The following is a 52,096-nucleotide window of genomic DNA, read 5'->3' as shown; positions in this document are numbered from 1 at the left end:
GGCCAAAGGGAGCAGACTGTAAATCTGCCGGCACTGCCTTCGATGGTTCGAATCCGTCCCCCTCCACCATATTCTTTCTTATGTTTTTCCTTTAAACATGAGAAGAACTTGAAAGCTAGGTTGGGAAACTAACTTTTAAGTATAAAACACCCTGGAGGGGTTCCCGAGTGGCCAAAGGGAGCAGACTGTAAATCTGCCGGCACTGCCTTCGATGGTTCGAATCCGTCCCCCTCCACCATATTGAAGAAGCCAGCTCATTGAGCTGGCTTTTTTCGTTTCAGGATCTTGATAGCATAGTCCTACTACAACGAACCTTTCACTCCTAACCGAAACTCTTCTCGATTGAATACCTATCACGGTAAATAAGTGATCAGAAATAGCGTAGGGAAAATGCTTGAGAACAAGGCGCAATTTTTTGATAAGTAGTTATTCTACAATCAAAAATTGCAACGCAGTTATCGAGTATTTTAACAAGCTAGAATGACCAGTTATTTACTACGATTGGTATAACCTATACTCAATCTCACTAAAGCAACCAACCCCATGTGAAACTCCACAAACAAAAGGCTGAGGAGCAGATCTTTACCCTACAAACAATGTACTAGATATTTTGATTTTGTTAGTTCGTATGACCTTAATATGAATGTTCAATATAAATAGGAAAACACTTGAGGACTTACTAGAAAAAGTGGGCTCGCAAAATTACCAAACGGACTCAATTAGTGATGTTTGTATAAAAACACGTACAAGAAATATAAATGATAGATACAAAAAATCCCGCAGGGGATGCGGGATTTTTACTAGTGACTAAATTGGTTTAAAGGTGACTAGCCTTGAATACCAACGATTAACCATGGCGCATTAGGCGCAGTCAAGTCACGCTCTAGGTGCCAGATATCTTCGATTTCTTCTTCAACACCTTCTACTGTGTCACGGTAACGACCGCTAAACTGCAGACTAAGCTGTGCTTTATTTGCATCGTAATCAGCACGGACGATCTCCGCATCAACGTACATTACGTCAGTATGCTGCTCACCGTCGAGCTTCGCGCGCTCTGCTTTTAGGTCTTCAAACAAGCTTGGAGAAACATATTCTTCAATAGTTTCTAGCTGGTTGTGATTCCACGCACCTTGCAGGATTCGATAGTGTTCACGAGAACCATTAATGAACGCTGCTTGGTCAAAACCCGGTGGGTAGTTATGTGGTACGTCTGTTTGAGCGCCAAAACCACCAAAGCCACCATTATTTGTGTTTGGTTGTTGCTCAAAGTTTTGCATGTTTGGTTGCTCAAACTTAGATGCGTTGCCACCAAATGCAGGCTGTTGACGATGCTGGTTCATACTGCCCTGCTTCGCACCTAGCATACCGCGCATTAGTTTAAAGATGACAAAGGCAATCAAACCAATAATTAGGATATCCATAAACTGGATACCTTCAAAAGCACCGCCAAAGAATGCAGCAAGTAGACCACCAGCAAGAAGTCCGCCTAGCAGACCACCCATAAGGCCTTTCTTACTTGAAGACTTTGTCGTCTGATCTTTGCCGACCGTATTGGTGTTTTGTTGCTGTTGTTTCGGTGCTGGTGCAGTTTTGTAGCTCTTACCGAAAGACTTACTGCCACCAAACTTCTTCGCTTCCGCGATAGGCGTTACAGCAACAGTAAACATCAATAAAGCAACAATAGAAAATAAACGTTTCATCGTTATCCTTAAAGTTAGCTATCTAAGATAGTGCCCCATTTTCAAGACGAAACAATCGTTGTTTCAAACAGTAGCACGCCAAAGATGATTTTTAAGTCATCATACTCTGTATACCGATTGATGAAAATAGCTTATAGAAGCTGACATGTATCAGAATATTGCCAAAAATGCAGACTGCTCACACTGCTTGCAATTCAGCTGAAGGCGCTTGATCAATGTAAAAAAAGTATGGAATAAGTTCACTAATACTCCAGATTGTTTTACTTGAATTAGAATCAGTGACACAGCTCAGAATCCTACACCTTGAGGGCACTTGGACACATTGCCTTGTTGACGGTTAATAGGTAGCTGACTATCATATTGAACGATGTTCAATAAAGTAGTTTGAGAGTATGGCGCGCAGAAACGATCACACCCGAGAAGAGTTAGTGAATTTGACGTTAACAACGGTCAAAAACTTTTTAGATGAGAATTCTTACCACGAACTCAGTCTTCGTAAAATCGCTAACATGATTGGTTACGTGCCAAGCACATTGGTAAATGTTTTTGGTAATTATAATTTGTTGTTGCTTCATGTTGTCGCTCAAACTTTAGATGAGTTATCTCAAGAAGCACGCAAAGCGACTAATGACAGCAAAGACTCCCATCAAGCGCTTTTTGAACTCGCTTATTGCTACCACGATTTTGCTCAAAAACACCCATACCGTTGGCAGTTAGTGTTCGAACACAACATGAATGGAGCAGAACTTCCGGAATGGCATGCCAAACGTATCGATGGTATGACGGGAATGCTAGAGTCACTATTGGCTCAAATCGCACCACATCGTACTGAATCCGAAGTGATTCAAGCGAGTCGAGTCCTTTGGTCTGGCGTACATGGCATTACTTTACTCAGTGTTGATGATAAGTTTTTCTCTAGTGAACCGATTGATGGCAAAGAATTGATCAGTAATCTTCTTTCTAACTACCTCACGAACTGGTAACAAAGGATTATCCATGTCATCCGACAGACAGCCGTCCTTACTTACGCAGAGAAAGTTCCTGCCCTATTTCATTACTCAGTTTTTTGGCGCTTTCAACGACAATATTTTTAAAAACGTTTTGCTGTTGTTTGTCGCATTCGCTGGCTCCAGTGCACTACCTATTTCGAGCAATTTGTTCATCAACCTTGCGGCAGGCTTGTTCATTCTACCGTTCTTTCTGTTCTCTGCTTCCGCTGGCGTATTAGCCGACAAATATGAAAAGTCATGGTTTATTCGTAAGGTCAAACTATTTGAAATAGCCATCATGCTGTTAGGTGCCATCGGATTCATAACCGAAAGTTATGGTGTGCTTTTATTGCTACTGTTTTTAATGGGCACACAGTCAGCATTTTTTGGCCCAGTTAAATATGCCCTTTTGCCTCAAAAGTTAAATGCTAAAGAGTTAGTGCCCGGCAACGCTCTTGTTGAAGCTGGTACCTTTATCGCCATCCTTATTGGCACCTTAGGCGCTGGGATTATAGCCTCTGCAGACAACGCAAAATACCTCGCCGCATTTTGTGTCGTGATCTTCGCATTGTTAGGCTACTTGTCGAGCCGCTCAATCCCCTTTGCTGCAGCCAGCGCGCCCAATCTCTCTTTTCGTTGGCAACCATACAAGCAAACCAAACACACGCTCTCTATCGCCAAATCCGATCGAGTTGTTTTTCAATGCATAATGGCAATAAGCTGGTTTTGGTTTTTAGGCGCCGCATATCTAACACAATTCCCGAATTTCACTAAGATTTACCTAAATGGCACCGAGAGTGCGGTGTCTTTCTTGCTCGCTCTATTTTCCATTGGTATCGCGCTAGGGTCGCTACTTTGCAATTGGATCTCAAACCATCGTATCGAAGTCGGTATTGTGCCAATTGGTGCCTTTGGCATTACGGTATTTGGGTACCTAATGGCCACTTCCATTCCCAATGATCTACCTACTTTCCATAACTTTGTAGACTTCTTTAGATATGAGCCTTTTTGGCCATTATTTTTCTACCTATTGATGATTGGCGCTTCGGGCGGTTTGTTTATCGTGCCTCTTTACGCATTAATGCAGCATCGAGCAAAGGAAACCGAACGTGCTCAAGTCATCGCAGGGCTCAACATTTTTAACTCTCTGTTTATGGTCGGCAGCGCTGTCTTAGGTATTGTGTGCCTAAGTGTAATCAAGATGACAATTCCTCAGCTGTTTGCATTGTTAGCCATTTTAAATTTCTTAGTCGCCGCTTACATCTTTTTGCAAATTCCTATTTTTGTAGTTCGCTTTGTCATGTGGATGCTTACGCACACCATCTATCGAGTTAAGCATAAGAATCTACACAACCTACCCGAGCATGGTGGGGCATTGATTGTATGTAATCATGTAAGCTACATGGATGCATTGCTACTTAGTGCCGTATGCCCAAGGTTGATTCGTTTTGTGATGGAGGAAGATTACGCCAACCTACCTCCATTAAGGCGCTTTTTACGTCGAACTGGGGTAATTCCAATTTCAGCGAGTAACAGAAGCTCTATCAGACGTGCATTTAACGATGTGGAAGCTGCGCTAAGCGAAGGTCATATCGTCTGTATTTTCCCTGAAGGAAGATTAACTTCAGATGGTGAAATGAATGAATTCATGCGCGGTATTGATATAATCCTACGTCGTAGTCCAGTACCTGTCATACCTGTTGCACTTAAAGGCTTATGGGGAAGCTATTTCAGCCGCGCAAAAGGTCGCGCATGCTGTGGCTTACCGACTCGATTTTGGTCAAAGCTAGAAATAGAGGCAGGACAACCGGTGCCACCAAACGAGGCAACGGCAAAAACAATGTTCGATAAAGTGCATCAACTTAGAGGCGACTGGCGATAAATACACTTGAACACATGTTTAGGATAACTGAACATGTGTTCAAATCATTAAGACAAACTGACCACACCCAGTGCGATATACTCTCCCTTTCATTCACAACAGCGAATAAAAACCTTGAATAGAAACTACCTCCTGTTTGGATTGGCGTTACTTTTTTGTCTAACCCCTCTTGCCTCCTCTCCCATTGCTCTAGTTATCGGTTTTCTACTCGCAAGTTTTGGTTTTGTGCCTTCCGAGCTGCCCATCGCTTCTTTTACTAAAAAGCTGCTGTCTTACTCGATTATTGGCTTAGGCTTTGGCATCAACTTTGAGCAAGCACTTGCAGTCACATCGGATGGTATCGGCCTGATCATCGCCACTATTACAGGCACACTGATCATGGGCACTCTCATTGCCAGGGTAATTAAATTGGAGCGAGTAACCGCTTACTTAATCTCATCAGGTACTGCAATTTGTGGTGGTAGCGCAATTGCTGCTGTGGCACCGGCGATTAAAGCGAAAGACGAGCAGATTGGATTAGCACTGGCAACAGTGTTTGTCCTGAACTCCATTGCACTCTTTGTGTTTCCTGTGATTGGACATGCTTTAGGGCTAGATCAACACACGTTTGGCACATGGGCTGCGATTGCCATTCATGACACATCTTCTGTTGTCGGGGCTGCCTCGGCCTATGGGGAAGAAGCACTAACGACGGCAACAACATTGAAACTCGCGCGCGCTTTATGGATCATTCCTGTTGCTTTGATCAGTGCCGTCATCTTTTCAAGAGGCCAAAAAGAGAATGGAAAGAAAAAACTAGCTATCCCTTATTTCATTTTTTGGTACTGTGCAGCTATCGCGTTTAGCGACTTCTTTCCTCAATTTGAAATGGTCTATCACGGCATTTTCATTGGAGCAAAGCAAGCGTTGGTTGTATGTCTGTTCTTGATAGGTTGCAGCATTTCAATTTCAAAACTAAAGTCAGCTGGAGCTAAGCCGCTGTTGTTTGGTGTGACTCTGTGGGTGCTAATTTCTACCACTTCTCTAAGTTGGTTACTGTTTTAGATATTGGTGGTCTGCTTATCGCGTTGAGGGGACGGTATTTCCCGTTTGCTATTTTTGTATATAACGACCAACGCAATAGCGATCAAAAATGCCGTTAGCTCTGCAAGAGAGCGGGCTAGCCCTTCACTACTTATCGCGATACCAATTTGTAGTGCTACTGCCGCAATTAAAACTAGCTTTGCCATCCTGAACCTTATGCATTTTCTCTCCACTAAGAAGCATAATTATGATTCAGAGTTATAAGGATACGAAATTCTCTTTATGACTAATACATAGCAAAATTGACTAATGCTGAAGTGATGACAACAGCCACTCTTTCACGGCCTTACGTGAAATTTTGATCCCACCTTCTAGTAGAGTTTCTGGCATTACATGGTATTCCACTGGCCATTTAAACTTCTCTAACTTTGATTGCAAGTGCTGGTCATACTCCGACTTGCTGCGCAATCCATTGGTCTGAATCACAGCTACTGGTCTATGACCAAACTCCGCGTCTTCGACTGGAACCACTATACTCTGCACTACACCATCAATTTGGTTCAAAGCGGCTTCAATCTCTTCACAATGGATATTCTCACCACCAGAGATAAACTGATTGTCGGCACGGCCGATTATCTTTAATTCATCACCTTGCCACTCGCCAAGATCTTTGCTGTCAAACCAGCCTTTCTCATCCAGAAATGGGGTAACATGTCCTTGATGGAAATACCCTGCCGCTAATGTCTTACCGCCAACAAAAATGCGTTGGTCAACTAATTTTATCTTACGGTGCTTCAATACATGTCCAGCATTACTGGTGCTGTCAATTCTCTTTGCGGTAACGGTAGAGGCCGCCTCCGTCATCCCATAACCTAACCACGTCTCAATGCCTTGCCCTGATGCTCGTAGTGCCAACTCATGATCAACGTGACTGCCGCCCAGTAGCACATGTGTCAATGACAAATGTGCATCATCATCCAATAACCGTTTGAGCTGAGTCGCAACCAAAGAAGCGTGTGATACGCCCTGAATATCATCAACAAGTTTCCCTGAACCGACTTTTAGTGTTGCTCCGACATATAGCCAACGATAGACAATCGCTAATCCAGAGACGTGATACAGCGGAAGCGATAACAGCCAAGCATCTTGCTGAGTGAAAATGAACTCCTGCAACAAGCCCTCTGCAGACGCAAGATGCTGTCGATGTGTATGAACCACAGCTTTAGGCTCCCCTGTAGAGCCAGAAGTAAATACTACTGAAGCGAGCCGGTCATGATGATAGCTATCTTCAGTCAACGAATCACTCTCTTGCTGTGATACTACAGGCGGTGAAAGCAATGTTGCCTTGAGTTTTTGTACATCATGTTCAGAAAAGGTCGAAGCGCACTCCTGAGAAAACCAGATAAACCGAGTTTGATCAGGCCTGTAAAGTGTAGCAAGCTTACCCTGCAACTTATCTAGTGGTTGTTCCATGGTCAGCGCAGCGAGTGCGCCTAACTGTTTGGAGGCAAGATAAAACAACAGTGTTTCTACTTGGTTCTTGCCAACCAAAGTCAGCACATCCCCCCGAGTTACACCCAAGTCATTCAAATAGTGAGTGTATTGGTCAATACGCTTCGAGAGGTGTTGCCAGTTTAATACTTCTGTTGATGTCTTGAGTGCAATAGAAAAAGGGCTCGTTTGAGCCCAATATTTCCATGGTGCCTTCGCAATATTGTCTACGCAGAATGCCACACAATCTCCTGGTCTTTTAGAGGAAGAACGGGAAGTTCACACTTAGGCCAGCCCTGCTCTAGCTGAGCTTTGAATAAGCCAATCGTATCCAAACCTGGAACTTCATCAGGCAGCTGCCATTGGGCAAAGCGCGCTAATTGAGTTAAACCGAGACTGGATTCAATGCTCGAGCTAATCACTGCTTTCATCCCCAGTGACTTCGCTTTCTCTATCAGTGTAATACAAAAATCCACCGAACCAATGAGTGTGGGTTTGATGATGATCGTTTTCACACCAGTTAGATCTTCAAGACGGAAATCTTCACGACGAACCGCATCTTGCAATGTTTCATCCCAAGCGATAGCAATACCAGTATTAATCGCAAAAGAGAGACTATCGCCAGGAGAGCGGCACGGCTCTTCCAAAAAGGTGATGCGCTGACGCAAAGACGGAGTAATGTATTTAGCAAACTGCTGCGCTTTTTCTGGTGTCCAAGCGCGGTTTGCATCAAGTCGAAGCGTTAATTGAGGGATTGATTCAAGAAAAAGGTTCACAAGCATGCCATCGCGAATTGGCTCATAAAGTCCAACTTTCACCTTAGCGACTTTCTCACCTTCCATTTCGTTCAGCTTTGGAATGAGCTCATCTGGGTCGCCAGTGCATAGTGGCGCTGTTTGGTATTTACCTTGTTGTGGTAAGCCACCAGCTAATTCAAGCTGTGCCATCGATAAACCAAACGCAACCGACGGGTACATATTGGCATAATCCACATCCAACTCTGCAACCCAACGCTCCGCCTGTTCTTGTAGCTGAACACCCGCATATTCGGCGCTCTCTAAGCTAAAACCAGGAAGAGGAGCGACTTCTCCAAGCCCTGTTTTACCATCTTCGGAAAGCGCAACAACATAACCAACACGTTCGGTTAGCTTGTTGTTACGTAGGATGACACCACTATCCATGGGCAAGCTATAACGATAAATTTTCGCTTCACGCATAATTCAAGTCCTATGTAATGCCGTATATTTGAGCGTTCTGACGAGCAATCCCACCAGCCTCCCAGAGGGCGAGGCGCTCAGGAAAAAAGGAACAGAGGAGCTAACACGCTCCTCATTTAGACGGATTATGGGTTGCGAGGGAATTTATCGAAGTCTGGGCGACGCTTCTCGTTAAAGGCATTACGACCTTCTTGGCCTTCATCAGTCATGTAGAACATCATCGTTGCGTTACCCGCTAGCTCTTGCAGACCCGCTTGACCATCACAATCTGCGTTTAATGCAGCTTTCAGGCAGCGCAATGCCATTGGGCTGTGCTGTAGTACTTCACGACACCAACGAACGGTTTCTTTCTCTAGATCCGCTAGTGGTACAACTGTGTTTACTAGGCCCATGTCTACCGCTTCTTGAGCATTGTAGAAACGACATAGGAACCAAATTTCGCGAGCTTTCTTTTGGCCTACGATGCGAGCCATGTAAGATGCACCCCAACCACCATCAAATGAACCCACTTTAGGGCCTGTTTGACCAAATTGAGCGTTGTCAGCGGCAATCGTTAGGTCACACATCATGTGCAGAACATGACCACCGCCCACAGCCCAACCTGCTACCGATGCGATCACTGGTTTTGGACAAGTACGAATATCACGTTGGAAGTCCAATACGTTTAGGTGGTGCGTACCTTGGTCGTCTTTGTAGCCGCCGTAGTCGCCGCGGATCTTCTGGTCACCGCCAGAACAGAATGCGTCTTCACCTAGACCTGTCAGAATGATCACGCCAACACCAGAGTCGTAACGCGCATCTGCCAACGCATCAATCATCTCTTTTACCGTTTGAGGACGAAACGCGTTACGCACTTGAGGACGCGCAATGGTGATTTTCGCGATACCATCTTCAGACTTATGGTAATGAATGTCCTCGTATTTCTCGCCGCAATCTTTCCATTGAACCGGAGCGTAAAGTTCTTCTTCAGAAATGCCTACTGTTTTAGCCATGGTGATTCCCATTGTTCTCGTTACTCTCACCAAAGTGAGACTGAATTATTTGCTTGGTATGTATCGCAAACTGTTTGGGCTGCTCTTGATGGACGTTATGACCAGCGCCTTCAACTTGTCGATACGCCAACCCGCTACGTTGTGCCAGTTGGCTAAATTTTTGGTCTTTCTCACCACACAAGTAATACACTGGTATGTTCTGCTTTTGCAGTGAGGGCAACAAATATGCCTGTTTGGCTAACGATGTCGCCATCAACATATTCGCCACCGCTGAGCCAAGATTATCACTTCGCTTCGCAATGAATGTTTGTCTTTGCTCATGGTTTAGTGAAGAAAACACCGCTTGTTGGTACCAATCGTTCAAAACACGTTCAAGTGGTTCAGTTTTGAAACGCATTGCCCAGCGAGCATCATTCTCTAATCTCACCTGTTTCTCTGACTCAGTTTGAAGCCCGAAGTTTCCCCCTTCAATAATCGCGCCTGCAATATTGAGCTCTGGAAAGCATTGATGGGCAATACCATGCATCGCAATGCGGCCGCCCATAGAGTATCCAATCAAAATAAGTGGTTGTTGTGAGGGAAATAATAAAGATAGTGTGGAACCAAGAAGTTTGCAGCAATCATTTAAATCGCAGCAAAAAATAGATTGGCTGCGTCCGTGACCAGGAAGGTCAACCGTAACACGTTCATATTCGGGTAATGCATTTAAACACGCGAGCCAATCGGCACCGCTACCGAGTAAGCCATGCAAAAACACCAAAGTGGGCAACGTTCTACTTTGGTGTTTTTCTAATACAGGGAAACGTTCAAAGTAAAGCATTCAGACTCTTATTAAATGCCTTGAGTGTCTCAGCAGCTTGATTAGGTGGGGTTTGAACCTCGACCAGCAACGTGCCTTGGCGGTGACATAAATGCTCTTTTACAGATGATTGGAATTGCTCCAGTGTAGAAACATGCAAATACGCCAAACCAAACTGCTTTGCCGCGTGTTCAAACTGATAACCATGAGGCATTTGATAATATGTCGTCCTGCGCTCTGGTGGTACTGGCAACATATCAAAAATCGCACCGCCGTCATTATTAGTAACAACAAGTACCGCCGGCAGTTTATTGTGAGAAAATAGCGCCAGAGAATTGAGATCATAAAGTGCTGCTGTGTCACCGATATACATCAGTAACGGATTACCTCTTGCCCGTTGCACGCCTGATGCCGTAGCAAACAAACCGTCAATCCCTGACGCGCCTCGATTAGTGAAAACCTCTACACCATCAAATTTTCCGTACATATCAACAAGCCGAACAAACAAGCTATTACCCAAGAAAACATCTACGTTCTTTGTGCGCTCGTTGATGTCTGCTGCCAACGCAATTTCGTCAATGGCAGACGCTGAATCAGATAGGAAGGCTTCTTCGATACGTTGATGAACTCGCTTAACGTCATTCGCTAACCTATCAGCCCACCCAGCAAATATTGACTTCTCAAAACTAATGCGAGAAACCCACGTTTGAGGAGGCTCAACCCAGTGCATTTGCGCCAGATGATTTTGGTTATTCCGGTCCATACAAGGTGAGACATACCAATACTGAACGTCTTTATCTTGTTGACTCTGCGAAACTTGTTTATCAATCCAATGATTCAAACGTTTGGAGATGATTCGGCTACCAAACTGGATAATAAGTTCACAAGACTCAAGCTCGTTTACGAACTCGGGACGTTGAAGCCATACATCGTAATGCGCCCAATCCGAACTCAAACCACTTTGCGGGTCTGCAAGTACCGGCCATCCCATTTTTTGTGCAAACGCCTGCGCCGAACGCGCTTGTTCAAGCGGTAAGCTGCCAATCACAACCAACCCTTTTTTGTCTGAGCAAGACGGGATGTTCGCCTGTGACAAATGGCTAAAACGCTGAGTATAAGTGCCGCTTCCTTTTCGCCATCCGGCGACCGAATCTAAGTAGGTTTGATAATCCGCTTTTGCGCCGTTGGAATACAAAGGCTCTGGAAATGCACAATTAATGTGAACAGCACTACCCTGCAATTTCTGAGTAAACATCACTTCGTCAACAGAGGTCAGCAACCAGTTAAGCGACGTTGCTAAATTTGGGCTTGGTAAATTCAAACTGGCCGAAACATGATGTGAAAAAATACCCAATTGATTTATCGCTTGGTTTGCACCACAGCCGACAAGTTCTACTGGACGATCTGCTGTCAGCAGCACCAGTTTTTCACCAGTAAGTTTGGCTTCGGCAACCGACGGTAATAAGTTCGCCACTGCCGTACCAGAGGTAACGATAATTGCCACGGGTTCCTGAGTAGCTTTCGCTAAACCAAGAGCCATAAAGCCCAATCCACGCTCATCAAAATGAGTATGAATGGAAAAGTCGGACTGTTCTGCCGCTTCTAAAGTTAAAGGCGTAGAACGAGATCCGGGAGCGATACAAACATGCTTAACGCCAAATCGCTGAAGCTCAATCAATATGGTTTCTGACCAAACTCGATTGAGCACCGCTTGGTCATGACTCATGATGCGACTCCCAATGGCAGATGATCAGAAATCAGCGTAAGTAACGTCGACATTTTCTTATCAAGTTCTGCCCACTCATGTTCTGCAATGGAGCCTGGAACAATCCCTGCGCCCGCAAACAGTTGTACTTGCTCACCGAGCACAAGCGCACTTCTGATTGCGACACAAAACTCTGCTCGTTCATGGCTTATGTAACCCATTGACCCCGCGTACCAGCCGCGTGCAAACGGCTCATTATCCAATATAAATTGCATCGACTCTTGTCGGGGTAAGCCAGCAACCGCCGCTGTTGGTTGAAGCGCCGATAACAACTGAACACCATTTATCCCCGCTCTTAGACTAGCGTGAATATTTCGCTTAAGGTGCTGCACTTTTCGTAGTCTGACCAAACTCGGTTCAGCTTCCACTTCAACCACTTCAGAATGTGGTGATAGACGGTCAATGATGTCGTCCACCACATACTGGTTTTCGTTGAGGTTCTTTTGGTCTTGGGATAACCAATTCGCCAACTCCATATCTTGAGTGGCATTGTCTCCCCGACCAATCGTACCTGCTAACGCTTCGGTATGTAGCTCATGCCCTACGCGAGAATACAAACGTTCTGGCGTAGACCCCATAAAACTGTGCTTACTGTCTAAGCTCAGCATGAAATGGAAGCTATGATGGTTATTTAAGTAACTTGCTTTAAGTAGCTGTGCAGCACTTAATGTGTTATCAAGCTGCACGGTAGAGCGACGCGCTAAAACCACTTTCTTAAAATCATCATTCTCTATACCAGTCAGAACCTTATGAACTAACTCATTCCATTGAGGCTGACTTGGCGTGTGAACAATAGAGCGGATGTGAGACGAAATTGGAGCTAAGGTCGCGACCTCACAAACCAGTTTATTCAACCCAGCTAGAGTTCGCGCTTTGTCTTCTGAAATATTAACTGCGAGAGACCACTGTTGGTCAAAACGAATTAACTCAATTTGAGGCAAAAAGAAAAAAGAGGGCATACAGCGACGATTCTTCTCATGCTGTCCATCAAAAGAGCGCCCGCCCCAGACTCTTTGCCCTTCACCTAGAATGGTATAAGCAGGACCTGGCTCAACAAAAGCGTGCAATTGCCCTAGTGCAACGACCTCTTCACGTGTATCGCGGGACTGCCAATAAAACTTAGGGAAAAGTGGTTGCGCATCAAGCCAATCAATAAATGAGAAATTAGGTTTCTCGCTAAGGGGCTCGACCAGACGTGTTTGATTGCCTTCCGATTGCTGAACTCGCTCGATAATTCTCTTTACGGCTTGATGGAACTGTGACAAATCAACCTCGTTGTATGTGAGGATAAATGGTAACTGACGGCTACTCTAAGTTTAGACCCAAAGCAAATCAAGGTCGTATGCGATCTTTTGCAAAATCCTGTGATAGCAAGCGAGCAAAACTTAACCAGCAGACAGATTATTTACAGATATATATTCTAATAAAAAACAAATTATTGTATTTTAATAAAGAAATTAACGAATTTTTAGGAATTAAACAATGCAAAATATCGGGATGTCGTCAAAACTCGACAATGTCTGCTACGACATTAGGGGTCCTGTACTCAAACATGCTAAGCGCATGGAGGAAGAAGGGCATAAAATCCTAAAGCTAAACATTGGTAACCCTGCCCCATTTGGTTTTGACGCCCCTGATGAGATTTTAGTCGACGTGATTCGTAATCTGCCGACTTCTCAAGGCTATTGTGATTCCAAAGGCATTTACTCTGCTCGTAAAGCTGTGGTCCAACACTATCAGCGTAAAGGTATACGCTCGCTAGATGTCGAAGATGTGTATGTAGGTAACGGCGTGTCTGAGTTGATCGTAATGGCTATGCAAGCGCTATTAAACAATGGCGACGAAATGCTGATCCCAGCACCAGACTATCCGTTATGGACAGCTTCAGTTGCACTATCTGGTGGTAAGCCGGTTCATTATCTATGTGATGAAGAAACTGACTGGTACCCAGACCTTGAAGACATCAAAAAGAAAATCACACCAAAGACACGTGGCATTGTTCTGATCAACCCGAACAACCCGACAGGTGCGGTATACAGCCGTGACTTCCTACTTGAAGTGATTGAGATAGCACGCCAGCACAAACTGATCATTTTCGCAGATGAGATCTACGACAAAGTGTTGTACGACGGTGCAACACATACCTCAGTCGCCACACTCACTGAAGACGTGCTAGTCATGACATTCAATGGCCTTTCAAAAGCCTACCGTGTTTGTGGTTTCCGTGGTGGCTGGATGTTCCTAACGGGGCCTAAACATCTGGCTCAAGGGTACGTGAATGGCTTGGAGCTGCTTTCATCGATGCGTTTATGTGCAAACGTACCAATGCAACATGCCATTCAAACCGCGTTAGGTGGATACCAGAGTATCAATGAACTGATTTTACCTGGCGGACGCTTATTAGAGCAGCGCAACCGAGCGTATGAACTGATCAATCAGATTCCTGGCGTTTCTTGTGTCAAACCTAAGGGTGCGATGTACCTCTTCCCGAAAATCGACACTAAAATGTACAACATCAAGAACGATCAGCAGATGGTTTTAGATTTCTTAAAACAAGAGAAGGTCTTACTGGTGCAAGGTTCCGGTTTTAACTGGCCAAAACCAGACCACTTCCGCATCGTGACACTACCGCACGTTGAAGATCTAGAAATCGCCATTGGACGTTTTGAAAGATTCCTATCAACCTACAGCCAGTAATGAATCACTGGTAGTAATTAGTGCTGATCTCTCATATGCTTAGAGGAACTCCTAGTGAGTTCCTTTTTTACACCAGAAACGGAGAAAGCCATGAAAGAAAGCCATTTTTTCGCCCACCTGGCTCGAATGAAGCTGATCCAACGCTGGCCTTTAATGCGGTCCGTCTCACCAGAAAACGTTTCAGAGCATAGCTTACAAGTTGCTTTTGTCGCTCATGCCCTTGCCCTCATTAAAAACAAAAAGTTCGGCGGCAACCTTAATCCAGAGCGTATCGCGATTCTTGCCATGTACCATGACTCCAGTGAAGTATTAACGGGTGATCTTCCGACTCCAGTGAAGTATTACAACCCTGAAATTGCCAAAGAATATAAGAAGATAGAATCGGCAGCGGAGCAAAAATTACTCTCAATGTTACCGGAAGAGTTCCAAGATGACTTTGCCCCCTATCTTCTTTCTCACTCTGCTCACGAAGAGGACGCAAAAATCGTTAAGCAAGCCGATTCCATCTGTGCCTATTTAAAATGTCTCGAAGAACTAAGCGCCGGCAACCATGAGTTCGCTCTGGCAAAAAAACGCTTAGACGTCACTTTGCAAGAACGCAGAACGCCTGAACTGGATTACTTTCTCAATACCTTTGCCCCAAGTTTCGAATTATCGTTAGATGAAATCAGTTAGCTTACGGAGATAATCGTGTCGTTTGAATTACACCCGCAATGGCAAGAGCGCCATGATGATGAGCATAAAATCCGTCGAGACGACCATCGGAGCCCGTACCAACGAGACCGAGCGCGCATTCTTCACTCGGCTGCATTTCGACGCCTACAAGCAAAAACCCAAGTACACGGCAATAGCTTGGAAGACTTTCACCGCAGCCGGTTAACACACTCCTTAGAAGCGTCGCAACTCGGGACCGGTATCGTCGCCCAGTTAAAGAAAAAACAGCCAGAGTTCCGCGATCTATTACCATCAGACAGCTTAATTGATTCATTATGTTTGGCGCACGACATCGGGCATCCTCCATACGGTCATGGGGGAGAAGTCGCTCTAAACTACGTAATGCGCGAACATGGCGGCTTCGAGGGGAATGCCCAAACCTTTCGTATCGTCACTAAGTTAGAGCCTTATACCGAGCATTTCGGAATGAATTTATCACGCCGCACACTGCTTGGTTTGATTAAGTACCCTGCCCTCATTAGTCAAACACGCTCCGTCAAGTTGCCTCAACCAGCCGAGCACCAACGTAAACTAAAAGCAAAAGACTGGAGCCCAGCTAAAGGTATTTATGATTGTGATAAAGACTTATTTGATTGGGTAATTGCACCGCTTTCTGACAACGACAAGGCATTGCTTAGTCTGATGCGTTCAACGCCAGAATCGGAGTTTGAGCACAGTAAAACGCGTTTTAAATCACTCGATTGCTCAATCATGGAGCTAGCAGATGATATCGCCTACGGTGTTCATGATTTAGAAGATGCAATCGTACTTGGTATGGTGACACGTCAGCAATGGCAAGAAGGCGCAGCAAGTCAATTAGCGGACTGTGGCGACCCGTGGTTTGAAGCTTATATCGATTCCATCGGACAGATGCTATTTAGCGGTAAGCACCATGAGCGGAAAGATGCTATCGGTGGTATGGTTAACGCGCTACTGACCAGCATTTCAATCAAAACGGTGGATGAGCCGTTTAATAACCCGTTACTGTCTTGGAATGCGTGTTTAGAACCACAGATGGCACGTGCACTTGACGTACTCAAACACTTTGTCAGCACCTTCGTTATCCAAGTCCCGCAGGTCCAGATCGTTGAGTATAAGGGTCAGCAAATTATTATGGATATTTTTGAAGCGTTAACAGCAGACCCAGAGCGCTTACTACCCGTTCATACAAAAGATCTGTGGTGTCAGGCGAAGAGCGAGAGCAATAAGATGAGGGTCATCGCCGATTATATTTCTGCAATGACCGATGGTCACGCACAAAAGCTACACCGCCAACTTTTCTCTTCCATCGTTCTTTAGTAACACTCAACCTTTCAAATAATTCTTTTCAAAAACGCCCGGAGGCATCTGGGCGATTTGGAATTCGATCATATTTTCAAAGGCACGCATAAGCGGTGCAAAGTCGCGCTCGGGTTCAAGCAAGCGAAGCGAATGATAACCAGCCTCGACTGTCGATAAGCTATTCTCAGAGGGCGCCTTACGAATGGTGTAGTGCCCTTGTAGTTGCTTAGGCAACTGCACGGTTGGGAGTGGATGTAAGTTGCTTGAGAGTTGCCACATTTTGTACGCTTTTTTCCACGTACCATCGAGCAAAATCAAACGTATTTTCTTAGATACACTATGACTCGCTTGAGTGATTTCAGAAATGCATCGTGACTCTTCTGATGGGTAAAGAACAAAATGTTTATATGACTCATCCGCTAATAAGTGATTTAAGACATCATCACAAGAAAAGTCCTCTCCTATCAAACAAATACAGTTATCTAAACTCAAATTGAGAATCCGTGCCGTACCAAGCGGACGATGTTCTTCACTCGTGTGCTGAAGAATGATAAGTTCTACCTCGCTTGCCAGTGGTACAATCCATTGGCAAATACACGCTTTTTGCGATTTTCCACAACGAGAACAATAACGAGACATAGAGTGAACCTTTATACCTTACTGAGTATTATCAGCGTGATCTGTTTGATACTTCAATTTGAACCAATGGCAAGCCTAACCGAGTGGCACAGCTACAATATACGCCATGGTGAATGGTGGCGAATCGTAACAGGAAATCTCACACATACCAACTTTGCGCACTTAGGAATGAACCTCGCCGGATTGTGGATCATTACTTTTATTTTTCGCCCAAGCACTCGTAACTTCCTTATCGTTTTTTCAATCTTATGTGCATGTGTTGGTGCGCTGAATTTGTTTACCAACATGTCGGTGTACGTGGGTTTATCCGGCGTATTACACGGATTGTTTGGATTTTGGGCGCTCAGAGAAGTCTTTGAAAGTAGAAGAAGCAGTGTGTTGTTAGTCGGAGGGCTAATCGCCAAAGTAGTATGGGAGCAGGTCTATGGCCCATCCAGCAGTACTGCTGAGCTTATCGGTGCAAACGTTGCTATTGATGCTCATATGTTTGGCGCACTCGGTGGGTTAGTAATGGCTTTACTGGAAAAAGGCCTTCGCCGTCGTTTATTCGGATAAAAAATCCCGAACCACGAAAGAGGGGCTGGTTCGGGAAAGCAGTAATAGGGAAGCAGATATTGTTCTGAATTCAGACTCAATATCTGCAATACATCAAGCTACAGTAAAATGCGGTCTTCGTTTTTCTTAACTGTCGCTTCACCAATGCCTTTTACGCTCTTCAAATCTGCTGCCGTTTTAAAAGGGCCATGTTCCTCGCGGTAGTCCACTATACTCTGCGCTTTCTTCTCACCTATACCTTTCAACATGGTCGCAATTTCTTCAGCAGTGGCCGTGTTGATATTTACAGTAATTTCAATTCCTTCATATTTGTCAGTGGCTGAATCCGCAGCCATGCTAAAAGGTGCAAAAACAAATAAGCACAATGTCAAAATCCATTTCATATTGAACATACAATCTCCAAAATAGTAGGCTAAAAACAGTCATCGAGAGCGAGTCACTATCAAGTTTGCAATGGAAAGCAATATGGTTATGCATTTAACAAACTGAGATGACCCGGAATTCACAACGGCCGCTATCACTTAAACGCGCACTAATTTAAGTAATGCCTATTGATGATAGAAGTTCATAAAGACAAAAATAAAACGGACCGCTTATGCGGTCCGTTTTATTCAACATACAAATTACACTAATTGTGCTTAGTTGCTCACAACAAAGTACTCAATGTCAGTATTTGCACGCAGTACGGCTAGTACAGATGATAAATCTTGCTGAGAAGATGCACGCTGCATTTGCATCGCAACTTGATCTTCTAACTCACTATCTAGCTCTGCGTTTACAGCATCAAGCTCGATGATAATGATGTTACCTTCAAGATCTTTAGACTGACCGTATACTGGTTTACCATCGACTGGTTTTGCCATCGCGAATACCGTTGTTGCTAACGGAGAACGACGATCTACTGTCTCTTGTTCACCAAAGGCAAGATTGTTTTCAGCAAGCACGTTCGTCTTACCTTCTTTCAATGCCGCAACGACTTGTGTTCCAAGCTCCATCGCTTCTTGCTCACCTTTAACACGAGATAGCTCTGCAACAACCTGATCTTTCACTTCTTCTAGTGGAAGAACTGTCTCGTCACGCGCATCTTCAACACGAACAACGATAATATGCTCAGGCGCAACTTCGATAGCTTCAGAGTTTAGGCCATCTTCTTTAACTTCAGGGCTTAGGATAGCTTGCATTACCGCAGGGCTACGAAGCACTTCAGGTGCATCAACCTGAGAAATAAAGTCTGTTGTCTTCACTTCTTGGTTAACCGCTTGAGAAGCATCATACAATGAGTCTGGGTATTCAAACGCTACGCGCTCAAGCTCATTTTGCAACTCGTAGAATTGATCGATAGCTTGTTGGTCAACCATCTCTTGTTTGATTTCAGCAGCGACTTCTTCAAATGGCTTCGCCACAGAATCTTTTAGCTCTTCAAGCTTGATAATGTGATAGCCAAAGTCCGACTTTACTAGACCCGACGTATCGCCAGGATTCTTCAGTGCGAATGCCGCTTCTTCAAAAGCAGGGTCCATCACATCACGCTCGATCCAACCTAAGTCACCACCGTTTTCAGCGCTGCCAAAATCGTCAGATTTATCTTGAGCAAGCGTCGCAAAATCTGCACCCGCGTTTAGCTCATCTAGGATAGCTTGCGCTTTTGCTTCATCGTCCCCTTCTACAAGAATGTGAGCGACACGTCGTTGCTCTTCTGAAGAGTATTTGTTTAAGTGCTCGTCGTAGTACTTTTTCACCTCAGCATCAGAAACATTAACTTGTTCCTTTAGCGCTTCAGCTGACAGTTCGATGTAAGAGACTTTAACCTGCTCTGGGCGTGTAAAGTTGTCTGGGTTTGCTTTGTAGTACTCTTGAATTTCTTCGTCGGTCAATTCAATATTTTTCGCAAACTCCGCTAAGTCGATCTGAATCGTGCGAATATCACGAGTTTGAGTGAACAGCTTGCCTTCTGCTTGTACTTCACCCGGCAGAATAAATTCACTGTTTTGTAGCGCATTCAGCAGTTGCTCACGAACCAATTCACGACGCATGTACTCAGCAAAAGAGTCTGGCGAAAAGCCTGCACGACGCAAAGAAGCTTGATAGATCTCTTGATCAAACTGACCATTAGATTGGAACTGAGGCATGTCTAGAATCATGCTACGCACTTGAGTGTCGCTGATTCGCAGACCCAAAGCTTCAGCTTGTTGGTCAAGCAACACGTCATTGATCATTCGATCTAAAACGGATTTGCGGAAAGATTCAACATATGCAGGGTCAGCCAGCATTTGAGAGAAGTAGTCACCCAACTGAGCTTGCATACGGTTACGCTCATTTTGGTATGCCATCTCGAACTCACCACGAGGAATCTCAGTGTTACCGACTTTCGCTGCAGAGTTGTTGCTACCACCAACGATGTAGCTACCTACACCTGCAAATACGAAAGACAGGATGATAAGTCCAAGGATAATTTTGACCGCGATGCTATTCACGCCTTCGCGTAGTCGATCCATCATAATTTAACTGCTCTCCACAATTGAAGCCTACTGCTTCTATCTAATAGAAATAATGGCGCAATAATATCAGAAAAAGAAATGCGCATCAGTATGATGCGCATAATTTAAGAAAGTTCGGCTCGAAGTTTGTAAATTTTTGTTCGAAACTTATTGTTTGAGCAAAAGTTAAGCAAATGGCCGGTTACAGAAATAACGCCGTGATTAGTTACAAGCGTCTTTCAGTGCTTTACCAGCTTTGAAAGCTGGTACTTTTGCTTCTGCGATTTGGATTTCTTCACCAGTTTTTGGGTTACGACCAGTACGTGCAGCACGAGTACGAACGCTGAATGTACCAAAGCCAACTAGAGCGACTTGATCACCAGATTGAAGAGTTCCGCTTACTGCTTCGATGAATGCATCTAGAGCACGACCCGCTGACGCTTTAGAAATATCTGCATTTTCTGCGATTTGTTCTACTAACTGAGTTTTATTCACTGTAATTTCCCCTTTGTGTCATCTGTGATTATTTTTGTGATGACTTTCGTTCCATTGTTAAGAAAATATGCTCCACCCCTTATTCATCAAGGGCTGGCAGCTATCGAAACTAACTTAGCGCCCAAAAAAAACGCTGACAAGCCTTTTTGGGCTTATCAGCGTAAACTTTTACTTATTTTTGCTACACATCACTATTTTTGAGACTCAAACTCAACGCCCGTCGGGTCTCGCTCTAGTGCGACTTTCAGTACTTCATCAATCCACTGTACAGGGATAACTTCCAGATCCGCGATAACATTATCAGGAATCTCTTCCAAATCACGCTCGTTATCTTTTGGAATTAGCACTGTCTTAATGCCACCACGGTGTGCCGCAAGTAACTTCTCTTTTAGGCCGCCGATAGGTAGAACCTCACCACGCAGTGTGATTTCACCCGTCATCGCTACTTCTGCTTTCACAGGGTTGCCTGTTAGAGAAGAAACCAATGCTGTACACATTGCTGTACCCGCACTTGGGCCATCTTTTGGTGTCGCGCCTTCCGGGACGTGTACGTGAATATCTTTCTTCTCGTAGAAGTCAGTATTGATACCTAGCTTTTCTGCACGAGAGCGAACCACTGTCATTGCTGCTTGGATAGACTCTTGCATCACATCACCAAGAGAACCCGTTTGTGTCAGCTTACCTTTACCTGGCATTGATTGAGTTTCAATCGTTAATAGATCGCCACCCACTTCGGTCCAAGCTAGGCCAGTTACTTGACCAATTCGGTTACTTTCATCCGCTTTACCGTAATCGAAACGTTGAACACCTAAGTACTCTTTTAGGTTGTCCATCGTTACCGTTACTGACTTGATGTCCTTATCCAGCAAGATGTTCTTCACCGCTTTACGGCAGATCTTAGAAATCTCACGCTCTAAGTTACGGACACCCGCTTCACGCGTGTAGTAACGAATGATGCCAATAATCGCAGAATCTTCAATGACGATCTCATCCGCTTTCAAGCCATTACGCTTCACTTGTTTATCAACAAGGTGACGTTTTGCAATGTTCAGCTTCTCGTCTTCGGTGTAACCAGATAAACGAATAACTTCCATACGGTCTAACAATGGACCCGGGATGTTCATCGAGTTCGATGTCGCAACAAACATAACGTCAGAGAGATCGTAATCCACTTCTAGGTAGTGATCGTTGAACGAGTTATTCTGTTCAGGATCAAGTACTTCTAGTAGAGCCGATGCCGGATCACCACGCATATCGGAAGACATTTTGTCGATTTCGTCCAATAAGAACAGCGGGTTCTTCACACCAACCTTCGACATCTTCTGGATCAATTTGCCTGGTAATGAGCCGATGTAAGTACGACGATGACCACGAATTTCCGCTTCATCACGCACACCACCCAACGCCATACGAACATACTTACGACCTGTAGCTGAAGCAATTGAACGACCAAGAGATGTTTTACCGACACCAGGAGGACCAACAAGACAAAGGATAGGACCTTTTAGCTTGTTGATACGGTTTTGAACCGCCAGGTATTCAAGGATACGTTCTTTGACACGTTCTAGACCGTAGTGATCTTCATTAAGAACCTCTTCTGCTTTCGCTAAGTTTTTCTTAACTTTTGAGCGCTTAGCCCAAGGAACGCTGACCATCCAATCGATGTAGCTACGAACCACTGTTGCTTCAGCAGACATTGGAGACATCATCTTAAGCTTTTGCAACTCTTGTTCTGTCTTTTCACGTGCCTCTTGAGGCATTTTTGATTCGTCAATCTTCTTCTGTAGCGTTTCGAACTCGTCTGGTGCGTCTTCCATCTCACCAAGTTCTTTCTGAATCGCTTTCATTTGCTCATTCAGATAGTACTCACGCTGAGATTTTTCCATTTGCTTTTTAACGCGACCACGAATTCGTTTTTCAACTTGCAGCAAGTCGATCTCTGATTCCATCTGGCCCATCAGGAATTCCAGACGCTCAGTGACGTCAACAATTTCAAGCACTTGCTGCTTATCCACCAACTTCAACGGCATATGAGCCGCGATGGTATCCGCTAAGCGTGCGGCTTCGTCGATACCATTAAGGGACGTTAGCACTTCTGGTGGAATCTTCTTGTTTAGCTTAATGAACCCTTCAAACTGATTAATCGCGCTGCGAACAATCACTTCTTGCTCACGCTCATCCAATTCTGGCGTAACAACAAATTCAGCTTCCGCTAGGAAGAAGTCACTCTCTTTAAAGTGATTGATTTTTGCTCGCTGCTGGCCTTCGACCAATACTTTTACTGTGCCATCCGGAAGCTTCAAGAGCTGGAGAATGGTGGCTACCGTACCTACGTCAAATAGGTCGTCAACCGTAGGCTCGTCAGTATCCGCTTGCTTTTGTGCCACAAGAAGAACTTGTTTGTTGGTTTCCATCGCCGTTTCTAGACAGCTAATCGATTTCTCACGACCAACAAACAATGGAATAACCATGTGTGGGTAGACCACTACGTCACGTAGAGGTAGTACCGGGATCTCGATACGCTCGGAACGTTCCAAGTTCATATAATTCTCTCTTCCGCTTTCACGTTTAACGTATTACTTAAGGCAGTATATGGGGGCTAATTGTTTGGATTCAATAAGAGAAATAAAAAAAGGAGGTAATTACTTACCTCCTTTTTCATTATGGCTGAATTTACTCTGCTCCAGCTGCCTGATTGTCTGCGTTACTGTAAATAAGCAGTGGTTCTGACTCGCCATTAATGACGGACTCATCAATCACGACTTTACTAACGTCTGTTGCAGATGGTAATTCGTACATGGTTTCAAGTAGCACGCCTTCAAGAATCGAGCGTAAGCCACGAGCACCTGTTTTACGCTCCATTGCTTTTTTCGCGATAGCGCGCAGCGCATCTTCACGGAATTCAAGTTCAGCGTTTTCCAGCTCAAACAATGCTGCATATTGCTTGGTCAGTGCGTTCTTCGGTTCACATAGGATCTGAATCAACGCTTCTTCATCAAGCTCAGTCAGTGTTGTTGTTACAGGTAGACGACCAATGAATTCTGGAATGAGGCCGTACTTCACTAAGTCTTCAGGTTCAACTTGAGTAAATAGCTCACCTACCGTCTTCGATTCATTCTTCGAACGAACTTCAGCACCAAAGCCAATACCTGTACCTGTTGCAACACGCTGCTCAATCACTTTGTCTAAGCCAGCAAAAGCACCACCACAAATGAACAGGATCTTAGATGTGTCCACTTGTAGGAATTCTTGCTGAGGATGCTTACGACCACCTTGAGGTGGAACCGATGCAACCGTACCTTCGATAAGTTTTAGTAGCGCCTGCTGAACACCTTCACCAGATACGTCACGCGTAATAGATGGGTTTTCAGCTTTGCGTGAAATCTTATCAATTTCATCAATGTAAACAATGCCGCGTTCCGCTTTAGCTACATCGTAATCACATTTTTGCAGAAGCTTTTGGATGATGTTTTCAACGTCTTCACCTACGTAACCGGCTTCGGTTAGTGTCGTCGCGTCTGCCATTGTAAATGGCACATCCAAGAATCGAGCTAATGTCTCCGCAAGTAGTGTTTTACCGCTACCTGTAGGACCAATTAGAAGGATGTTGCTCTTACCAAGCTCCACACCTTCGCTCGTTGTATCACCATTGCGTAAACGCTTGTAGTGGTTATATACCGCAACTGCGAGCACTTTTTTCGCGTAATCTTGCCCGATCACATAGTCATCAAGGTGTTCACGGATCTGTTTTGGCGTTGGTAACGCTTCAGATTCTTTCTTAGGGAGAACATCCTTGATTTCTTCGCGAATAATATCGTTACATAAGTCGACACATTCGTCGCAAATGTACACTGACGGACCTGCGATTAGCTTGCGAACTTCGTGCTGACTTTTGCCGCAGAAAGAACAGTACAGCAATTTACCGCTGCCACTTTCTTTGCTTTTATCTGTCATTCGCTAACCTCTTAGCCTTTACTCTTCATGAATGAGTGTATATCAATTTTTGCCAAAATGCGCTGGCTAATTACTCGCCACGGTGGCTTAACACTGCATCCACGATACCGTATTCCACAGCCTGCTCTGATGACATGAAGTTATCACGATCAGTATCGCGCTCAATGACTTCAAGAGGTTGGCCTGTATGTTCTGCTAACAACTTGTTTAGCTTCTGTTTAATCGTCAGGATTTCCTGAGCATGGATTTGGATATCAGAAGCTTGACCCTGGAAACCACCCAATGGTTGGTGGATCATTACACGAGAGTTAGGCAGTACGTAACGCTTACCTGGCGCACCACCTGCAAGCAGGAAGGCACCCATTGAACATGCTTGACCCATACACACAGTGCTGACATTTGGCTTAATGAACTGCATGGTATCGTAAATAGACATACCAGCTGTTACGCTGCCGCCTGGCGAGTTGATGTATAGGAAAATATCTTTATCTGGATTTTCAGATTCTAGGAAAAGTAGCTGAGCCACGACAAGGTTTGCCATGTGGTCTTCCACTTGACCCGTTAAAAAAATCACGCGCTCTTTCAGCAGACGTGAGTAGATGTCGTAAGAGCGTTCGCCTCGGGAAGTTTGTTCAACCACCATTGGTACTAGCGCGTCCATAATTGGCGACATTGCATTTTTTTCTTGGTAGCTCATATTCTTATGTCCCTAAAATAAATGGCCCGGATGATGACTATCATACGGACCATTGTTAGCAGAATAGTTAACGTTAAGTCAACCTTCTACGCAAGATATTGCTTATTAAGCAGCAGGTTGTTGTTGGTTAAGTAGCTCGTTGAAGCCTACTTCTTTCTCAGAAACCTGTGCTTTAGCGATGATCGCGTCGATTGCTTGCTCTTCTAGAGCTACGTTGCGCATGTTGTTCATCATTTCTTCGTTTTGCTCGTAGTAAGCAATAACTTCTGATGGATCTTCGTATGCAGTAGCCATTTCTTCGATTAGAGCTTTAACTTTCTCGTCGTCCGCTTTTAGCTCTTCAGATTTGATTACTTCACCTAGTAGAAGACCAACAACTACGCGACGTTTAGCTTGTTCTTCGAACAGTTCACGTGGAAGCTGAGCAGCAGCTTCTGGGTTACCACCGAAGCGTTGTGCAGCTTGTTGACGTAGAACTTGGATTTCTTGCTCGATAAGCGCTGATGGTACGTTGATGTCGTTTTGCTCAACTAGACCGTCAATCGCTTGCTCTTTGATGCGGTTCTTAACAGCTTGCTTAAGTTCGCGTTCCATGTTCTTACGAACTTCAGCTTTAAGTGCTTCAACACCACCTTCAACAACACCGAACTTAGCAACGAACTCGTCGTTTAGTTCTGGAAGTTCACGAGCTTCAACTTTGTTCACTTTGATTGCGAACTTAGCTGCTTTACCTTTTAGGTTTTCAGCGTGGTAATCTTCTGGGAAAGTCACGTCGATGTCGAATTCCATACCAGCAGTTTTACCTGCGATACCGTCTTCGAAACCAGGGATCATGCGACCAGCACCCATTTCTAGAGGGAAGTTCTCAGCTTTACCGCCTTCGAACTCTTCACCGTCGATAGAACCAACGAAGTCGATGCTTACGCGTTTGCCATCTTCTGCTGCTTCTTCAACTTCAACCCAAGTTGCTTGTTGCTTACGTAGAGTATCGATCATCTCTTCTACGTCTGCATCTTTAACTTCTGTTAGTGGTTTTTCAACAGTGATGCTCTCTAGGCCTTTAAGCTCAACTTCTGGGTAAACTTCAAAAGTTGCAGTGAAAACTAGGTCTGAACCTTCTTTGTTCTCTACAGGAGCGAAAGTTGGAGCGCCAGCTGGGTTGATTTTCTCTTTAACGATAGCTTCGATGAAGTGGCGTTGCATTACTTCACCAAGAACGTCTTGACGTACTGCTTTGCCGTACATCTTAGCAACCATTTTTAGAGGCACTTTACCCTTACGGAAACCATCGAAACGACGGTTTTTAGCGATGTTGCGTAGTTCAGCTGTTACAGCGTCTTCGATGTTTGCAGCTGGAACAGTAATGTTTAGACGGCGCTCTAGGCCCTCTAGCGTTTCAACAGTAACTTGCATTATATATAAACCTCTAAAGTGGCTCGGTTTTCCGAGCGTATGAGCGAAACTCAGAGGAGCTTACGCTTCATCCTTGTGTAGTGTTCTGTCCGAACACCTAATTTAAAATCGAGTATCGATACTGGTTGTCAGTACCGGACTAATCAGTGATATCTTCGATAAAATAACCAAAGGTATCTCCTATTAGCCTCAGGACAGAATTTTTAGACGCGACATTCTAGCGATCTGTCGCAACCCTGTCGAGCCAATAGCCACTATGTGGACATTGTCTGCGCTAAATTCTCGAATGCTGACCCATTTTTTCTTCAAAAATGCGATTCAGACACCGTCTAAGCATCGCCAGCATATCTAGAATGGGGACAATAGCGACTTTTTCAAGAGAATCGACCGGTTTTTTTATCGAAAAGCCTAAAAAGAGATCTTGCTCTTGTTTTACTCCACAGAGTTGAAAACTAAATCCCTAATCCTTCCTACAAACTATTAACATTTTCTTACGTGACCAAAGGAAGTTGTAAGGAGTGTAAGGATGTCGCAAAAAAAACGGATTCTGCTGACATTTTTTGCTTTCTATTTCCTGTGCGCAATTATCGGTGGCCATTGGGTTTGGCAGACCAGTTATCAATCTCTACTTGATAAACACCAATCACAGCTGGAGCAGTTTTCTGGCCATATAAAAAATAAACTCGATAAGTACGCCCATATCCCAAATCTTCTCGCTAAAGATGATCCTCTTTATCAAGCGCTTCTGCACCCCAACAACAGTGCGCAACTGGAAATCACTAATCGGTATTTAGAATCCGTTAATGGCGTGATTGAAGCAGCGGATACGTACTTAATCGATCAATGGGGTACAACGATCGCAGCCAGCAACTGGCGTAAAGAGCGCTCCTTTATCGGGCGAAATTTTGCATTTCGCCCTTATTTCAAACAAGCCATTGTAGGCAAAAGAAGCCAATACTACGCACTGGGCTCAACATCTGGTAAACGTGGCTACTACTATTCTTATCCCATCGTATACGCTGGCGGTGTACTTGGTGTCGTCGTGGTGAAGATGGACCTAAGTAAGATAGAGGACAACTGGCAGCAACCTAACAGTGTTTTTGTCGCCAGCGACCCATACGGAATTGTTTTCATGAGTAGCCGAAGTGAATGGCTACTCAAAAGCTTACAACCACTGACAAAAAAAGAGAAAAAGCAAGTTTGGGCAAGCCAACAATATCTTGATGCGCCAATTGAAACGCTTGGATTAGTGGGTAGTTTGGACGAGGTGCATTCTGAGCTTAAACAGGGTTACCCATACAATAAAGGAACCTTGGTGGTCTCTTCGCTGCCCCTTCCCGAACTCAAACTGACTATTCGTGTGCTGTCTCCTAAACAGTCGATCGTTTGGTTCACCATGGGTTACATCTTTGTACTCACTCTAGCATTCATGGTTTTGTTTTTAATTGGTCAGCTTATCTATCACCGTCAACAGCGTCACTTGCAACTTGAACGAATTCAACAAGAAGCAAATCAAAAGTTGGAATATCAAGTCATGGCACGGACTGCCGAGTTGCAAGCTGAGATCGCACAGCGTATCGATACCGAGCAAACTTTACGCGTTACTCAAGATGAATTGGTGCAAGCAGCGAAACTCGCGGTGTTAGGACAAATGTCAGCCAGTATCAGCCATGAACTGAATAATCCACTTGCGGCAATTCGTAGCTTTGCGGAGAACGGCAAGCTGTTTCTAAAAAAAGAAAAATATGAGCGAGTGGAAGATAATCTCACTCGCATTTCTGCTCTCACTGACCGTATGGCAAATATCAGTCAGCAACTTCGCTCTTTCGCCAAAAAAACCAGTGGTGACGAGTTGGCTCAATCTCGATTGTTCCCTGTGATTGCCTCTGTAAAAGAACTGATGAAGCCCGCATTTAAATCAGGGCGCGTCACGTTAGAAACAAATTTGCCAGAGCATGATGTTGAAGTGCAGATCAATATTATTCAACTGGAGCAAGTGTTGGTCAATTTACTGACTAATGCGATAGAAGCACTCAAAGAACAACAAGACAAACAGGTAGAATTATCTGTAGAACACGATGAGCACACTGATTTAGTTTGGATTCATGTTGATGATAATGGACCAGGACTTGGCTCTTTCTCACTTTCTGATTTATGTGAGCCGTTTCTAACCACTAAACTGAACGGTTTAGGTTTGGGTCTCTCTATCTCGCAACAAATCTTAGCCAGTATGAATGGAAAATTATGTGCCCATAATCGAGAACAAGGCGGCGCTCGATTCTCATTGTGTTTACCTATCACTTCTTACAACACTGAACCATCAAAAGGATAAGATCATGTGTCAGGTGTTTTTTATTGATGATGAGGCCGATCTCAGACTCGCTATAGAACAGACCTTTGAACTGGCGGATATCGACGCCAAGTTTTTTGTGGATGCAGAATCGGCTTTAATAGCGATGCAGCAAGGAGAAGAAGCTGGCGTCGTGGTCACTGATATCTGTTTGCCGGGCATTTCTGGTATGGATATGCTGACAACTTTGACTCAACGCGATGCAAACTTACCCGTCATCATGATCACTGGACACGGTGATATTTCCATGGCAGTGCAAGCCCTTCATCAAGGCGCTTACGACTTTATTGAGAAACCTTTTGCGCCAGAGCATTTGGTTGAAACGGTTAAGCGGGCGATTGAGAAGCGCAAACTAACCAATGAAAATGAAAAACTGCGCCTGTCACTTAAAGCCAGTAAAACCCTTGGCCCACGAGTTATTGGTGAAACCTCTAGCATCCAAATATTACGAGAGACCATCACCCAAATCGCCGATACCGACGCCGATATTTTATTGTTTGGTGAAACCGGTACAGGGAAAGAGTTAATCGCTCGTTCTTTACATGAGCAAAGCTCTCGCCGGAACCAAAACTTTGTCGCCGTAAATTGTGGAGCGGTTCCAGAGAACTTAATTGAGAGTGAACTCTACGGCCATGAAAAAGGCGCATTCACTGGCGCCGAAAGCCGTCGTATCGGTAAATTTGAGTTTGCACAAGGCGGCACACTTTTCTTGGATGAGATCGAGTCGATGCCTATCCAAGCCCAAATTCGTTTATTGAGGGTATTACAAGAGCGCGTGATTGAGCGTGTCGGTTCAAATGAATTATTGCCTTTAGATATTCGAGTGATTGCCGCAACAAAGGTCGATTTAAAACACGCAGCTGAAGAAGGTACTTTCCGTCAGGACCTCTATTATCGGCTCAATGTCGTGACCCTGGATCTCCCGCCACTACGCGAACGAAAAGAAGACATTCCCGCCCTCTTTCACCACTTTCTGTTGGTAGCAGCTTCACGTTATGGCAAAAGCTCACCTAGCTTGTCACCCCAAGATCTAGCGCAACTGATGAGCCATGACTGGCCTGGCAATGTTCGAGAACTCAGAAATGCTGCAGAGCGTTTTGTGCTATTGGGTAAGTTAATTCAGTTGGGAGAATCGAACCCAGTTGCTAAGTCTTCCTCAAGCCTTGCAGAGCAAGTGGCGGAGTTTGAGAGAGCAGCCATTGAAGGCGCTTTATTAGAAAACAACGGTAGTATTAAACAGACAATGTGCCAATTGAATGTGCCAAGAAAAACCCTTTACGACAAGATGCAGCGCTACCAAATAAATAAAGACCTTTACAAATAAAACACGTTCAAATAGCTGGCATTATATTCAACTTGAATCATAATTTTTAACAACAGGTTTATCATGGTTGTTACAGATATGAACGAAAAAGTGAGAATACCGATTGTTACAGATACCGTGCTCGTAGACGGTTGCTATCAAGAAGAGAGAAGATTCGGTGAAGAGCGTCGTAAAAATAAAAAGAGGTGGCGACACTATGAACGTCGAATTAATTCAGACCCGCGCAAAACTTGTTACAAGTCAATAGACGAAGAGGTGTGAATTCTCACACCTCTTTCTACTTTCTGGCTTCCATTACTTGGTAATGATCTCCGGCCCCATCAAGGTAGTAGGCAACCAAGTCGAAACCCATGGTACATATGTGACGATAATTAGGAATAAGAACATCACTCCAACCCAGGGTAATGCTGCCTTCACTACGTTCATCATCGACATTTTGGCAACACCAGCGGTCACAAATAAGTTAAGACCCACGGGCGGCGTTATCATTCCTATCTCCATATTCACCACCATCATTATGCCCAAATGAATTGGGTCTATGCCTAATGCAATGGCAATTGGGAACACGAGCGGCGCAACAATGATCAACAAGCCTGATGGCTCCATGAACTGACCACCAATCAGCAACAAGACGTTCACCACAATCAAAAAAGTGATTGGTCCGAGACCAGCCGAGAGCATCGACTCGGTGATCATTTGCGGGATGCGTTCTTCCGTTAAAACATGCTTCAAAATTAAGGCATTAGCAATGATGAACAGCAGCATGATGGTGAGTTTGCCCGCTTCATACAGGGTGTGTTTCGTGTCTTTATGAACAAAGGTTTGGAAGATTTTAACGAGCGCAGGTTTAGTGTTTTTCTTGTCTGCAAATGGCCCCATGTCTTTGTATACAAAGTTAGCAATAAAGAATGAGTACACAGCAGCAACCGCAGCGGCTTCTGTCGGCGTAAAGATACCGCCATAGATACCACCAAGAATGATGACGACCAACAACAAGCCCCAGCTTGCATCCTTGGCAGCATCAAAGGTTTCTTTCCAACCGACAAAAGGTTGTTTTGGAAGGTTCTTGATTCTCGCGGCAATGTAAATCGCAATCATCAACATGACACCCGCCAGCAAACCGGGAATCACACCACCAAGGAACATACGTCCAACTGACACATCCGTTGCGGCTGCATACACCACCATCACAATCGAAGGTGGGATCAAAATCCCTAGCGTACCTGCGTTACAAATTACCCCAGAGGCAAACTCTTTTGAGTAACCGTTTTTGATCATACCTGCGATAACAATACTACCTATGGCAACAACCGTTGCAGGTGAGGAACCTGACAACGCGGCAAACATCATACACGCTACAACCGAAGCCATCGCCAAACCGCCGCGGAACCAGCCTACAATGGCAATGGCGAAACGAATGATCCGCTTTGCTACGCCACCCGTCGACATAAAGCTTGAAGCCAATATAAAGAATGGAATAGCCAATAGCGTGTAGTGGCCCGCGAATGCATTAAACAGCGTTTGAGCGACTGACGCTAAAGAGGCATCCGAATGCATTAAAAGGAAAAGAACACTGGAAAGGCCCAGCGAAATAGCAATTGGCACGCCAACCAGCATAAAGCCAATTACCATCAAAAATAGAAATAAGATATCCATGGCTTATTGCTCCTTGTTTTTAGCGTCTTGCGAGGCCTTTGGAGCCATTACGTCTTCAGCGTCACTCATCTCAGCTTTAAGAGATTCGAGCTCTTCCTCCGCTTCATGTCCTGCAATCAAGCGATCGAGCTTGCCAGTAGCGATTTGCCACGTAACTTGAACAAATCTAAACGTTAGTAGCGCCATTCCAAGTGGCAAAGCGAAGTAAGGAATAAAACGTGGCAGCTTTTCATAACGCTCTCCCTCATTTAACCAGTCGGCCATGAACTGGAGTATTTCAGGCATCGGAATATCGTCCGTTTCATACCACGCTCGGTCGGTAGCGAACGGATACCAGTAGTTCCAAGCGCCAATTAACAGCAAAATAGAGAAGGCTAAGCAACACATTGCTGCAAAAAGCGCCAGGGCTTTTCGTTTACCTTCCGGAACGATGTTAATAATGACATCGACACCAATATGAAAGTGTTTTTTCACACCATAAGATGCGCCAACCAACACCATCCATGCGAACATGAAAACGGTGAGCTCAAGCGCCCAAAGAATATTGTCGTTAAAGACATAACGAAAGATGACATTGGCAAAGGTCAGCAAGGTCATGGCACCCAAGAAGAAAGCAATCAAAGTCTCTTCAATGGCATCGGTGATTCGTCCAGCCTTGGCAAAAAAAGTCTGTTCCATAATTACATCACGTCGTCTGTAGGGGGAAAGAGCCCCCTCAGTTTGAGAGGGCTAAATGTGCTAGCTGTTATTATTTTTGGTTAGACGCCAAAGCGGCTTCGATTAGGTCAGAACCAATGTCTTTTTCGAACTTCTTCCATACTGGTTGAAGTGCAGTGACCCACTCTTGGCGCTGTTCTGGCGTTAGAGTACGAACCACACCACCGGCTTCGATGATATTGTTCTTATTCGCAAGGTTTACTTTGGTTGACTCAGCATTACGCTGCGCAGTTACTTCTTGAATAATGGTATTTAACTGCTCGCGCTGATCATCTGGTAGGTTTTTCCAGAAGTCGTTTGACGTCACAACTAAGTAATCCAGAATTCCGTGGTTCGTTTCCGTAATGCCATCTTGAACTTCGAAGAATTTTTTGCCGTAAATGTTTGACCAAGTATTTTCTTGACCATCAATAACCTTAGTTTGCAAGCCGCCGTAAACTTCTTTGAACGACATTTTTTGTGGGTTAGCACCTAGCTGCTCAAACTGAGCAACGAGTACATCAGACGCTTGAACACGGAACTTAAGTCCTTCAGCATCAGTTGGAGAAATGAGCGGCTTGTTGGCTGACATTTGCTTCATGCCGTTATGCCAAAACGCAATGCCTTGTAGGCCACGACGTTTCATTGAATTTTTCAGCTTTTCACCCGCTTCCGAGTTTTGGAAACGGTCAACCGCGTCGACATCATCGAACAAGAAAGGAAGATCGAAAAGGCGGTACTTCTTGGTGAATTTCTCAAACTTAGAAAGAGAAGGAGCAGCGAGTTGAACATCACCATTCAGTAGCGCTTCCAACACTTTGTCATCATCATAAAGTGTTGAGTTAGGAAACACCTGCATACAGACTTTACCGTTCATCTCTTCGTTGACGCGCTTTTCAAGTAACGAAGCCGCGATGCCTTTAGGGTGTTTGTCCGCGTTCGTTACATGGCTAAACTTGATGACCGTTTCACCCGGGTCACAATTTGCGGCAGCATTAAAACTGGTAACAGCAAGTGCAGAGACAGATAGTAGAGTTAGAGGCTTAAACATTATTATTCTCCTTGTTGAATCACATCCCATCCCGTCCATGAGTAACTAGGTGTTAGGCGATGGGTACGGATGTTCAACAAAGAGCAATTAATGGACCATGTTAAAATTTATATTCATTTCAATAAATTAACAAAGCCCATTAACATGAATCAGAAGTGTAACGAGTGAATTCCACCCAAGAACAAGATACAAATGGGTGGGAAATGACCCATTTATGAAGAACAGCTTATCTCCATTTTCTTCCCCCATTCCGGTGGCAATTTCGCGTAATCATCAAACTCGGGTTGCTCATCAAATGGGCGTTTTAACAGTTCGGACAATCGGTGTAATTCGCTAAAGTCCCCTTCTTCCGCTTTATCAATCGCCAACTGAGCCAAGTAGTTACGCAAGATGTATTTGGGATTGGCTTGACGCATCTGTTTGCAACGCTGTTCGGTTGAAATCAGGCCCCCTAGTTCATCAACCTCTAGCTCACACCGAGCTAAATACAGCTCAAGCCAAGCTCGCGCTGCTTCTCGGTCGAGAAATAAATCGATTACGGCTTGGGAAGGCGCATTATCAAGGTTTGAAAGTGTTCTGAAGAAGCGAGTGTAGTCCGTTTTGTTCTGGTGAAGAAGCTCAAACATAGCTTCAAACAAACGCCCGTCTTCCGCTATCTTAGTTTTTAAGCCCAACTTCTCACGCATGAGGCGGCTGAACTGCTGGCTTAAATGAACTTCAAATTGACTCAACGACGATTCTAAATCTTCTCGTTCAACGAGTGGCGATAGCGCATGCGCCAATGCTGACAAGTTCCAAAGCGCAATTCTAGGCTGTTGATCAAATGCGTAACGACCCTGGTAGTCTGAATGATTACAAATGTATCCCGGCTCATAATCATCAAGAAAGCCAAACGGACCATAATCAAAAGTTTGCCCAAGAATTGACATGTTATCGGTATTCATCACACCATGCGCAAAACCAAAAGCTTGCCAATATGCGATCATCTCGGCTGTTTTAGTCACGATGGCGTCAAACATCGCGGCATATGGTTTCTCCGCCGATGCACAATCAGCAAAGTGCCACTCAATCACCTTATCCGCCAACAGCTTCTGCTCTGCTAACTGGTTGGTGTAAAAGAAATGCTCAAAGTGACCGAATCGAACATGGGTTTCAGCCATTCGAAGTAACAAAGCGCCCGATTCCGTTTTTTCTCGATAAACAGGTGTATCACTGACCATCATACCGAGAGCACGTGTCGTGGGAACCCCAAGGCCTGCCATGGCTTCACTGCACAGGTACTCACGGATAGTCGAGCGTAATACCGCTCGCCCATCCCCCATTCGCGAGTAAGGCGTTAGCCCTGCACCTTTGAGGTGAAGATCAAACCAAGTACCATCCTGATGCTCAATTTCTGCCAACAGTAATCCACGTCCATCGCCCAAATCTGGGTTGTAAACGCCAAACTGATGGCCTGCATATTTCATCGCAAGAGGACGAAATTGTTCGAATTCACTTAGCCCAGAAAAAACCGCCAATAACTCATCGTTTTGCTCTTCTGGTAAACCAAACTGCTGTGCAAACTCACCATTCCAAGCGACCCAGCGAGTGTTGTCCAAGGGTTGTGGCTCGACCAACGTATAGAACGCTGACGGTAATTGACTAAAGCGATGGGTGAAATTGACCCGTTGCCAAATGGACATGTAGGGTTCCTTAATAAAAAGAAGTACTGTTGTGAGTATACGTGTGAATGTCCCTGTCATTCAGCCATGAAATTGGCATGGGTATTTTGCGTGAATAACGCGAAGGCGGCAGGAAGGTATCAACCTGCCGCAGACCATCTCCTAAACGGAGGTAGCATGTAAAAACGATCAAAGGGTTAAGCGGAAAATTCTTCACCCGTTTTTGGTGGCTGTGATGGCGTATCAAAACGAGCGCGTTCGATATCCACTACCGTTTTATAGCTCAACGATAACAATGCCAGCTGGTACGCGCCAAAAATACCATAGGCCACACCGACGAGGCTCAACATAAAGAGATTCGTAAAGTGGCTAAAGATCAGCTGACTGAGCAAGCCCGCCCCCAATGGAATTAGTCCCATCAAAATGAATACTTGTTTGTTGTATGGTCTGCTCTGATTCCACGAACGACGCAAACTGCGCGGCTGATGATCCATTGCAGTCGCTGGCAACACAAATGACCATCGCGCCATTACCCAATAGCCGGGAATGCTTGCAATCGTTGTGATAATAGCCATAGCAACAAAGTCGGCTTCACCACTTTCTGCAATGTAGATAAACGACAACACAAAGATCGGGATACCAATAACGAGCATCATCATCAGTCCAAACAGTATCCACCAGCCTATGAAACGGAATTCTCGCGCTGACAAACGAAATACATCCAACGCAGAGTGCATGTAATCGCCGGCTAAATAAATTCGATGCACACGCACAGCCGCCATAGCGGCAACAAGTGGGTACAAAATAATTGTGACGAAATAAAATCCTGCGACATTGCCTTCTTGAACGTTCGCTTGATCTTGCCCCGTCATTTCAGGATACATAAAAGCAAAAATTGAGTGCACGATAATCAACGGAATACAAGCAATAACAATTGCGAGTAGATTCCTTCTCACCATCACTGCCGCTTCTCGGCATATTTCCGAAACAGAAAAGCCCTCGGTAGACATATAACATCCTTAGTTCATAAAAATCGGCCCCTAGGGTAACCGCAGAGTAGAAAAATCGCTTTAAAAATAATGAGAAACACATCTCATAAGACAATGAGAACGAAACCAAAATAGATCAGGTAAAAAATAAGCCACTCAATGTGAGTGGCTTATACCGCAATTAATACCGTTTTAGACGCGACGTCGCCAGCCTAATGTTGCAAGCAACATCAAAGCCCAATAAGAAACACTGCCGCTACCTTCAGAGTTCTTGAATGTCGTTGTCTTCAAAGAAGCAACAACCGTCACGATAACTTCCCCCGTAGCAGTGGTACCATGACCATCTGAAACCGTATATTGCAGCTTGATGCCGTCAGTAGGGCTATCCGGTGCTTGAAAACGGATTTTGCCATTCTCTACACTCGCACTTCCCACACCCGTTACGTTCTGTACACTTTCTACAACCAGTTTATCGCCGTTCACATCCGAATCATTGCTCGCTACATCAATCAGAATACTTTCACCAACGGCAACGGTCGCCGTATCTGCAAGCGTAAGTGGCGCTGCGTTTTTCATGGTTAAATCGACGGTAGCACTGGACGTTTCATTACTAGGATCAGTCACGGTTAAACGGAATGTCAGAACCTCACCAGCTTTTGCACCTTGAGGCACCGTAAAGCTTGTGCTAACACTGGTTGCATTGCCAAGAGAAACTGAAGTGCCAGCCAACTGCTCCCATTTATAACTCAACACATCACCATCAGCATCCGTACTATTTAACGCAGACAACGTGACTCGCTGCCCAACCGTCATGTCTTTATTATCAACATCAATCACAGCCACTGGCGCTTCGTTGCTGCCAAGCACTTCCACCTGCACATTCACGATTGAAGATGAGTACGCACCATCAACCGACAACAAACGATATTGGAAAGTGTCCAGACCAACGAAGTTAGCTTCAGGTTGGTACTGGTTGCCAGAGATGGTGCCGTGCTCAGGCTTCTGCACAATGTCCACATTGAACTGATACCCTACCGCCATGAAATCATTGTCCATCAGGTTCAGTTTGATTGGCGTATTTTTATTGGTTTGTAACGAATCAGATTTCGCTTCAACCAAGTTGCTCGCATCCACATTTAATAATGCTGCAAACGGAATATAAGAGAACCCGGCTTTTTCTAGACCAAACGTGCCAATCTCACTGTAATCACCAGTCCACATTACAGGTAGGGAGGCTTTTTCAGTTTTTAGCAAGCGACCGAAATCAAAGTTTGCATCAAATTGACCGCCTTCCAATTCAACGACCAATAAATGCTGACCCGCACTCAATTGGCTTTGTTGGGGGAATAAAATTCGAGATGACTTTTGGAAGTTACCTTGCTGTAAAAGCTCAGCGTTGTTTTGATTCAATATTAATCGATAGCCAATGTTTCCAGAAAATGGGAATCGCCAAACTCGATAAGTCATGTCACTTTGAGCGCTATCTCTTTGCGCATAAAGTTGAAGGCCATCAAGCTCTGTATCACTATTCAAGTCCAGTGACACCGCCAGAGTGTTACTCCCACTCGCGTACACATAACCTTGATGAAGAGAGTTCAGCCATGCTGATTTATTAGGTTCGTTTGTATGCTCAAGAGAAAAGCTACCACCGTTGGTGTTGCTGGCAATGTTGGAAATACGAACCCCAGTATCAAACCCTGTGATCGTTCTCAGACCCGGGGTCGATGTATCTGAAATGACATTGCCACCATTAGGGTATAAATCGTCAGCGTCACTCCTACCATCATTTTCTAACTCATTCAGACCATCAGCCTGCATGATTTGAACCTGCATCGCGCCAACATCATTAAAGCGGTTCTGGACATTGACCGACGTCGCCAGGATACCTTCAGCCGCCAATGCTCGGTCGTAACCGCTAAAGGTGCGATTTTCCAAGTAAACACGTGGGCCAAACTCTTTCAAGTACGGGTCGAGATACACCAGCTTGACATCGTCGTTGTTCACAGAAATAGGCGCTGGACTTTCATGAGTTACCGTTGGTACAACAAAACCAGCAGCGTGTTTGCTCCATGCACTCATGTTCACCGGAGTGTCACCAGCGTATGAATCTCCCGGTTTCTGCGCCCATGAACCGCCACCCATCACGCCCCAAGAGCCGATCGAGGCATCACTGTTCCTTGCGTACAAATCCGGTAAGCCAAGCATTAAGTGGCCAAGCTCGTGTACGATCACGCCCAAGGTCGCTTGATGATCAACTTGATAGTCAGCGAACACACAATAGTCTGTGATCTTTTTACCATCTAGTGTGACATCATCGTGAGAGAATTTGTGCGGCCAAATAGCAGGACGGTTGAGAACCCCTGTTGAACGATCGCCCCCCGCAAAAATAAACATGACAGAGAGTTCTGACGGTTCTACGGTACCATTTTGATTGCTGTCGTAGGCCGAAAGATTAAAGTATGGATCCAGTTTTTGATAAGCCTCGGTGAAAACCGCATTCAACTTGGCGGTGCATGTCTTATCAGTCGAACTAGAGTGACAGTTAGGGTGGCTTTGTGCCACAGTCACATCTATCACACCGTCATTGGCGGTGCCGTAACTCTCAAGTGCAGGAACAACTTTGAATTTACCTTGAGAGTTTTTATCAAAGTAATCCACAACGCTTTGACCATTGGTATTAAATACGCGTTGCTCAAAATCATGCACCATTGCTTGGTCATCAAACGAAACTTGCACAACCAATAGGGGCTGCTGCTTCACCGTTGAACTGCTCATCGCCTGGTAACCTTGCGCCGAACGCAGTAGGTTTTTTCGTGCCATCGGTTCAATGGTTTTTAGAGAAGATAATTGCGGTTTAACTTGTAAATCCGGGCGAAACCTCGCCGACTCAGGTGGCTCACTCGACTGCGTTTTCACCACACCTGTCGAGATCAATATTGGCGTGTCTGACTCGCGCTGAATCCGCGCGAAAAACCAAACGCCGTCTTCCTGAAGTAAGGCATTGCCCTGCTTATCTTCAAACCAGTGGAAATCTGCCGTTCCACGTAGAATTGCCTCACTGGAACTACCATCGCTCAACGCAATAGTATGCCAAACCGGTGATGGCGGAGTAGTTGCCATGCTCTTCCCTGCAAGAAGCGCAGTTAGCATAGCCATGGCGAGTGTGTTGAATTTCAAAGTACGACTCCATCTTTTCGATTCGTTAATTAATACCAAGCACAACAAACACAAAGTAACCCTATGGGCATAGAGTAAGACTGAGTGACTATTGACGAAGGCTGGTATCAATTCGCTCAGATAACACGACGTAGTTTGGTGTCACACTACAAAAGCGTCGGATTCCAAAACGCTGTTATGAGCGTAGCTTCTGAGAATATAAATTGAGTGAATGAATAGTATCGAAACGAAAGGAAGAAGAAATGAACTTCTACGAATTTGTAGGTAAAACTGGGCAACATTCCACATATTCTATAAATGTACGAGCACTGCTATTAATCAATGCTCGTAATGGTCGCGCGGCCATTGTTTAACGCTATATTAACCTGTAAGAACGGCGTCTTCTGGGTATTTGACCAAGGTAGGTTCAGGACGTGCCAACATGTAGGCAAGCGTGAGCGGCCCAATACGACCAATGATCATCACCACGATCATAATGTATTTACCAGGTTCAGAAAGTTCCGCAGTCAAACCGGCGGTGAGCCCCACTGTGGCAAATGCGGAAATGGTTTCAAACATAACCTTATCAAAGCTGGCCTTCTCGGTAAGCATCAATAAAAACATTGCGCTTGTCAGGATGGCTCCGCTCACAACGATAATTGCCAATGACTTAGTCACAGTTTGCCAATTTATGGTTCGCTTAAACATAACCACATGTTTCTTTTGGCGTAAAAAGGTCCACGTAGCCATAAACGCAACAGCAAATGTGGAAACTTTAATACCGCCCCCCGTTGAGGTGGAACCCGCTCCAATTAACATTAGAACAATCATGGCCAGTAAGGCTGGCTGGGTAAACAACGCCAAGTCAACACTATTAAACCCTGCCGTTCGAGCACTCGCAGATTGAAAGAATGCCGCCAACCATTGCCCTGTTGCAGGTAAAGACGCCATTGTGTTTGGGTTGCTTCGCTCAAGTAACCAAAACATCATCGTTCCGACTAAGAGCAATATCGGTGTCGCAATCAGCATGATTTTGGTGTGAAGATGCAAAAAGTGGAAACCTTTGCGCCAGCTTATCCAGATGTCACCCACAACAGTAAAGCCAAGCCCGCCAAAAATGAATAGCCCCGCCAGTGTAAAGATAACCAACGGATCATTCACAAAGCTCATCATACTGTCAGAAAACAGCGCGAACCCAGCGTTGTTAAATGCAGAAATTGCATGAAACAAGGCGTAAAACATACCAGTCTGCCAGCCCATTTCAGGGACCCAGCGGATAGAGAGAAAAATAAACCCGACCGTTTCTGCAACAAGCGCGAAAACAACAATCCGCTTTACTAGTCGGTTTAGATTGACTTGCCGATCTTGCCCTAATGCTTCTTTCGCCAGCGCTTGTTGACGCAAACTCAAACGCACGCCGAACATATAGAGTAAGACTGCCGACAACGTCATCTGCCCCAACCCACCGATTTGCATTAAAAACATCAGCAAGATTTTACCCGCAAGCGTAAAGTGTTGCCCAGTATCGACAACACCAAGCCCTGTCACACTAATAGCGGACGTTGCGGTAAACAAAGCATCCGTTATCGACAGGCCCGTAACAGAAAATACTGGCAAGGTTAGCAATACCGCAGAAGGCAGTAAAACACCGAGAAAACTGAGCAATATAATTCGCGGTTCATTGCCTTTCGCTTTCTCTTGTTTACCATCTGGTGCGTAAAAAACACCTTTCTGATGAAAATACGTCATAGCGATTTTAATTTATTTGCGAGCGCATCTTGAGGGCCGACCACAATAATTAGGTCACCAATTTCTAGTGTGGTATTAAGGTCAGGTGCCTTGGTAATTTCTGGGCCCCGTTTAAACCCTAGCACTTGCACGCCATCGACTTTGCACAGAGCCAAATCACTTAGTGTCTTACCCATCCAACGAGAGCCAATCACAAACTCCGTCATAGCTAAGCCACTGCCTAATGGGTGGAACTCAAGAACCCGTTTATCGAGCATTTTACGCGCGACACGTATCCCCATGTCACGCTCAGGCATGATAATGTGGTCTGCGCCAATTTTTTGCAGAACACGAGCTTGGAAGCGGTCGTTGGCTTTAACCCATACTGACTTTACTCCCGCCTCTTTAGCAATCAATGTCGCAAGAATACTGGCATTGACATCCGCTCCGATGGCAATCATCACCATGTCGTAATCATCAAGTTTGAGCTCAGCAACCGTCTCTTCGTGAGTACAGTTAGCCACAACCGCCTGACTAACAAAACTGGCGGCTTCTTTAACTCTCTCTTCGTTGATGTCAACGGCTAAAACTTGAGCGCCTGAATCTTGTAACTCTTTACACACTGCCAAACCAAATCGGCCAAGACCAATAACGGCGAATTGCTTATCACCTGTTTTCATTTGTGCCCCATCTTATTATGCATTCATTAGCAAGCAAAAAAGTTTGCGCCCATTCCTTACCTTGTGCAAACCTGCGGACAGATAATTGACAAAAGCTTAACGCACCTTGATTCACTTTACGTGTTAAGCGTATGACACTGATTAACTTTTTTCCTCATTACCGAATAGAAACCGTCGCGATGGCTACATAATTGGATGCCTTAAAACGCAAAAAGCCGCAAGAATGCGGCTTTTAGATCATGGGATAAACTGGCTATTTTGATTCGCGCTTATCGTGCGGTTTACGTTTATTCTTAGGCACGTAATTTAAAATTGAAATTGGTACTGGCTTTCTTGGCGCAAAACCTTCAATTTCCACTCGCTCTAGCAAGTGCCCTAAACGACTTTCAATCATGCAGAGGTTCTTAAAGTCGTCTTTTGAAACCAGTGATATCGCCTCACCTTTCGCGCCAGCACGACCTGTACGACCAATACGATGTACATACTCATCCGCTGGGTAAGGTAAATCGTAGTTGATGACAACTGGCAGATTATCAATATCAATACCGCGCGCAGCAACGCCGGTTGCGACTAAGTACTGGATTTCACCCGCTTTAAACTTTTCTATTAATTCCTGGCGAACACGCTGATTACGGCCACTGTGGAATGCTTCTGCCACAATGCCACGTTTCTCAAGTTGGCTTACCAGTTTGGCTGCGCCGTGTTTAGTTTCAATAAATACCAGTACTTGCGACCAGTCACTTTCTTTAAGCAAGTGACTTAGCAGCGACGACTTCATGTCTTTATCGACGGTCGTGATCCACTGTTTAATATTTGATTTTGAGGCACTGTGCTTTGCAATCGTGATCTCTTCAGGATCAATAATCGCATTTTTCGCCAAGTCACGAACAGGGTTAGATAACGTCGCTGAGAACAGCAAACTTTGCACATGTTCTGGCATACAGTCGACGATTTTGTCGATCGCATCGATGAATCCCATATCCAACATTTTGTCGGCTTCATCAAGCACTAGCATTTCCACTTCATCAAAGTGAATCGCGCGTTGACCGTACAGATCAATCAAGCGCCCAGGCGTGCTTACCACAATATCGACACCCTCGATCAAGGCTTGTTTTTGTGGTGCATAATCCACACCACCAAACATCGCCATTGAGCGTAATGGTAAGTTTTTACCATAAGCTTCAATACTTTGATGAACCTGAAGCGCAAGTTCGCGTGTTGGCGTTAGGATAATCGCCCGAGCGCGTTTTTTACGTTGCGTTTCGCCTCGACTAAGCTTTTCTAAGATTGGCAGAACAAAACTGGCCGTTTTACCTGTGCCCGTTTGCGCTGCTGCAATTAAATTGCGGCCACGCAATACGATAGGAATGGCTTTTTGTTGGATAGAAGTGGGGTTTTCATAACCTAGCGCTTTTACTGCATCAGCAATCGATGCGCTTAAACCAAGCTTAGAAAATGGCATAGAAAGGTCTCAACAGAGGAAATGGGCGCGTAGTGTATCAGAATCCCCGTAAAGTAACAGAAGGATTCATGCGCGAAAAACTAGGAACATGACACAATCTTAGCCCATGAAATTGGGCTGCAAACCTTTTTCTAATTTTTGCCTCACTTTGTAGGAAACATCATTAAGCGTGATTTTCCCCGTTTTGTGGCGGTCGATACCTGCATTCTGTCGATAGGCAATTGAGCCTTGTCTGAACAAAACGAAAGACGGCGGTTTACCAATCGCAGCAGGGTAGAGAATGGCCATGTAAGCATCTTCTAAGCTATTAATTTTATTTCGATAGGGCCAATAGTACGCTTTCACATAGTCAAGTTGTTCAAGCGCGCTCATTCTCGCAAGAGTCTTTGTGTTCACTCCTAATGACTCTGCAGTAGAGGGCATAAATTGAATTAACCCTGTAGCCCCGCTTCCGGAACCATTTTTGATGCTTGGACTGAAAGTTTCAGCAGTTTCAAATGCCATGCACGCCATAAGATGATTAGGATTGATCTTTAGCTCTTTACTAATACGGATGACTTTAGATTTGAACTCTGGAGAAACTTTCCCTCCCCACGCGACCGCGTTCTCGGGATCTGCAATCGAAGAGACCGTTGATGCGTCATGTTCTTCGACAATTTTAGAAAGTAGAGGAAGCGTTTGGCGTAGTCGATGGCTCGAACTCACCAAGCGAATTGATTTGGTAAGAAACTTGTCTTTTTTTTGATGTAGTTTTTGGAACTTTACTAACTTATACAGTTGCTTATAAACCGTTTTCACAACGAAGCCGGATGTAGGGAACACTCCCAGAATGTAATCCATTTCCTACAAATTTAATATAAATATCAGCAACAGGAACTCTAGACGTGATCAATGTCACCATAAAAATTCTCAAATTCGATACACACCGATGTAAGTGGTCAATGTGTCTCCAACACGCTAGAAGTAAAAGTAAAGAGGCATTAAAAAGGTCTTACCAATTTTTTGGTAAGACCTAGGTTTACTGATTCTCGGATAAGCGAATGTATATTCTTACAGTTCAGCTTCCCGAACCAGTTCTGCAAGCGTCGACAAACGCTGCTCACTTTGTTTTACGTAAGGATTATTCGTATCCCAAGCATATCCAGCCAAAATCGCACTAATCATCTGTTTAATACGTGGGTTCGGGTTTTGATAGAAAATCACATCTTGCAACGTGCCGTTGTACCAGCCTTCCACATAAGTGCGGAATGTGTTCACTCCCACCATTAAGCGTTGCGAGTACTCTTCTTGCCAATCAACCTTTTCACCATTAAGCTGACGAACCACGCAGTCCGCTGCAAACTCGGCCGATTTCATGGCGATAGTGACACCCGATGAAAATACAGGATCAAGAAACTCACCTGCATTACCAAGCAACGCGTAGTGCTCTGTCGCTAAACGTTTGACGTTAGCAGAATAGCCACCCAACTCGCCTGCTGGATTCGGGTAATTCGCATTTCGCAACAAAGAAGCCAAACCCGGCTCTTCATTGGCTAACTGCTGCAACGCTGCAATCTTATCTTCTGGGTATTGTTCGAAAAATTCTGGCTCACCCACCACACCAAACGAACAAGTACCATTAGAGAATGGGATTAGCCAGTACCATACGTCGTGATTTTCAGGATGAACTGAAATTAAAATTTTGTTGCGATCGTATTCCGGCTCTTGGGGAGAGATATGATCTTCGATATGGGTAAAGATCGCTTTTCTAGGCGGAAGACAAGAAGGTTCTTCTAGCTCCAACAAGCGTGGCAAAACACGCCCAAAGCCACTTGCATCCAACACAAAATCTGCTTCGATTTGATAAGCCTTCTTATTTGAGTCGAGCACTTCTAATCGAGACTTTTTCCCTTCAAACAATAGGTTGAGCAGCTCATGCTGATAGCGAATCTCTACGCCTTGATCTTCAGCGCTATCTGCCAATACTTTATCAAAGTTGGCACGTTGAACCTGAAACGTCGTGCCCGGTCCTGGCGTGTATTTGTTTGTAAAGTCGAACTGGGTGTATACGCCATTACGACGAAATGCAGCACCATCTTTATACTGGAAGCCAAACTGCTTTACTGCATTGGTCATTCCTGCTTGTTCAACAACTTCCATACAGGCAGGGAGTAGGCTTTCTCCTATGGAAAAACGTGGAAAAGTCGCTTTTTCTAAGACAACAACATCTATGCCACGCGATTTTAATAAGGCAGAAACGGTTGAACCTGATGGCCCCGCTCCTACGACAACAACTTGCTTGAGCTCTGTTTTCATTCTGAATTTAGTTTGCTTGTAGTTTTAATAAGGTATGACCAAGGCCAATATTGTCGGTTCTTTCAACGACAGATAAACCTGCCGCTTCGACAATTTCTAAGAAATCATCACTGCGATAAAAGCGACTATTACCGTTAGCTAAACAGGTAAAATAAAGAGAAGTGGCATTAAGGCTATAGGAAGCTCCCGCGTATTTTTGAGCATCCCAAAACAGCTCCAATACGTAAATAGTATCTCCCTTCGTTAACTGGGCTTTAACTTTTTTAAGGATATTGAGGATCTCAATTGGGGAAAAGCAATCCAAGAACTGGCTCATCCACCAAACGTCAGCATGCTCCGGCAATGTTTGTGCTTTATCAAGCATGTTTGCAGGGTATGGACGTACACGCTCGAAGAACTGGTTTTCTGAAACATTCTTCATCGCTACTTCTAATTGCTGCGGTAAATCAACAATCGTCACTTGAACGTCAGGGTCATGTTTACAACACTGAATCGCCCATTTTCCCGTATTTCCGCCAATATCCACAAGATGCTTTGGCTTGCTTGCAAATACCTCTTTAAGCAGAAGTGGGAAAGAGCGATCCGAATAGAAATGATCGAACTTAAACCAGCTCTGTTTGGCTTGTTCTGGTAACGTCGATAGACCTTGATAAATGGTCTCCCAATTGCCCAACTCTTTCAAACCAGACGGTTTACCTTCTTGAATTGCTTCCGTCAAATGCATCATCGCGGCGTAACAAACATCTGCCGTAAAATCCATGTTTGCATTCGTCATACCATCATGAAGAAGGTAAAAACCAAGGTTTGCAAGCGAATAGTTAGGTCGTTCCCATAAAACAATATGCGCACTAATCGCCATATCCAACAGTACTTTAACACCATATTCTGATACTCCCGTTTTCTCGGCAATATCTGTGGCACTCATGCCTTGAGCGCCAGCGCTGTCTAAAGCGGCTAAAATACCTAAATCTCGAAGCGTTTTGGCGGTCTGGAACACGATTGGTGCAAAAGATAACTTCTGAGCTTCTGTCTTCGCTTCAAAAGCATTAAAAGGGTCATTATTTTGATTTAACACGGAAAAACCTAACTGCAATTAATAGTTTTATTGTTGAGATTGATTGCCCAACAATGCAATAGCTCGCTGAATATCAACATTCAAGTTGTTTACCCAACGATTGTAATTGCGGTGGATTTTGCCATCACTTGCTTTGAGATTTACTGAGTTGAGATAAATAATTGAGTAATATTTATTATTGTATGGGATTTTTACTTCTGCAGAGTGTTTACGAACGTGGATTTTTGCAATAAGAACACCAGGGCTTACTTCTTCGATCGTCCAGCCTCGGTTAGTTGCTGATTGCACTATGGCCATTTTTACTTGTTTATTTTGAAGATCATAAGCAACTGGAGTATCCTCCACATTCATTACAGGTTGTACTCGTCCACAACCAACAAGAAGCAAAGTTAATAATAACGAGACATACAGCTTAAAACGCGACATGATAATTTCCTTTTTATTGTGAATTTGGGTCAACCCCAATTTGTATCGAGCTGTAAAATAAACAATTTAACCCAATATGCCAAACTCGAAGATCAACATTTCGTTCAATATTGATGCGTGGACAGCGAATTCATTCGGTTTATCCGAATCCAATGAATGGAAACAATGGGCAACAGAGATAAAATGGCCAGAAGATGGCAAAATCAATGTTGCAAATATTCCTGCGATGATGCGCAGAAGAATGAGCCCACTCAGTAAACTGGCGGTACAAACTGCAATCGAAATGCTTAATCAACATCAAGTTGATTACCTTGTATTTTCAAGCCGTCATGGTGAACTGCATCGCAGCGTCGCACTAGTTGAAGATATAATTAATGGAGAAGAGGCGTCTCCGATGGCTTTTTCTCAATCGGTGCACAATACCGCCGCAGGGCTTGCCACTATCGCAACTAAACAACCCATTCCCCTAACTTCTATCGCTGCGGCAGAAAACACATTCCAAAGCGCAATATTAGAAGCATGGTTGTTTTTGTCCGACAATCCTGACAAAAAAGTACTGCTTGTTGATTTTGATGAGCCTATGCCTGACTCTTATTTAGAATATGAAAACCAACAATACCAAGGGTTTGGACTTGGCTTAATACTTTCTCATGGAGACAAGTTCGCGATACAAAGCTCCATAAACGCAGAACGTTCCGGTCATCCTCTTCCTCAAGGTTTAGTATTTTTGCAACAATACTTGTTAGATAAAAGCCAGTGGACTATTTTCGCTCCGCAACAAGCTTGGGAATGGCACAAAAAATGACTCGCTTAAATCAGTATTGGCGTGTGCTAGCAACAGGCTTTTGTTTTTCAGTATTTGGGTTAGGTGGTTTAGTACTGAGCTTCATTGTTATTCCGACCATTCGTATTTTTGTTTCAGACCAAACGGAACGCGAATATAAAGTTCAAGGTGCGATTCGATATTCATTCAACACATTTTGTAAATTGATGAAGTTGAGTGGCGCAATCGATTATCAAATTATTGGTGCCGATATTCTTCAACAAGATCGTAATTGTTTAATTGTTGCCAACCACCCTAGTTTAATCGATTACGTTCTCATTGCTTCACAATTAAATCGCTGCGACTGTTTAGTAAAATCGGCAATATGGTCGAATCCTTTTATGAAGCACATCGTAAAAGCAGCCGGATATATTCCCAATGAAGCACCGGATGATTTATTAGCACTTTGTGATGAGCGATTTAACAAAGGCAACGTGTTGCTTATATTCCCTGAAGGAACAAGAACAACGCCAGGTGTAGAACCGAAATTACAACGTGGTGCAGCACAAATTGCGGTAAGAACAGAGCGAGATTTAAGGGTGGTCCATATTACGGTAACACCAAGTTTCCTCACAAAAGAGAAAAAATGGTATCAAGTACCGGCAACAAAGCCCTTTTTCAGGGTTGAAGTTAAGGATAAAGTTGAGATTACCCCCTTTATAAAGCAAACTACGTCGCCGACAATAGCGGCGCGACGCTTACAACAGCACCTAGCTGAAAACATTTTTCCAGAAAACTTTTATTAATAAGCAGGTCCCAGTGGAACAGTTACACAACGACATTAAGCAACTTATTATTGATGCTTTAAACCTTGAAGATTTAACCGTAGATGATATTGAAACGGATGCACCACTTTTTGGTGATGGACTTGGCTTAGATTCTATCGACGCGCTTGAGCTTGGACTCGCAATAAAAAAACAATACAACATCGTTATTGATGCCGACGACTCAAATACGCGCAAACACTTTGCGTCTGTAGCAAATCTAGCGAAATACGTTTCTTCTCAAACTAATGAATAAGTTGTAGGTATATTCATGACTGATGTAAATAAAGATCAAGTATTTGAACAAGTTAAAGATGCGCTTGTTGAGCTGTTCGAAATTGACGCAGCCGACATTCAATCAGATGCGCACTTATACCAAGATCTCGATCTTGATAGCATTGACGCCGTTGATTTGGTCGTACACCTACAGAATGTCACTGGCAAAAAAATCAAGCCAGCAGAGTTTAGTGCAGTAAGAACCGTTGACGATGTGGTTAACGCTGTCACTGAGTTATTGAAGGAAAGTTAATGCGCCAATTGCTGACTGGTCTGTCTGCAATTGTACTGTTTGCCTACCCCTTCGCCGTCTATTTCGGTATAGATAAATTTGGCTTGAACTTAGTTGGGGGCTTGTTAATTGCTGCGTTACTTTTGCGTGTTTTCGTCGCAAATAAGACCCCACTAAAAGAGTTTAAGTTCTTGGCGCTCGTTACGGGCGCTGTTGGCATTGTCCTAATTACGCTTGGCATGGTGTTTAAACAACATGGGTGGCTTCAGTTTTACCCTGTCGTTGTCAATTTATGTATGCTGTGTGTATTTGGACTGAGCTTAAAACAGCCGCAATCGTTCATAGAGAGGCTTGCTCGCTTGCAAGAGCCCGACCTTCCGGCTAGTGGCGTGGCTTACACTCGCAAAGTGACGATGGTTTGGTGCGCCTTTTTTACGCTCAACGCTGCCGTTGCACTCTATACCTGTTTCCTACCAGTAAAAATATGGACGCTTTATAACGGCCTCATCAGCTACTTACTTGCTGGTGGCTTGTTCGCTGGAGAATGGATCGTGCGTCAATTTGTTCGAAAGGAACACTAATCGTATGAATACAACGTATTCGAGCTTTACCTCCCTTGCGACCTTGTTCATCGCGGAGAGGTCTGAGCAATCCCCAGTCTCTTACGATCGCGACACGGTTATCACGTGGGGTGATTTCCAGCAGCACGTCGCAACACTTACTCAGCAGCTAGAAACCCAACCAACGCAAAACATTGCGTTGTGTTTTGGCAACAGCTACCTGTTTGCCGTTGGCTTTTTTGCTTGTTGTTATGCAGGAAAATCCATTGTATTACCTGGTAATTACCAACCAGAAGCACTCAAAGAGCTCAGTGAGTACTACGATTTGTTGCTGCATGATGCCGATGTCTCGGCTCCAGAACTCGTGAGCTCGCTTTTGATCGAAGCTCAATCATTGCTAGAAACCACCGTGATTAGCGAGCCAGAGGCCAAACAACCTTATTTTTGGCGTGAATTAAACCTGGCAGAAATACCAGTAACGCTATTTACTTCGGGTTCAAGCGGCACACCAAAAGCCATTGCAAAAACGCTGAAACAGCTCGATATCGAAGTTGCTATTCTAGATAACCTATGGGGCGACACGGTTGCCAGCACACGCGTTGAAAGCACCGTTTCTCATCAACACATTTACGGCTTGCTGTTCCGCGTATTGTGGCCTTTGTGCTCCGCACGTCCATTTTCAGCACACAACCTTGAGTTCCCAGAGCAAATTGTCCATCACGCTGATGCTGACACCACGCTAGTAAGCAGCCCTGCGTTACTAAAACGACTCAGTGAAGAGCACGATCCGGTTGCGATTCGGTGTGTATTTTCTTCTGGTGGCCCCTTGCCAAACCAAGCGGCGCAGCACAGCCAGGAGTTGTTTGGGTCACTTCCTATTGAAGTGTTTGGCAGCACAGAAACCGGCGGCATCGCTTACCGTCAGCAGCACGTAGCTAGCACTCCCTGGACGTTATTCCCTGGTGTTGAAGCCGAGCTTAACCATGAAAATTGTTTAAAGCTCCGCTCGCCACACATTGATGAAAACACTTGGTACCAAACTGCGGATGAATGCTATTTCCATGATAGTATTTCTTTTGAATTGCGTGGACGCACTGACCGAATCGTCAAAGTCGAAGAAAAGCGTATTTCCCTTGTCGAAGTGGAAAAACGTTTAGAGCAATTGCCGTGGGTTCAAGAAAGCGTGGTGATCCCAATGGAAGAATCTGGTCGCCTCACGTTAGTCTCGATCATCGTACTTAACGATCAAGGCAGCGATGTGCTTAATGAACTTGGTAAAGGCAAATTTTGGCTTGAGCTTCGCAAGGCACTGCGCAATTGGCTAGAACCGATCGCTATCCCGAGAAAATTCCGAGTGGTCGACGAAATTCCATTGAACAGCCAAGGCAAACGCCAAGTTGCTGAAATTGAAAAACTATTCCAATAAAGCTAGTAACATGGATAAAAGAAAACCAACTATTCAGAATATTGAAGTGAGTGACCATACCGCGGAGCTGTCGCTGCGAGTGGATGCTGACATCTTAGATTTCCAAGGTCATTTCAATCACTTCCCTCTTTTACCCGGCGTCACTCAAATTGATTGGGCGTTGTTCTACGCCGTTCAATATTTGAACACTCCCAAGGTATTTAAAGGAATGGAAGTCATCAAATTTCAAGAGCCGATTCTGCCAAACGCCGACGTTTGTCTCTCACTCTCTTGGGACAATGAGCGCGAGAAATTGACCTTTAAGTACACATCGAAAAACGGTGAAACCTTGGTGACTCACTCTTCAGGCAAAATGAAACTGGGTGAGTCACGTGAGTGATTACCGTCCCTGCTTTTTAATTCCTTGCTACAACCACGGCAGCACAATTGCAGACGTGGTGGCATCGTTATCCTCTTTCGCTTTGCCAGTGCTGGTCGTGGACGACGGCAGCAATGAAGACACCAAACAAGCGCTTTCTGCTTTGAGTGAACAAGGGCTGATAAAACTGATTAGTTTGAGTGAAAACCAAGGCAAAGGTGGCGCGGTGATGGCAGGCCTACATCAAGCTCACCAACTTGGTTTTACGCACACCATTCAAATCGACGCAGACGGTCAACACGACCTAGAAGCATTGCCGAAATTGCTC

General features: G+C 44.6%; 47 protein-coding genes and 1 tRNA gene (1 of these 48 only partly in view). 19 read left to right on the top strand and 29 right to left on the bottom strand.

Features of this window, described 5'->3' with window-relative positions:
• Positions 1–153: 153 nt before the first annotated feature.
• Positions 154–238: transfer RNA gene (locus R7093_RS18725), tRNA-Tyr, on the top strand.
• Between the two features lie 589 nt (positions 239–827).
• Here the strand turns inward: R7093_RS18725 and R7093_RS18720 are convergent.
• Positions 828–1,700, bottom strand: coding sequence for a Tim44 domain-containing protein (locus R7093_RS18720; protein WP_005384268.1), 873 nt, complete (start codon positions 1,698–1,700; stop codon positions 828–830).
• 392 nt (positions 1,701–2,092) lie between these two features.
• Here R7093_RS18720 and R7093_RS18715 point away from each other — a divergent pair, with 392 nt between their 5' ends.
• The 3 genes from R7093_RS18715 to R7093_RS18705 all read left to right on the top strand — a co-directional run bounded on the left by R7093_RS18715 (position 2,093) and on the right by R7093_RS18705 (position 5,615).
• Positions 2,093–2,683 carry a TetR/AcrR family transcriptional regulator gene (locus R7093_RS18715; protein WP_005382308.1) on the top strand — a complete coding sequence of 197 codons (591 nt, stop codon included), beginning with the start codon at positions 2,093–2,095 and terminating at the stop codon, positions 2,681–2,683.
• 13 nt (positions 2,684–2,696) lie between these two features.
• Positions 2,697–4,571 (top strand): MFS transporter, encoded by a 1,875-nt coding sequence (locus R7093_RS18710; RefSeq protein WP_005384269.1) that lies wholly within the window; start codon positions 2,697–2,699, stop codon positions 4,569–4,571.
• A gap of 114 nt (positions 4,572–4,685) precedes the next feature.
• Positions 4,686–5,615 (top strand): YeiH family protein, encoded by a 930-nt coding sequence (locus tag R7093_RS18705; protein ID WP_005384270.1) that lies wholly within the window; start codon positions 4,686–4,688, stop codon positions 5,613–5,615.
• Here R7093_RS18705 and R7093_RS18700 read toward each other — a convergent pair.
• From R7093_RS18700 to R7093_RS18670, 7 genes are all read right to left on the bottom strand, one after another.
• Positions 5,612–5,800 (bottom strand): hypothetical protein, encoded by a 189-nt coding sequence (locus R7093_RS18700; protein WP_017634658.1) that lies wholly within the window; start codon positions 5,798–5,800, stop codon positions 5,612–5,614. The genes R7093_RS18705 and R7093_RS18700 overlap by 4 nt on opposite strands.
• Before the next feature lie 100 nt (positions 5,801–5,900).
• Positions 5,901–7,328, bottom strand: coding sequence for an o-succinylbenzoate--CoA ligase (gene menE, locus R7093_RS18695; protein WP_054577993.1), 1,428 nt, complete (start codon positions 7,326–7,328; stop codon positions 5,901–5,903).
• The gene (menC, locus tag R7093_RS18690; protein WP_258509521.1) at positions 7,313–8,302 is read right to left on the bottom strand and encodes an o-succinylbenzoate synthase; all 990 of its coding nucleotides are present in this window, start codon (positions 8,300–8,302) and stop codon (positions 7,313–7,315) included. Before menC ends, menE begins: the two co-directional genes overlap by 16 nt.
• 125 nt (positions 8,303–8,427) lie before the next feature.
• A complete protein-coding gene (gene menB / locus R7093_RS18685) occupies positions 8,428–9,294 on the bottom strand; it encodes a 1,4-dihydroxy-2-naphthoyl-CoA synthase (protein WP_005382318.1) in 867 nt (288 codons plus the stop codon).
• Positions 9,287–10,114 carry a 2-succinyl-6-hydroxy-2,4-cyclohexadiene-1-carboxylate synthase gene (gene menH / locus R7093_RS18680; RefSeq protein ID WP_042524030.1) on the bottom strand — a complete coding sequence of 276 codons (828 nt, stop codon included), beginning with the start codon at positions 10,112–10,114 and terminating at the stop codon, positions 9,287–9,289. The genes menB and menH overlap by 8 nt, the downstream gene beginning before the upstream one ends.
• The gene (menD, locus tag R7093_RS18675; RefSeq protein WP_213917118.1) at positions 10,101–11,819 is read right to left on the bottom strand and encodes a 2-succinyl-5-enolpyruvyl-6-hydroxy-3-cyclohexene-1-carboxylic-acid synthase; all 1,719 of its coding nucleotides are present in this window, start codon (positions 11,817–11,819) and stop codon (positions 10,101–10,103) included. The genes menH and menD overlap by 14 nt, the downstream gene beginning before the upstream one ends.
• The gene (locus R7093_RS18670) at positions 11,816–13,123 is read right to left on the bottom strand and encodes an isochorismate synthase (RefSeq protein WP_318146777.1); all 1,308 of its coding nucleotides are present in this window, start codon (positions 13,121–13,123) and stop codon (positions 11,816–11,818) included. The genes menD and R7093_RS18670 overlap by 4 nt, the downstream gene beginning before the upstream one ends.
• A 217-nt stretch (positions 13,124–13,340) precedes the next feature.
• Here R7093_RS18670 and R7093_RS18665 point away from each other — a divergent pair, with 217 nt between their 5' ends.
• The 3 genes from R7093_RS18665 (at position 13,341) to R7093_RS18655 (ending at position 16,568) form a co-directional block, all read left to right on the top strand.
• Positions 13,341–14,555, top strand: a complete 1,215-nt coding sequence (locus tag R7093_RS18665; RefSeq protein WP_005382322.1) for a pyridoxal phosphate-dependent aminotransferase — start codon at positions 13,341–13,343, stop codon at positions 14,553–14,555.
• A gap of 90 nt (positions 14,556–14,645) precedes the next feature.
• The gene (gene yfbR / locus R7093_RS18660) at positions 14,646–15,230 is read left to right on the top strand and encodes a 5'-deoxynucleotidase (protein WP_137282484.1); all 585 of its coding nucleotides are present in this window, start codon (positions 14,646–14,648) and stop codon (positions 15,228–15,230) included.
• A gap of 15 nt (positions 15,231–15,245) precedes the next feature.
• Entirely contained in the window at positions 15,246–16,568 is a 1,323-nt protein-coding gene (locus tag R7093_RS18655) for an anti-phage deoxyguanosine triphosphatase (RefSeq protein WP_137281807.1), read from the top strand.
• Between the two features lie 6 nt (positions 16,569–16,574).
• On the opposite strand, the gene R7093_RS18650 is transcribed toward R7093_RS18655, so the two are convergent.
• Positions 16,575–17,189, bottom strand: a complete 615-nt coding sequence (locus tag R7093_RS18650) for a tRNA-uridine aminocarboxypropyltransferase (protein WP_137281806.1) — start codon at positions 17,187–17,189, stop codon at positions 16,575–16,577.
• Positions 17,190–17,192: 3 nt separating this feature from the next.
• On the opposite strand from R7093_RS18650, the gene rrtA reads away from it, so the two are divergent.
• Complete coding sequence (rrtA, locus tag R7093_RS18645; protein ID WP_175413434.1) at positions 17,193–17,744, top strand: rhombosortase; 552 nt, start codon at positions 17,193–17,195, stop codon at positions 17,742–17,744.
• 98 nt (positions 17,745–17,842) lie between these two features.
• On the opposite strand, the gene R7093_RS18640 is transcribed toward rrtA, so the two are convergent.
• The 7 genes from R7093_RS18640 to tig form a co-directional block, all read right to left on the bottom strand.
• The gene (locus R7093_RS18640) at positions 17,843–18,127 is read right to left on the bottom strand and encodes a ComEA family DNA-binding protein (protein ID WP_031777211.1); all 285 of its coding nucleotides are present in this window, start codon (positions 18,125–18,127) and stop codon (positions 17,843–17,845) included.
• A 255-nt stretch (positions 18,128–18,382) separates the two neighbouring features.
• A complete protein-coding gene (ppiD, locus tag R7093_RS18635) occupies positions 18,383–20,242 on the bottom strand; it encodes a peptidylprolyl isomerase (RefSeq protein WP_137281804.1) in 1,860 nt (619 codons plus the stop codon).
• Positions 20,243–20,443: 201 nt separating this feature from the next.
• Positions 20,444–20,716: an HU family DNA-binding protein gene (locus R7093_RS18630; RefSeq protein ID WP_005382341.1), complete on the bottom strand. Its 273-nt coding sequence runs from the start codon at positions 20,714–20,716 to the stop codon at positions 20,444–20,446.
• A gap of 191 nt (positions 20,717–20,907) precedes the next feature.
• Positions 20,908–23,259 carry an endopeptidase La gene (gene lon, locus R7093_RS18625; protein ID WP_005382343.1) on the bottom strand — a complete coding sequence of 784 codons (2,352 nt, stop codon included), beginning with the start codon at positions 23,257–23,259 and terminating at the stop codon, positions 20,908–20,910.
• 130 nt (positions 23,260–23,389) lie between these two features.
• Positions 23,390–24,670, bottom strand: coding sequence for an ATP-dependent protease ATP-binding subunit ClpX (clpX, locus tag R7093_RS18620; protein WP_005382345.1), 1,281 nt, complete (start codon positions 24,668–24,670; stop codon positions 23,390–23,392).
• Between the two features lie 70 nt (positions 24,671–24,740).
• Positions 24,741–25,367: an ATP-dependent Clp endopeptidase proteolytic subunit ClpP gene (gene clpP / locus R7093_RS18615; RefSeq protein ID WP_005382347.1), complete on the bottom strand. Its 627-nt coding sequence runs from the start codon at positions 25,365–25,367 to the stop codon at positions 24,741–24,743.
• A gap of 105 nt (positions 25,368–25,472) precedes the next feature.
• Positions 25,473–26,780: a trigger factor gene (tig, locus tag R7093_RS18610; protein WP_005382251.1), complete on the bottom strand. Its 1,308-nt coding sequence runs from the start codon at positions 26,778–26,780 to the stop codon at positions 25,473–25,475.
• 526 nt (positions 26,781–27,306) lie between these two features.
• Between tig and R7093_RS18605 the strand changes: the two genes are divergently transcribed.
• The 3 genes from R7093_RS18605 to R7093_RS18595 all read left to right on the top strand — a co-directional run bounded on the left by R7093_RS18605 (position 27,307) and on the right by R7093_RS18595 (position 30,715).
• Positions 27,307–29,112: an ATP-binding protein gene (locus tag R7093_RS18605; protein WP_154204737.1), complete on the top strand. Its 1,806-nt coding sequence runs from the start codon at positions 27,307–27,309 to the stop codon at positions 29,110–29,112.
• Between the two features lie 4 nt (positions 29,113–29,116).
• Positions 29,117–30,454, top strand: a complete 1,338-nt coding sequence (locus R7093_RS18600) for a sigma-54-dependent transcriptional regulator (RefSeq protein WP_017819922.1) — start codon at positions 29,117–29,119, stop codon at positions 30,452–30,454.
• Positions 30,455–30,532: 78 nt separating this feature from the next.
• Entirely contained in the window at positions 30,533–30,715 is a 183-nt protein-coding gene (locus R7093_RS18595) for a hypothetical protein (RefSeq protein WP_021034161.1), read from the top strand.
• 33 nt (positions 30,716–30,748) lie between these two features.
• Here R7093_RS18595 and R7093_RS18590 read toward each other — a convergent pair whose 3' ends face one another.
• The 13 genes from R7093_RS18590 to R7093_RS18530 form a co-directional block, all read right to left on the bottom strand.
• On the bottom strand, positions 30,749–32,110 hold the full coding sequence (locus tag R7093_RS18590) for a TRAP transporter large permease (protein ID WP_005382255.1): 1,362 nt from the start codon (positions 32,108–32,110) through the stop codon (positions 30,749–30,751).
• 3 nt (positions 32,111–32,113) lie between these two features.
• Positions 32,114–32,788, bottom strand: a complete 675-nt coding sequence (locus tag R7093_RS18585) for a TRAP transporter small permease (protein ID WP_005384308.1) — start codon at positions 32,786–32,788, stop codon at positions 32,114–32,116.
• 70 nt (positions 32,789–32,858) lie between these two features.
• A complete protein-coding gene (locus R7093_RS18580) occupies positions 32,859–33,857 on the bottom strand; it encodes a TRAP transporter substrate-binding protein (RefSeq protein WP_017634784.1) in 999 nt (332 codons plus the stop codon).
• A gap of 212 nt (positions 33,858–34,069) precedes the next feature.
• Positions 34,070–35,539, bottom strand: a complete 1,470-nt coding sequence (locus R7093_RS18575) for a protein adenylyltransferase SelO (protein ID WP_053350463.1) — start codon at positions 35,537–35,539, stop codon at positions 34,070–34,072.
• A gap of 176 nt (positions 35,540–35,715) precedes the next feature.
• Entirely contained in the window at positions 35,716–36,528 is an 813-nt protein-coding gene (locus R7093_RS18570) for a hypothetical protein (protein WP_033906890.1), read from the bottom strand.
• A gap of 171 nt (positions 36,529–36,699) precedes the next feature.
• Entirely contained in the window at positions 36,700–39,684 is a 2,985-nt protein-coding gene (locus R7093_RS18565) for a M6 family metalloprotease domain-containing protein (protein ID WP_318146776.1), read from the bottom strand.
• A gap of 360 nt (positions 39,685–40,044) precedes the next feature.
• Positions 40,045–41,412: a TrkH family potassium uptake protein gene (locus R7093_RS18560; RefSeq protein WP_248524868.1), complete on the bottom strand. Its 1,368-nt coding sequence runs from the start codon at positions 41,410–41,412 to the stop codon at positions 40,045–40,047.
• Complete coding sequence (locus tag R7093_RS18555) at positions 41,409–42,071, bottom strand: potassium channel family protein (RefSeq protein ID WP_248524865.1); 663 nt, start codon at positions 42,069–42,071, stop codon at positions 41,409–41,411. The genes R7093_RS18560 and R7093_RS18555 overlap by 4 nt, the downstream gene beginning before the upstream one ends.
• 253 nt (positions 42,072–42,324) lie before the next feature.
• Positions 42,325–43,533, bottom strand: coding sequence for a DEAD/DEAH box helicase (locus R7093_RS18550; protein WP_025766962.1), 1,209 nt, complete (start codon positions 43,531–43,533; stop codon positions 42,325–42,327).
• Positions 43,534–43,632: 99 nt separating this feature from the next.
• Positions 43,633–44,373, bottom strand: coding sequence for a transglycosylase SLT domain-containing protein (locus tag R7093_RS18545; protein ID WP_080276914.1), 741 nt, complete (start codon positions 44,371–44,373; stop codon positions 43,633–43,635).
• A 210-nt stretch (positions 44,374–44,583) separates the two neighbouring features.
• Positions 44,584–45,828: an NAD(P)/FAD-dependent oxidoreductase gene (locus R7093_RS18540; protein WP_248524863.1), complete on the bottom strand. Its 1,245-nt coding sequence runs from the start codon at positions 45,826–45,828 to the stop codon at positions 44,584–44,586.
• 7 nt (positions 45,829–45,835) lie between these two features.
• Entirely contained in the window at positions 45,836–46,903 is a 1,068-nt protein-coding gene (locus tag R7093_RS18535; RefSeq protein WP_031779087.1) for a methyltransferase, read from the bottom strand.
• 27 nt (positions 46,904–46,930) lie between these two features.
• A complete protein-coding gene (locus R7093_RS18530) occupies positions 46,931–47,329 on the bottom strand; it encodes a hypothetical protein (RefSeq protein ID WP_005382272.1) in 399 nt (132 codons plus the stop codon).
• 76 nt (positions 47,330–47,405) lie between these two features.
• Here R7093_RS18530 and R7093_RS18525 point away from each other — a divergent pair, with 76 nt between their 5' ends.
• The 8 genes in view from R7093_RS18525 to R7093_RS18490 are tightly spaced (at most 15 nt apart) and all read left to right on the top strand, a layout consistent with a single transcriptional unit that may run on beyond the window.
• Positions 47,406–48,134, top strand: coding sequence for a beta-ketoacyl synthase chain length factor (locus R7093_RS18525; RefSeq protein WP_017819930.1), 729 nt, complete (start codon positions 47,406–47,408; stop codon positions 48,132–48,134).
• On the top strand, positions 48,131–48,898 hold the full coding sequence (locus R7093_RS18520; protein ID WP_005388305.1) for a lysophospholipid acyltransferase family protein: 768 nt from the start codon (positions 48,131–48,133) through the stop codon (positions 48,896–48,898). The genes R7093_RS18525 and R7093_RS18520 overlap by 4 nt, the downstream gene beginning before the upstream one ends.
• 13 nt (positions 48,899–48,911) lie before the next feature.
• Positions 48,912–49,172 carry a phosphopantetheine-binding protein gene (locus tag R7093_RS18515; RefSeq protein WP_248524861.1) on the top strand — a complete coding sequence of 87 codons (261 nt, stop codon included), beginning with the start codon at positions 48,912–48,914 and terminating at the stop codon, positions 49,170–49,172.
• 15 nt (positions 49,173–49,187) lie between these two features.
• Positions 49,188–49,445 carry an acyl carrier protein gene (locus R7093_RS18510; RefSeq protein WP_005382279.1) on the top strand — a complete coding sequence of 86 codons (258 nt, stop codon included), beginning with the start codon at positions 49,188–49,190 and terminating at the stop codon, positions 49,443–49,445.
• A complete protein-coding gene (locus tag R7093_RS18505) occupies positions 49,445–50,005 on the top strand; it encodes a hypothetical protein (RefSeq protein WP_104978906.1) in 561 nt (186 codons plus the stop codon). The genes R7093_RS18510 and R7093_RS18505 overlap by 1 nt, the downstream gene beginning before the upstream one ends.
• 4 nt (positions 50,006–50,009) lie before the next feature.
• On the top strand, positions 50,010–51,410 hold the full coding sequence (locus tag R7093_RS18500) for an AMP-binding protein (protein WP_248524859.1): 1,401 nt from the start codon (positions 50,010–50,012) through the stop codon (positions 51,408–51,410).
• 10 nt (positions 51,411–51,420) lie between these two features.
• Entirely contained in the window at positions 51,421–51,789 is a 369-nt protein-coding gene (locus R7093_RS18495) for a (3R)-hydroxymyristoyl-ACP dehydratase (RefSeq protein WP_005396010.1), read from the top strand.
• A protein-coding gene (locus R7093_RS18490; protein ID WP_248524857.1) for a glycosyltransferase family 2 protein crosses the window boundary here: on the top strand, positions 51,782–52,096 show its 5' end (the start). 1,392 nt of this gene lie beyond the right edge of the window; the window shows 315 of its 1,707 coding nt (coding positions 1–315); it begins with the start codon at positions 51,782–51,784; its stop codon lies off the right edge, out of view. Before R7093_RS18495 ends, R7093_RS18490 begins: the two co-directional genes overlap by 8 nt.

The sequence above is a fragment of the Vibrio sp. 1580 genome, from assembly GCF_033340055.1.
This window is presented reverse-complemented; position numbering and strand designations above follow the sequence as displayed.

Bases quoted from the DNA above. Each gene is read 5' to 3' on its own strand.
- R7093_RS18505 (WP_104978906.1), top strand. From the start codon at position 49,445: ATGCGCCAATTGCTGACTGGTCTGTCTGCAATTGTACTGTTTGCCTAC.
- R7093_RS18700 (WP_017634658.1), bottom strand. From the start codon at position 5,800: ATGGCAAAGCTAGTTTTAATTGCGGCAGTAGCACTACAAATTGGTATC.
- R7093_RS18520 (WP_005388305.1), top strand. From the start codon at position 48,131: ATGACTCGCTTAAATCAGTATTGGCGTGTGCTAGCAACAGGCTTTTGT.
- lon (WP_005382343.1), bottom strand. From the start codon at position 23,259: ATGAACTTGGAACGTTCCGAGCGTATCGAGATCCCGGTACTACCTCTA.
- R7093_RS18500 (WP_248524859.1), top strand. From the start codon at position 50,010: ATGAATACAACGTATTCGAGCTTTACCTCCCTTGCGACCTTGTTCATC.
- R7093_RS18665 (WP_005382322.1), top strand. From the start codon at position 13,341: ATGCAAAATATCGGGATGTCGTCAAAACTCGACAATGTCTGCTACGAC.
- yfbR (WP_137282484.1), top strand. From the start codon at position 14,646: ATGAAAGAAAGCCATTTTTTCGCCCACCTGGCTCGAATGAAGCTGATC.
- menB (WP_005382318.1), bottom strand. From the start codon at position 9,294: ATGGCTAAAACAGTAGGCATTTCTGAAGAAGAACTTTACGCTCCGGTT.
- R7093_RS18495 (WP_005396010.1), top strand. From the start codon at position 51,421: ATGGATAAAAGAAAACCAACTATTCAGAATATTGAAGTGAGTGACCAT.
- R7093_RS18605 (WP_154204737.1), top strand. From the start codon at position 27,307: ATGTCGCAAAAAAAACGGATTCTGCTGACATTTTTTGCTTTCTATTTC.
- menC (WP_258509521.1), bottom strand. From the start codon at position 8,302: ATGCGTGAAGCGAAAATTTATCGTTATAGCTTGCCCATGGATAGTGGT.
- clpX (WP_005382345.1), bottom strand. From the start codon at position 24,670: ATGACAGATAAAAGCAAAGAAAGTGGCAGCGGTAAATTGCTGTACTGT.
- R7093_RS18590 (WP_005382255.1), bottom strand. From the start codon at position 32,110: ATGGATATCTTATTTCTATTTTTGATGGTAATTGGCTTTATGCTGGTT.
- R7093_RS18640 (WP_031777211.1), bottom strand. From the start codon at position 18,127: ATGAAATGGATTTTGACATTGTGCTTATTTGTTTTTGCACCTTTTAGC.
- R7093_RS18540 (WP_248524863.1), bottom strand. From the start codon at position 45,828: ATGAAAACAGAGCTCAAGCAAGTTGTTGTCGTAGGAGCGGGGCCATCA.
- R7093_RS18550 (WP_025766962.1), bottom strand. From the start codon at position 43,533: ATGCCATTTTCTAAGCTTGGTTTAAGCGCATCGATTGCTGATGCAGTA.
- tig (WP_005382251.1), bottom strand. From the start codon at position 26,780: ATGCAAGTTACTGTTGAAACGCTAGAGGGCCTAGAGCGCCGTCTAAAC.
- R7093_RS18525 (WP_017819930.1), top strand. From the start codon at position 47,406: ATGCCAAACTCGAAGATCAACATTTCGTTCAATATTGATGCGTGGACA.
- R7093_RS18710 (WP_005384269.1), top strand. From the start codon at position 2,697: ATGTCATCCGACAGACAGCCGTCCTTACTTACGCAGAGAAAGTTCCTG.
- R7093_RS18580 (WP_017634784.1), bottom strand. From the start codon at position 33,857: ATGTTTAAGCCTCTAACTCTACTATCTGTCTCTGCACTTGCTGTTACC.
- clpP (WP_005382347.1), bottom strand. From the start codon at position 25,367: ATGAGCTACCAAGAAAAAAATGCAATGTCGCCAATTATGGACGCGCTA.
- R7093_RS18575 (WP_053350463.1), bottom strand. From the start codon at position 35,539: ATGTCCATTTGGCAACGGGTCAATTTCACCCATCGCTTTAGTCAATTA.
- menD (WP_213917118.1), bottom strand. From the start codon at position 11,819: ATGAGTCATGACCAAGCGGTGCTCAATCGAGTTTGGTCAGAAACCATA.
- R7093_RS18530 (WP_005382272.1), bottom strand. From the start codon at position 47,329: ATGTCGCGTTTTAAGCTGTATGTCTCGTTATTATTAACTTTGCTTCTT.
- R7093_RS18585 (WP_005384308.1), bottom strand. From the start codon at position 32,788: ATGGAACAGACTTTTTTTGCCAAGGCTGGACGAATCACCGATGCCATT.
- R7093_RS18545 (WP_080276914.1), bottom strand. From the start codon at position 44,373: ATGGATTACATTCTGGGAGTGTTCCCTACATCCGGCTTCGTTGTGAAA.
- R7093_RS18570 (WP_033906890.1), bottom strand. From the start codon at position 36,528: ATGTCTACCGAGGGCTTTTCTGTTTCGGAAATATGCCGAGAAGCGGCA.
- R7093_RS18715 (WP_005382308.1), top strand. From the start codon at position 2,093: ATGGCGCGCAGAAACGATCACACCCGAGAAGAGTTAGTGAATTTGACG.
- R7093_RS18510 (WP_005382279.1), top strand. From the start codon at position 49,188: ATGACTGATGTAAATAAAGATCAAGTATTTGAACAAGTTAAAGATGCG.
- R7093_RS18650 (WP_137281806.1), bottom strand. From the start codon at position 17,189: ATGTCTCGTTATTGTTCTCGTTGTGGAAAATCGCAAAAAGCGTGTATT.
- R7093_RS18555 (WP_248524865.1), bottom strand. From the start codon at position 42,071: ATGAAAACAGGTGATAAGCAATTCGCCGTTATTGGTCTTGGCCGATTT.
- ppiD (WP_137281804.1), bottom strand. From the start codon at position 20,242: ATGATGGATCGACTACGCGAAGGCGTGAATAGCATCGCGGTCAAAATT.
- R7093_RS18595 (WP_021034161.1), top strand. From the start codon at position 30,533: ATGAACGAAAAAGTGAGAATACCGATTGTTACAGATACCGTGCTCGTA.
- menH (WP_042524030.1), bottom strand. From the start codon at position 10,114: ATGCTTTACTTTGAACGTTTCCCTGTATTAGAAAAACACCAAAGTAGA.
- R7093_RS18720 (WP_005384268.1), bottom strand. From the start codon at position 1,700: ATGAAACGTTTATTTTCTATTGTTGCTTTATTGATGTTTACTGTTGCT.
- R7093_RS18600 (WP_017819922.1), top strand. From the start codon at position 29,117: ATGTGTCAGGTGTTTTTTATTGATGATGAGGCCGATCTCAGACTCGCT.
- R7093_RS18560 (WP_248524868.1), bottom strand. From the start codon at position 41,412: ATGACGTATTTTCATCAGAAAGGTGTTTTTTACGCACCAGATGGTAAA.